The sequence below is a fragment of the Calditrichota bacterium genome, assembly GCA_013152715.1.
Taxonomy (GTDB): domain Bacteria; phylum Zhuqueibacterota; class Zhuqueibacteria; order Thermofontimicrobiales; family Thermofontimicrobiaceae; genus 4484-87.
Map to the genome: position 1 here is coordinate 1 of JAADFU010000194.1, position 42970 is coordinate 42970.

At 42.6% G+C, this 42970-nt stretch carries 28 protein-coding genes and 6 tRNA genes; 9 read left to right on the plus strand and 25 right to left on the minus strand.

Going from position 1 to position 42970, the window contains the following annotated elements:
• Positions 1–40: 40 nt before the first annotated feature.
• Positions 41–113, minus strand: a tRNA-Ala gene (locus GXO74_15260).
• 534 nt (positions 114–647) lie between these two features.
• Between GXO74_15260 and GXO74_15265 the strand changes: the two genes are divergently transcribed.
• The 7 genes from GXO74_15265 to nadC all read left to right on the plus strand — a co-directional run bounded on the left by GXO74_15265 (position 648) and on the right by nadC (position 14524).
• Positions 648–3098 carry a leucine--tRNA ligase gene (locus GXO74_15265; GenBank protein ID NOZ63013.1) on the plus strand — a complete coding sequence of 817 codons (2451 nt, stop codon included), beginning with the start codon at positions 648–650 and terminating at the stop codon, positions 3096–3098.
• A 113-nt stretch (positions 3099–3211) separates the two neighbouring features.
• The gene (gene polX / locus GXO74_15270) at positions 3212–4930 is read left to right on the plus strand and encodes a DNA polymerase/3'-5' exonuclease PolX (GenBank protein NOZ63014.1); all 1719 of its coding nucleotides are present in this window, start codon (positions 3212–3214) and stop codon (positions 4928–4930) included.
• Positions 4927–6630, plus strand: a complete 1704-nt coding sequence (gene ggt, locus GXO74_15275; GenBank protein ID NOZ63015.1) for a gamma-glutamyltransferase — start codon at positions 4927–4929, stop codon at positions 6628–6630. Before polX ends, ggt begins: the two co-directional genes overlap by 4 nt.
• Positions 6631–6643: 13 nt before the next feature.
• Positions 6644–7675 (plus strand): endolytic transglycosylase MltG, encoded by a 1032-nt coding sequence (mltG, locus tag GXO74_15280; GenBank protein ID NOZ63016.1) that lies wholly within the window; start codon positions 6644–6646, stop codon positions 7673–7675.
• Positions 7665–9887 (plus strand): UvrD-helicase domain-containing protein, encoded by a 2223-nt coding sequence (locus GXO74_15285; GenBank protein NOZ63017.1) that lies wholly within the window; start codon positions 7665–7667, stop codon positions 9885–9887. The genes mltG and GXO74_15285 overlap by 11 nt, the downstream gene beginning before the upstream one ends.
• Positions 9884–13600 carry a tetratricopeptide repeat protein gene (locus GXO74_15290; GenBank protein ID NOZ63018.1) on the plus strand — a complete coding sequence of 1239 codons (3717 nt, stop codon included), beginning with the start codon at positions 9884–9886 and terminating at the stop codon, positions 13598–13600. The genes GXO74_15285 and GXO74_15290 overlap by 4 nt, the downstream gene beginning before the upstream one ends.
• Complete coding sequence (nadC, locus tag GXO74_15295; protein NOZ63019.1) at positions 13601–14524, plus strand: carboxylating nicotinate-nucleotide diphosphorylase; 924 nt, start codon at positions 13601–13603, stop codon at positions 14522–14524.
• 94 nt (positions 14525–14618) lie between these two features.
• On the opposite strand, the gene GXO74_15300 is transcribed toward nadC, so the two are convergent.
• The 18 genes from GXO74_15300 to GXO74_15385 form a co-directional block, all read right to left on the minus strand.
• Complete coding sequence (locus GXO74_15300; GenBank protein ID NOZ63020.1) at positions 14619–16010, minus strand: tetratricopeptide repeat protein; 1392 nt, start codon at positions 16008–16010, stop codon at positions 14619–14621.
• 23 nt (positions 16011–16033) lie between these two features.
• Positions 16034–16213 carry a hypothetical protein gene (locus GXO74_15305; GenBank protein ID NOZ63021.1) on the minus strand — a complete coding sequence of 60 codons (180 nt, stop codon included), beginning with the start codon at positions 16211–16213 and terminating at the stop codon, positions 16034–16036.
• Positions 16214–16397: 184 nt separating this feature from the next.
• Positions 16398–16471 (minus strand) — tRNA-Arg (locus GXO74_15310).
• A gap of 10 nt (positions 16472–16481) precedes the next feature.
• Positions 16482–17363, minus strand: coding sequence for a bifunctional 5,10-methylene-tetrahydrofolate dehydrogenase/5,10-methylene-tetrahydrofolate cyclohydrolase (locus tag GXO74_15315; protein NOZ63022.1), 882 nt, complete (start codon positions 17361–17363; stop codon positions 16482–16484).
• Positions 17344–18180 carry a TIGR00282 family metallophosphoesterase gene (locus tag GXO74_15320; protein ID NOZ63023.1) on the minus strand — a complete coding sequence of 279 codons (837 nt, stop codon included), beginning with the start codon at positions 18178–18180 and terminating at the stop codon, positions 17344–17346. Before GXO74_15320 ends, GXO74_15315 begins: the two co-directional genes overlap by 20 nt.
• 254 nt (positions 18181–18434) lie before the next feature.
• Entirely contained in the window at positions 18435–19994 is a 1560-nt protein-coding gene (gene rny / locus GXO74_15325; protein ID NOZ63024.1) for a ribonuclease Y, read from the minus strand.
• A gap of 154 nt (positions 19995–20148) precedes the next feature.
• Positions 20149–20448 (minus strand): cell division protein ZapA, encoded by a 300-nt coding sequence (locus GXO74_15330; GenBank protein ID NOZ63025.1) that lies wholly within the window; start codon positions 20446–20448, stop codon positions 20149–20151.
• A gap of 45 nt (positions 20449–20493) precedes the next feature.
• On the minus strand, positions 20494–20787 hold the full coding sequence (locus GXO74_15335) for a hypothetical protein (GenBank protein ID NOZ63026.1): 294 nt from the start codon (positions 20785–20787) through the stop codon (positions 20494–20496).
• A gap of 20 nt (positions 20788–20807) precedes the next feature.
• The gene (locus GXO74_15340) at positions 20808–23204 is read right to left on the minus strand and encodes a phenylalanine--tRNA ligase subunit beta (GenBank protein ID NOZ63027.1); all 2397 of its coding nucleotides are present in this window, start codon (positions 23202–23204) and stop codon (positions 20808–20810) included.
• Positions 23205–23243: 39 nt separating this feature from the next.
• Positions 23244–24251 (minus strand): phenylalanine--tRNA ligase subunit alpha, encoded by a 1008-nt coding sequence (gene pheS / locus GXO74_15345; protein NOZ63028.1) that lies wholly within the window; start codon positions 24249–24251, stop codon positions 23244–23246.
• A 29-nt stretch (positions 24252–24280) separates the two neighbouring features.
• The gene (gene rplT / locus GXO74_15350; GenBank protein NOZ63029.1) at positions 24281–24628 is read right to left on the minus strand and encodes a 50S ribosomal protein L20; all 348 of its coding nucleotides are present in this window, start codon (positions 24626–24628) and stop codon (positions 24281–24283) included.
• Positions 24629–24641: 13 nt separating this feature from the next.
• Positions 24642–24836: a 50S ribosomal protein L35 gene (rpmI, locus tag GXO74_15355; GenBank protein ID NOZ63030.1), complete on the minus strand. Its 195-nt coding sequence runs from the start codon at positions 24834–24836 to the stop codon at positions 24642–24644.
• Positions 24837–24858: 22 nt separating this feature from the next.
• The gene (locus GXO74_15360) at positions 24859–25347 is read right to left on the minus strand and encodes a translation initiation factor IF-3 (protein NOZ63031.1); all 489 of its coding nucleotides are present in this window, start codon (positions 25345–25347) and stop codon (positions 24859–24861) included.
• A gap of 65 nt (positions 25348–25412) precedes the next feature.
• Positions 25413–27326 carry a threonine--tRNA ligase gene (gene thrS, locus GXO74_15365; GenBank protein NOZ63032.1) on the minus strand — a complete coding sequence of 638 codons (1914 nt, stop codon included), beginning with the start codon at positions 27324–27326 and terminating at the stop codon, positions 25413–25415.
• Between the two features lie 97 nt (positions 27327–27423).
• Positions 27424–27497: transfer RNA gene (locus tag GXO74_15370), tRNA-Val, on the minus strand.
• 12 nt (positions 27498–27509) lie between these two features.
• Positions 27510–27598 (minus strand) — tRNA-Leu (locus GXO74_15375).
• Between the two features lie 11 nt (positions 27599–27609).
• A tRNA-Cys gene (locus tag GXO74_15380) sits at positions 27610–27682 on the minus strand.
• Between the two features lie 10 nt (positions 27683–27692).
• Positions 27693–27764 (minus strand) — tRNA-Gly (locus tag GXO74_15385).
• A 490-nt stretch (positions 27765–28254) separates the two neighbouring features.
• On the opposite strand from GXO74_15385, the gene GXO74_15390 reads away from it, so the two are divergent.
• Entirely contained in the window at positions 28255–28482 is a 228-nt protein-coding gene (locus tag GXO74_15390; protein ID NOZ63033.1) for a hypothetical protein, read from the plus strand.
• Positions 28483–28571: 89 nt separating this feature from the next.
• Here GXO74_15390 and GXO74_15395 read toward each other — a convergent pair whose 3' ends face one another.
• The 5 genes from GXO74_15395 to GXO74_15415 form a co-directional block, all read right to left on the minus strand.
• Complete coding sequence (locus GXO74_15395) at positions 28572–29258, minus strand: hypothetical protein (GenBank protein NOZ63034.1); 687 nt, start codon at positions 29256–29258, stop codon at positions 28572–28574.
• Between the two features lie 21 nt (positions 29259–29279).
• Positions 29280–30377: a hypothetical protein gene (locus tag GXO74_15400; protein NOZ63035.1), complete on the minus strand. Its 1098-nt coding sequence runs from the start codon at positions 30375–30377 to the stop codon at positions 29280–29282.
• Between the two features lie 59 nt (positions 30378–30436).
• Positions 30437–37003: a choice-of-anchor D domain-containing protein gene (locus GXO74_15405; GenBank protein ID NOZ63036.1), complete on the minus strand. Its 6567-nt coding sequence runs from the start codon at positions 37001–37003 to the stop codon at positions 30437–30439.
• Between the two features lie 64 nt (positions 37004–37067).
• A complete protein-coding gene (locus tag GXO74_15410; GenBank protein NOZ63037.1) occupies positions 37068–38210 on the minus strand; it encodes a formylglycine-generating enzyme family protein in 1143 nt (380 codons plus the stop codon).
• A gap of 30 nt (positions 38211–38240) precedes the next feature.
• Entirely contained in the window at positions 38241–39644 is a 1404-nt protein-coding gene (locus tag GXO74_15415) for a hypothetical protein (protein ID NOZ63038.1), read from the minus strand.
• Positions 39645–40078: 434 nt separating this feature from the next.
• On the opposite strand from GXO74_15415, the gene GXO74_15420 reads away from it, so the two are divergent.
• A complete protein-coding gene (locus GXO74_15420; protein NOZ63039.1) occupies positions 40079–41122 on the plus strand; it encodes an AAA family ATPase in 1044 nt (347 codons plus the stop codon).
• Positions 41123–41187: 65 nt separating this feature from the next.
• On the opposite strand, the gene pruA is transcribed toward GXO74_15420, so the two are convergent.
• The gene (gene pruA, locus GXO74_15425; protein NOZ63040.1) at positions 41188–42819 is read right to left on the minus strand and encodes an L-glutamate gamma-semialdehyde dehydrogenase; all 1632 of its coding nucleotides are present in this window, start codon (positions 42817–42819) and stop codon (positions 41188–41190) included.
• Between the last annotated feature and the right edge of the window lie 151 nt (positions 42820–42970).

The following is a 42970-nucleotide window of genomic DNA, read 5'->3' on the forward strand; positions in this document are numbered from 1 at the left end:
AAAAAGCCACCTGATTGGTCAGATGGCTTAAAAACAAAAGTGGAGCTAAGGAGGCTCGAACTCCTGACCTCTTGACTGCCAGTCAAGCGCTCTCCCAACTGAGCTATAGCCCCGAATTTGAATGTGCCATTATAATAATTTTTCTGGTAAAAGTCAAGGAAAATTTTTAGCTTTGGATTTGAAAAATGGCTTAATTAGGAAGTGATAAAAATTCGCTCACGGTCTTCCTTCAATCCGTTTTTCCTCGTTACGATTCCAGTCTGGGAGGGGCGCTTTCGACAATTTGCCGGAAAAAATCGCTTTTCGCCTTTAAAGCGTCAGATATTTCTTAAATGTATGTTTTGGGAGATATTCAAATTCTCAAACAAATTGCTTGACACTCAATGTTTTTTTTATTATATTTATGCCAATAAATTCTAAAAATCAGTATATTAGAGTTATTCATGAAGCGAAATTTTCGGAACATAGTTAATTCCGCCCGGCATCTTTTTTTGCTGCGACCAAATAAAGGGAGAGAACTTCCGCTCGCTCTTACGAGCGGGCTATCTTTGCTTGCCTGAAGGTAGTCCATCCTCATTTTTTTAATTTCCGGTTTCATCTTTTAGAAAATTTTTTGATCAGGAAAAATTTATCGTATAGGAGTTATTATGTGCGCCTATCCATTTGCAGAAGTTGAAAAAAAATGGCAGCAGAAATGGGAGAAGACCCAACTGTATAAAACTGACATGAACGATGTCGATAAAAAATTATACTGTCTGGTGATGTTTATTTACCCATCAGGCGATAAACTGCATATCGGCCACTGGTACAATTACGGGCCTACTGATACCTGGGCGCGATTTAAGAGAATGCAGGGTTACAATGTTTTTGAACCCATGGGTTACGACGCATTTGGCCTGCCAGCGGAAAATTACGCCATTAAACATGGTATTCATCCGGCAATTAGTACTGCCCAAAATATTGAATACATCCGAAAGCAACTCAAAGCCATTGGCGCCATGTACGATTGGAGCAAAGAAATCAACACCAGCGCGCCGGAATATTACAAATGGACGCAGTGGTTTTTCCTGCTGCTGTATAAAAATGGTCTTGCTTACCGCAAAAAAGCGCCGGTAAACTGGTGTCCCAAGTGCCAGACAGTTTTAGCCAACGAGCAAGTAATTGACGGCCACTGCGAACGCTGCGAGACAGAAGTCACGCACAGAGATTTGGAACAATGGTTTTTCAAAATCACTGATTACGCGGAAAAACTGCTGGAAGGCCATCAGCGCATCGACTGGCCGGAGAAAACCATCGCCATGCAGAAAAACTGGATCGGCAAGAGCGAGGGCGCTAAAATCGTTTTTTCTGTGGAAAACTCGGATGACAAAATCGAAGTTTTCACGACGCGCCCTGACACATTATGGGGCGTGACGTACATGGTGTTGGCGCCGGAACATCCTTTAGTTCCCAAATTGACTACGGATAAACAGCGCGACGCCGTAAACGATTATGTTGAGCAAGCACGGAAAGAATCTGATATTCAGCGCACGTCTACGGAAAAGGAAAAGACAGGCGTTTTTACTGGCGCCTACGCGATCAATTCTGTGAATAATGAACGCGTGCCAATCTGGATCGCAGATTATGTGTTGGTTACTTACGGCACTGGCGCCGTGATGGCAGTCCCAGGCCATGACACGCGCGATTTTGAATTTGCTACAAAATATAATTTGCCAATCCGCGAGGTTATTAGCCCAGACGGAAAAGCACATGAAGAACTAAAAGCAGCTTACGTAGAGCCGGGAATTATGATAAATTCGGGAAAATTTAACGGTACTCCGTCAAAGGAGGGCATTGCCAAAGTCATCAAATATCTGGAAGAACGTAACTTTGGCGAAAAAACGATCAATTACAAACTGCGAGATTGGCTAATTTCGCGCCAGCGTTACTGGGGAGCGCCGATTCCGATTGTTTATTGTCCGGATTGCGGAGAAGTTCCTGTCCCTGAAGATCAACTTCCGGTAGTACTTCCCGAAAAAGTGGATTTCAAAGGCAAAGGGGAGTCCCCACTGTTGACAAATCTTGATTTTGTCAATACAACCTGCCCCAAATGCGGCAAACCAGCCAGGCGGGAAGTCGATACAATGGATACTTTTGTTTGTTCTTCTTGGTATTATCTACGATTTCCCAATCCGGATATTGATGCTTTTCCTTTTGACAAAGGTCTGGCGAAAAAATGGCTGCCGGTGGATCAATATGTCGGCGGCGCGGAACACGCTGTCATGCATTTGATGTATGCGCGCTTTTTCGCCAAAGTTCTTTACGATTTAAAGCTGATCGATTTTGATGAGCCATTTAAAAGACTCATTCATCAGGGAGTGATCACAAAAGACAGCAATAAAATGTCTAAATCTCGCGGCAATGTGGTAAATCCGGATATTTTTGTCGAGAGATACGGCGCTGATACTTTTCGCATGTACATGATGTTCATGGGCAGCTACGAAGAGGGCGGCGATTGGAACGATGAAGGAATTACCGGAATTCACCGTTTCATTAATCGCGTCTGGCGGATCGTGGATTTGCTCAAAGAAAACAAAGCAACTGGCAGCGAGGAGAAAGAAAGCAAAGAATTGGAGCGTGTGAGACATTACACGATAAAAATGGTCACAACAGATCTAGAACGATTCCATTTCAACACTGCCATTAGCCGCATCATGGAATTTGTGAATGCAATGTATCTTTACATTCAAAACGTGCCTCTGGAACAGCAAAATCGTCAAGTTTTAGAGGAGGCGAAAGAGACGTTGGTGCTTTTGATGGCTCCGTTCGCGCCTCATTTTGCCGAAGAATGCTGGGAAAAAATCGGTCAACGCTACAGCATTTTCAACGCGCAGTGGCCTGAATACGATGAAGCAAAGACGCAAAGAGACGCAATTCCTATTGCCGTGCAGATAAATGGCAAACTGCGCACGACAATTGAAATAGAGCGCGATTCAGCAGATGAGCTTGTCATTGAAGCGGCACTGGGCGATGAAAAAATTCAAAAGCACGTCAGCGGGAAAAATATTTTAAAAAAAATTGTTGTAAAAAACAGGCTGGTGAATTTTGTTGTGAAGTGATTGATATTTAAGAAATTAGAAAGAGGATATGCGCTGGCGTATCCTCTTTTTTTTATTGACATTCTTATCATTAATTTATATATTAAAGCTCGCATGTTTTTGGGAAGAAAGCCATGGAAAACGATCAGATTGCAGAAATATTTGAACGATTGGCAGATATTTTGGAATTTCAAGGAGAAAATCCTTTCAAGATTAACGCCTACCGCAAAGCCAGCCGCGTTTTGAAAGATTTGCCTTTGAACATTCGAGAGCTGCACGAGCAGAGAAAAGTTGCTACTTTGCCTGGATTTGGTACGGCTTTGGTCAAAAAGGTTGAACAATTTTTAACTACCGGAAAAATTTCCAAATACGAACAACTCAAAAACGCCGTCCCGGCAGGCTTGCTGCAATTGTTAGATATTCAAAATTTGGGACCCCGAACTCTCGCTGCAGCACACAAAAAGCTTGGCGTAAAAAATCTGGATGATCTGGTCAAAGTCATTGAAAATGGCAAATTAGCCGCATTGCCCGGAATGGGCGAAAAAAAAGTCAACAAAATCAAGGAAGGGGTTGATTTTTATCTTTCTGTCAGCGAAAGATTTCGTCTCGGAGATGCGTATCCGGTCGCAGAGGAAATAATTCAGCGGTTACAAAATCAATTTCCTGAAATTTCTCTTTCCATGGCGGGCTCCATCAGGCGAATGAAAGAAACTGTTCACGATCTTGACATTTTGGCAGCAACGGAAAATAGCAAAGAGGTTATTGATTTCTTTGTACAAATGCCAGAAGTCGAAATCGCGATTGCTGCCGGCGAAACTAAGGGCTCTGTAAGATTGCAAAATAAAATGCAAGTTGATCTGCGGGCAGTTTCGTCGAGAAATTTTGGGGCGGCGCTGCAATATTTCACCGGCTCACAGGCGCACAACATCAAAATTCGCGGTATCGCCAAAAAGCAGGGGCTAAAAATTAACGAATACGGACTTTTCCGGGACGATAATTTTATTTGTGGCGAAACTGAAGATGAGATTTACAAATCACTTGGCTTGCAATGGATTGCGCCGGAATTGCGTGAAGATAGGGGAGAGGTCGAAGCAGCAGCGCAAAATCATTTGCCCGAGCTGATTAAACTTTCAGACATTAAAGGCGACCTGCACGTTCACACAATTGGCAGCGACGGCCACAGCCGAATGGAGAATTTGGTCGCTGCCGCGAAAAAATTGGGCCATCAATATTTGGCAATTTGTGACCATTCCCGCTCCGCCGGCTACGCGAACGGATTGTCAGCAGAAAGATTGTTGGCACAGATCGAGGCGATAAAAAATTTGAACAAGAGTCTGACAGATTTTACGCTTTTTTCCGGCTCCGAAGTTGACATTCTGGATGACGGCAGTCTTGATTTTCCGGATGAAATTTTAGCCAGGTTAGATATTGTCGTCGTGTCCATTCACTCAAATTTTCAAAAGAATCCAACGGAACGTATTCTCACAGCAATGGAAAATCCCCACGTTGACATCATCGCTCATCCAACCGGCAGGCTCATTAATAAACGCGACAGTTACCAAGTTGACATTTCAAAAATAATCGAAAAAGCAATCGAGAAAAACATTGCGCTGGAAATAAACAGTCATCCCTGGCGACTCGATTTGAATGATCAACACGTGAGGGTGGCTGTTGAAAAAGGCGCATTGTTGGCGATAAACACGGACGCGCATCACGTCGACAATCTGAATTACCTGAAATTTGGCGTGGGAACTGCCCGGCGCGGCTGGGCAACGGCTAAAAATGTAATTAATACTCTCACCATTCAGCAAATTAGAAATTGGAAAAAGCAAAGGACAGTAAGGCAGAAATGAAATCGAAAAACACAGTAACAATTGTGACCGTTTTTCTCCTCTTGTTTCTTTTCGTAAATGCGCCTGCCCGCTACATTTCTGAAGCGCGCGGAAAACAGGGAATGGTTGTTTCTTCCGAGGAAACAGCGACTCGTGTTGGAGTTGATGTATTAAAAAAAGGCGGAAACGCCATTGACGCCGCCATTGCTGTGGGATTTGCTTTAGCAGTAACCTATCCCACTGCCGGAAATATCGGCGGCGGTGGGTTCATGGTAATAAGTTTTCCGGACGGAAGATCCACAACGATTGACTTTCGCGAAACAGCGCCACTCAAAGCAAGCCGGGACATGTATCTTGACGCAGACGGCAAAGTGATTCCCGGGAAAAGCACCTTTGGCTACGCTGCTTGCGGCGTTCCGGGCACAGTCGCAGGATTAACAATGGCGCTAAAGAAATATGGTACAATGCCATTGAAAAAACTTCTACAGCCGGCATTAGCGTTGGCGAAAAATGGTCTTCCTGTGAGCTATCAGTTTCATCGGGATTTGTTGAGATTAAAGAACGCATTTTCTCGATTCCCTTCCTCAAAGAAAGTTTTCTTCAAAAAGAATGGTGAAATTTATGAAAAAGGAGATATTTTTCGCCAGCCAGATTTATATTCCACGCTGAAAAGAATCGCCAAACATGGCGCCAAAGGATTTTACGAGGGGAAGACTGCCAAGCTGATTGTTCGGGACATGGAAAAAAATCACGGTTTGATCACATTAAAGGATTTGCGCGACTACCGTGCCATCGAAAGACGGCCGGTGATCGGACAATTTCATGATTATGAGGTTATCTCCATGGGTCTGCCTTCTTCCGGGGGAATTTGTCTGATTCAGGCCTTTAATATTCTGGAAAAATATGATTTGAAACAGATGGGTTGGAATTCTTCACAATATTTGCATTTGCTCACAGAAACTCTGAAGAATATTTTCGCCGTGCGGGCACACTTCCTCGGCGATGCTGATTTTGTGAAAGTGCCGATAAAAACATTGATCAGCAAAAATTTTGCACAAAAAATCGCTGAAAATATTCAGCCTGACCGAGCAGTTCCCGCAGCAGAAATTCCTATTGCAAATCCTTTTCAATTTGAAGGAAACCACACGACCCACTACAATGTTGTCGACAAAAACGGCATGGCGGTTGCGGTCACTTACACGATCAACAGCGGCTACGGAGCCAAAGCAGTCGTCGATGGCGCCGGATTTTTATTGAACAATGAAATGGACGATTTCGCAATCAAAGCCGGCAATCCGAATATTTACAAATTAGTGGCATTTGCACCCAATTTGATTGAACCGGGCAAACGAATGCTCTCTTCCATGTCACCGACGATCATGAGAAAAAACGGCAAATTTTTCATGGCAGTAGGCGCCATGGGAGGTCCAAAGATAATCACGGCAACATTGCAGACAATTTTGAATGTAATCGTTTTCGACATGTCTCTGCAAGAAGCGATAAACGCTCCGAGAATTCATCACCAGTGGCTTCCCGATAAAATTTTTGTAGAAAAAATGTTTTTTCCGTCTGATGTATTGGAAAATCTGCGGGCAATGGGGCATACTGTGGAGACGATGGGCTATCACTCGGAAGTTACAGCAATTTTGTTTCAGGAAAAAAGCGGAGAATTGATCGGAGCGCCTGATTTCAGATGGAACGGCAAAGCACTGGGTTTTTAACGAGGAAAACAGCATGAAAAAATTTATTATGATCATTGCTGTTATTTTGCTGGCAATCGTGTTAGTTTTGGGAATGAAGGTAGGAAAAATATTTTTACCAACGTCCGGAAAACCAGATGCGGCTATCAACATAAAAATTGAACGCGGCGCTTCCCCGGTTGCGATTGCTGACACTTTAAAGAGAAACGGTTTGATTAATAAAAAAGAAGATTTCTTATTGGCAGTTCGTCTGTTTCGACAACATCAAAGTCTCAAAGCCGGATTTTATCAACTGCGCCAGGGGCTTTCGCCCTATCAGCTCATGAAAATTCTTGCCCAGGGCAAAACAGCGCGAATTCGCGTCACGTTTCCTGAAGGCTACACTTCGTTTCAGATGGCTTCTCTTTTACAGGCGAGATTGGGGATCGATTCGACAAAATTCATGCATCTTGTACATGACAGAGATTTTTTGAAAAAACTGCATATCGACAGCGAGTCGCTGGAAGGGTATCTTTATCCTGAAACATACTACTTTGATTGGGGAATGAGCGAGCGAGACGTCATGCGGATAATGGTCGCGGAATTAAGGAAAAATTTGAGCGATTCATTAATGAAAGAAATAAAAGACAGCGGCTGGACGTTACATCAGATTTTGACATTGGCTTCTTTGATTGAAGGCGAAGCAATGGTAGATTCGGAGCGGGCAATAATTTCTGCTGTTTATCAAAATCGTTTGCAAAAAAATATGCTGTTGCAAGCTGACCCAACTATTCAATTTATTATTCCCGATGGACCGCGCCGGCTGTTGAACAAAGATTTACAAATTGATTCACCTTACAATACTTACAAATATCCGGGATTACCACCGGGGCCTGTCAATAATCCGGGAATAAAATCCATTATTGCTGCTGTTCATCCGGCGGATGTGGATTACCTTTATTTTGTCGCCAGGGGAGATGGCGCTCACATTTTTAGCAAAAATTTGAAAGAACACCTGAAAGCGAAAAGAAAATTTGACGAATATCGCAGACTTGTCAAGCGGAAAGAAAGATTGAATGGGAAATAAAGAAAAGCAAACAACTTTATTAAGAAATTTGAATTCAGTGCAGCGAAAAGCTGTGGAACACACGAATGGTCCTAGTTTGATTCTGGCGGGAGCTGGCAGCGGTAAAACGAGAGTTTTGACGCATAAAATCGCTTACTTGATCGAGCGAAAGGGTATCAACCCCGGCAATATTTTGGCCATGACGTTCACCAATAAAGCAGCGAGAGAAATGAAGGAACGAATTTCCGCCCTTCTGAATGGCGAATTGCGTGGTTTGTGGATTGGTACATTTCATTCAAATTTTGCCAGAATTCTGCGGAAGGATTGCTCGAAAATCGGCTACACACCGAGTTTCGTCATTTACGATGAAGCTGACCAACTTTCGCTTGTAAAATCAGTCATAAACGAACTCGAGATAATCAATGCTCAAAATTTGAAACCGAAGCAAATTCAATCATACATTAAAATCATCAAAAATTCATCTATCTCGCTGGAAGAGTTTAAGTTACGCAATCCAGCCCTGTCTAATGAAGTTTTTTATGATATCTTTAATCGCTACAATAACCGATTGTTACAAAACAATGCCATGGACTTTGAGGACCTGCTTGGAAAAAGCCACGAGCTATTTCGATTATTTCCAACTGTTTTAAGTCATTATCAGGAGCTCTTTCATTACATTCTCGTCGATGAATATCAGGACACGAATCGAATTCAGTATAAATTAATAAAATTGCTCGGCGAGAAGCATCGAAATATCTCAGTTGTCGGAGATGATGATCAATCCATCTATCGCTGGCGCGGCGCTGAAATAAGAAATATTTTGGACTTCGAAAAAGATTTTCCTGATTGTAAAATTTTCCGGCTCGAACAGAATTACCGCTCCACGGCAAATATCCTGCATATTGCTCATTCCATTATTCGCAATAATTACAATCGCATGGATAAGGAATTATGGACTAAAAAGGGCGAGGGTGAAAAAATCACTCTAAAAATTGTCAATAACGCCAGTGACGAGGCGAACTACGTTGTGATGAAAATTGAAGAGGAGATGCAAAAAAACCATCATAACTTTTCTGATTTTGCTGTTCTCTTCCGAATTAATGCCCAATCCCGGGCGCTGGAAGACGCCTTGCGCAGTAGAGGAATCAATTATATCATCGTGGGCGGCATTCGATTTTATGAAAGAAAGGAAATTAAAGATGTTCTTGCGTATCTCAAACTCCTTGCTAATCCGCAAGATAGCGTCAGTTTGAAAAGAATCATCAATTATCCCGCTCGAGGCATCGGAAAGACGACAATTGAGCGTCTGGAGGAGTTCTGCGCTCAAAAAAATATATCCTTATTCAATTGTTTGCTCAAAGCGCATGAAGTGGGCTCATTGCAAAAATCGAAAGTTTCCACTCTCAAACAACTTGGTGAATTCTTGCAACGCTACGTTAGCTTAAAAGAGCAACTTTCTCCGTCGGAGCTCACGAGCGCTTTGATTGATGAGTTGGGAATCCTGTTAGCTTTGAAAGCAGAAGGAACGGAAGAGGCCGCTACTCGCATGGAAAACATCAAAGAACTTATTAATGGCATCAAGGAATTTAGTAAACAAAATTCTGAATTGACCCTTGAGCATTATCTTGAAAGCGTCGCCCTGATCACCAGCGTCGATAATTGGGATAGATCAGTAAATGCTGTTTCTTTGCTGACGCTGCATAGCGCCAAAGGTCTTGAATTTCCTGTCGTTTTTATTACCGGTCTGGAAGAAGGGCTTTTTCCGCTATCTCGGCAAGCAGGAAGCATCGAAAGTCTGGAAGAAGAAAGACGGCTTTTTTATGTCGGAGCAACTCGCGCCATGGAAAAACTATATTTGACGGCGGCAAAGTTTCGTTGGCAAGGGGGAAGCGATAGTACGAGTGGCGCAATTTCAAGATTTTTAGCAGAGCTGGACAAAACTTATGTGGAAGCCGACGAGGAAATTGGTTATTATTCTCATCATCGCGCCCCAAAACGCTCTTTCTCTCAAAGTGTCAAGAAATCTGACAATCTTCGGCAAAAATCGGATAACAATCAGCCACCAGAATTGCGAGTCGGGGCGCTTGTCCGCCATCCGAGATTTGGGAAGGGGATTATCAGGAAAATTGAGTCGGGCAACGAAGCAAATAATCCAAAACTTTTTATTCTTTTTGAGGGGTTAGGGGAGAAGAAAATAATTTATAAATATGCCAAGTTGGAGATTTTGCGATGAAAATGATCAGAATTGCCATCCTTTTTGTGCTATTTTTTAGCCAATTTGTTTTTGCTCAACAAGACGACGGTGTTTCGTTTATTTATGCAAAAAAATTGATGAACGACAGCTTGTATGACCTTGCCGCTGAACAATTTCACCAATTTGCAATGGAAAACACACTTCACGCCAAGGCGCCAGAATCTCTTGTCCTTGCCGGCAAGTGTTACTATCAGAGTGGTCAATACGATTCAGCGATTAAAGAATTTACTCTTTTAATCGCTCGGTTTCCACAAGCACAGCTTCTGGATCAGGCTCACTTTGAATTGGCCAAATCGTTCAATGCCGCGGGCAACATTCGGGCTGCGGCAAAAACTTTCCACCAGGTGTATATTTTTTATCCTAAGAGCAGCCTGGCAAAGATATCGTTGTTGAAATCCGCGCAAAAATTTTTTAAAATTAAAGACTATGAACAGTCAAAAAGAATAATTTACGATCTGCAGGAGGCCTTTCCCAGCGCTGCTGAAACTTTTGAAGCCCGACTTGTTCTCATTGATGTTTTTATGAACACAAAACATTATGATCGGGCAAATACTGAAATAAACAATCTCCTTGCATTGACAAAAGACGGCATCGTTCACGCGAAAGCTCTTTTTCGAAAAGGCGTCATCGAAAAAATGACAGGCCGCTATCAGGACGCTGAACAAAGCTTCAGAGAGTTGATTGAAAAATATAGCGACCAGCGGAATAGCAATGATTGGAGTGATGTCATCAAAAAGGCTTCTTATGCATTGGCTGAAATTCTTTTTCAAAAAGGATTTTATGATTCTTCTTCTGAATATTTGCTAAAAATTCCTGAAAATCAACGCACCGCAAAAGACTTATTTCTATTGGCTCAAAATTCACTTAAGAAAAATCAATATGATCAGGCAGCCACATTTCTGGAAACTCTGGCAGAGAATGAAACAGATAGTCTCATATTTGTTCGGGCGAACTATTTGCGCGGCGTATGCTTTAGCCAGTTAAAAGATTATTATCAGGCAAATTCTGCGTTTCTGAGAGTGATAGATTTCTGCTATCAAAAAAATATTTATTCTCATTATCTGAGATCTGCTATTGCCAAATTGTCGCAAAATTATGAAAAAAATAATCAATTCGAGGCGGCAATCAAATTATTGAGTGATTATGTGACGCAACTTCCGACAAATGCCGATCTCGACGAGATAAAATTTCACATCGGGAAAATTTACGAAGATAATCTTTCTGAGTTTGACCGCGCAATGAGAAATTACGATGATATTTTGACAAATTTTCCGCGAAGCAAGCTAGTCGATGACGCGCAATTTGCAATTGCACGGTGCTATGCAAAAAAAACCGACTTTGAACAGGCTATTAAGGAATACAAACGTCTCAGGCAAAATTTTCCCGCCAGCCCATTCTCAGAAAAAGCAGAAGAAGCAATTTTCCATATTCAAAATTATGTTCCCTCAAAGGCAAATTTGAATAATTCTCTCACTAAAGTAATCGAAAATATCGTGCAAGACGGCAACGATTCAAAAACGAAATTGGAAAATATCGCCCAATTGTATTTCGATGATCTCAAAAATTATGAAAAAGCGATAGAATATTGGCGAGAACTTTTGTCGTCCGAAAAACTTTCTGATGATGAAAGATCGAAAACAATGTACTTTATCGGAAAGTCATATCTCCTTCTAGCGCAAGCCAATTCCCGAATCAATAATGAGCAAGCTGATTCAGCAAAACTGTATTTTAATCGTCTGTTGTCGTTATTTCCCTCCAGTGAGTGGGCTGATGACGCCGCCATGGGAAATATTGAAGCTTTCAAAGGAAAAATATCCAAAGACAGCCTGACCGTCGAAGAATTCAAGCAGCGTTTGACAGATTTCCTCTACCAATATCCCGGCAGTTCATTCGCCACAAGCGTTAATCTGGATTTAGCTGAGCTTATGATAAAATTGGGTGTCAACAACTCGCTGGATAGCCTCGATGTAGCCAATAGTTTATTGTATGTGCAAACGCATTCTGAAAATGTCTCTGAGCAAACCCACGCAGCATTATTGCAAGCGCGACTATTTGTACAAACGCACGATGACAGCGCCGCGAAAATGTTGTTGTTTTCTTTAGTTAACAATAGAAATAACAGTGAATTATGCCAGGCCATCAGTCTGCTTGCTGATTTGTCTGCAGCAAATAATGAAAAGCGCTGGGAAAAAATATTTTCCTCTTTTATTGAGAATCATTTTTACAGCCCCTGCGTTGACCGGATAAAAATTAAACTGGGAACTATTTATCTCACACAAAACCATCCATCGCTGGCGTTGCAGATCTTCAGTAAAATGTATTCGACGCGGGAAAACGAAGATTTCTTTCATTCTTTTACAGATGAAAACGATTCATTGTTGGAGGAAATTGTATTCCATTTGGGAAAAATCTATGAACGAATGGAGAAACGGGAGAATGCAATAGCATATTTCCAAAAATATCTGCGGCTGTTTCCGGCAGGAAAATACGTAGAAGATGCGCTTTTCGCTCTGGGACATTTGTTTTCGTCGCGGGAGCCCGAGGAAATGAGAAGGGCAATAAATTATTTCAAACGATTGACCGACGACTATCCTGAGTCTGGACTTGTTGACAGCGCCACTGTAAAAATTGGCGATCTTTTTTTTGAATTAAAAGACTACGCACAGGCTTCAGATTACTACTTAAAGATCGTTCAGGAATCCGAACCGCACGCAGATCGCGCCTATTCCGAGGCACAAAATATTATTTGTCGTTTTCGGCAAGGAAAAATTAGCAATAAATTGCCGCAAATAAAAGCCTTCAAAAAAAAGTACGGCAAGAAAAACCCACTCATTGCAGACTTGATGCTGGAAGCCGGTTCTTATTTTTTGAAACAAAAGAACTTTAAACGGGCCGAAGACATTTTTGACAACGTACGATCTCATTTCAAAAAAACATCTCAGGGCGCAAGAGCTGAATTCTTGTTGGGCAAACTCAATTTTATTCTGAATAAAGACGACGATGCGTTGGAAATTTTAACAAAATTGATCAGGAAATATCCGCGACAACAAAAAATTGTCGCCGACGCCTATATTGCGCTGGGAAATTTTTACTATTTGAAGGCGAAGCAAGTCCAAAATGCACTGTTCGCCTATCAAAAAGTCACGCAATTAAAAAATACAACTATTGAGCAGGAAAAATTAGCCAAAAATAATGCGATTCGATGCTACACAGATTTGAGAATGCGCGAGCAAGCAGTCTCTGCAATTTATGAATATATCGACAGATTTCCGGATGCAGACGACGTATTTGAAAAAAAAATATTGTTGGGGATTCTCTTTTACGAATTACATGAATATGATCGCGCGCTCGTGTTGTTGAAAAAATTGAAATATGAGGCTGATATTGAAAACGAACCGAGAATTCAATATTGGATAGGGGAGTGCTATCTTGGCAAAGGGGAGTTCAAACGTGCAGTGAGTGAATATCTCAAAGTAGCGTATTTGTCACGGCCCACAAAATTGAACTGGAGGGTAACTGCACAGTTTCAAGCAGGCGTGGCGTACATGAAAGCCGGAGAGCCGGAGCGAGCAAAGAAAATATTCGCCAAAATAGTCAGACAACAAGGCAAACAAAGCGTATTCGGCAAGCCCGCCCAGACTAAAATTGATGAGATCGATCAGATGATGTCAAATGCAAAACAGAGGCATTAGATGCAGCTAATAGACCCGAAAACTTTGCCGGAAAATGTGCGGAAATTCGGTTATGATGATTTTTTCGTCGATAGAATTTCTCAAGAAATATCTCTATTAATCAATACGGCTTTCCAGGAGGACCTGAATGAAATCGGCGATGTCACGTCGAATGCCATCTTTGGAAAAAAACAAACTGCTACTGCAATGATAATTTCTAAACAACAAGGTATTTTTTCAGGCGGATTTTTGACGGAATTAATTTCAGGTTCAGTAGATTCCGAAATGGAGGTAATAAATTTTGTTAAAGAAGGCGACCATCTTTCGCAATACCAGCGTGTTAGCAAATTGTCGGGTTCCATAAAATCAATTTTGATTGCCGAAAGGACAATATTAAATTTTCTTTCGCGAATGAGCGGCGTCTCAACATTGACAAACGAATTTGTAAAAATCGCTCTGCCGCATAGGATTACAATTTTGGACACGAGAAAAACTTTTCCGGGATGGCGTTACCTGGACAAATATGCGGTGAAAGTCGGTGGCGGTCAAAATCATCGTTTTGGCTTGTTTGATATGTTTCTCATAAAGGAAAATCATATTAAAGCCGCAGGCGGTATTTTGCAGGCAGTTGAGCAGTGCAAAAAATATTCAGAAAAAGTGCGAAAAGAAATAGCGATTGAAGTGGAAACGACAAATCTCGAAGAAGTAAAACAAGCGCTAATCGCAGGAGCGGATAGAATTATGTTAGATAATATGACCGTTAATAAAATTAAGCAAGCGGTTAGTCTTATCAAAGAAAAAGATAATCATGTCAAAATTGAAATTTCCGGCGGAGTAAATTATGAAAACATCGACAAATTTGTTGACACGGGTGTAGATTTTATATCAATTGGCAGCTTGACTCATTCGGCAAAAGCATTTGATTTTTCGTTGCTTGTAGATTAATTTGGCCTTTGTTGTGGTTCAAATATTGAATAGTTTACATAATATATCTTATACGACCCAAAGAATGGCAAAAAAAAGGTCTTTCCTACATTCATTACATTGCCTCAATTTCTTTTAAAAGTTTCTCGGCTTCTGATTTAACCTGTGAATTTATTTTTGAGGAGGTTATTTCTTCCAGATAGCCCAAGGCATTTTCCGGGTCATTTTTTTTCAGTAATGATTGAGCAATAAAGTATTTTGCCAATAAATTATTGGAATTTGTTTTTAGCGAATGATCCAGCATTACAATAGATTCATTGATATTGCCCAGTTCTTTGAGAGCTTTCCCGAGCAAACAGTACACCAGACTATCATTTTTTCCCAATTCTTTCGCCTTTTTTGTTGCCGCTGCTAATTTTTCCCAATCGTGCAAATAATAAAATCCTACCGCCATTTCTTTGTAATAAAGGCCTTTCTTCGGGGAAATTTTTGCCGCTCGCTTGAACGATTCCACCGCATTTTTCACGTCTCCGGCGCGCAATTGAGCCTCGCCTAACGCGTACCAGACGTAATCGTCGCTGGGTTTGATCCTTAAATATTGCTGGTACATACGGATCGCCTGTCCAAAATTTCCCAACAGAAAAAAACGATAGCCGCGCGTATAATATTCTTCGGGATTTTCAGCGCTTTCAACCGCAAGCTCTTTCTCAGCGGTTGCTTCAGGCGCCGGCTGAAGAATAACAATGGATCTTTTAGCGTAATTGGCCAGTATTCCCTTTTTATCAAGCTCGATCACTTTTTTGAAAAAATTATTTGCTTCGTCGTTCTTTCCCAAAGTTGCATAAATTTTAGCCAATCCGAAATAAGGTCTTGGCTCCTTCGGAGAAATATTTATTGCCTGCATAAACATTTCTTCCGCTCTGTTATAATCTTTCAAGATGCCGTAAACAGAGCCTAAATTTAGATAAATCAATAAGTTTTTTCGATTAAAGATCAGGCTTTTTTCCAAATAATTTTTGGACTCGTCAAATTTGCGAATTTTCAGATAGCTCATTCCTAAAATAATGTACGCCTTCTGAAGAATGGGACAAATTGTGATGGCACGCTTCAAAGATTGAATCGCTTCATTGTATTTCTTCGTTTCGTAATAAGCTATTCCTAAATGAAATAAATACTCAGGGTTATACGGATCAGAATTTGAAGCTTCTTCCCAATGAAGAATTGACTCGTCTAATTTCCTGTTTTTGGCGGCAATAATTGCCTGCTTATGGTGTTGTTCCGCATCAGGACTAACTTTTGGGATATGCCAGAGCAGATTAAGTGTATTTTCGTTTGGTTCCACTTTGATTGCATTCGCCTGGGAGTCGTCAATTTGAAAAAATTTCTGCAATAAATGTTTCTTGTTCTCTGCGTTCAGCGGGGCTTTAAGCAACTGCCTATCATTATCATTGATGAGGCTGAGTGGAATAACTGCTTTGATTGTTTTTTGTCCCTTAATGTTACCCATTCTCTTTCAATCAGTTAGCTATATTACAGATCATATTTATTTAAGAATTCCCCGAAAAATGGTACTTGAAAAGATCGCTTCAAAGTCGCTTTAACGATTCCGACAAAAGAAAGAAAAAGACACAAAGCCAATATGATGATCCAGAAAATTTTGCTAATTACGTCGATTAAAAACAAAAGCGCAATGACCTCGATAATTAACAAGATAATCCCCTGTTTTGCGTGACGTTTGGAAAATTCATCCAGTTTGTCAAAAGAAAAAAAGGTGATAAAACAAAACAAGGGAACATAGCTCAAAATTGACAATAAATGGACTCTGTCATTTTCCAACGGTGCTTTTTTTGTTTTATTTTCTCTTTTTGTCATAGGGACTTTTGGAAAAGGTTCGTGCGCCAGGCGGGAATCGAACCCACAACCTCTGGCTCCGGAGGCCAACGCTCTATCCAATTGAGCTACTGGCGCTTATTCGTTTTTATTGAGCCATTTTTTTAGCTGCTTTTACAGTATTTTTCATTAACATAATTATCGTCATCGGTCCCACTCCCCCGGGCACAGGCGAAATTGCCTGGACTTTTTTTGAGACTGAATCAAAATGAACATCGCCGACCAATTTGTAACCCCTTTTCGATTCCAGTGCTTCCACCCTATTTACGCCGACATCGATTACGACAGATCTTTCATTGACCATGTCCGCAGTGATGACCTCGGCTCTGCCAACAGCGGCAACCAAAATGTCTGCCTGTTTCGTAATTTCAGCCAGGTTTTGTGTTCCGGTATGGCAAATTGTAACAGTCGCATTGGCGCCCGCAACTTTGCGAACGAGCATATTTGCCAGTGGCAACCCCACTATTTTGCTGCGCCCCACAATGACGACATGTTTTTTTTCGGGATTATAGCCGCTTCTCACGAGCATTTCTTGTATTCCGGCAGGTGTACAGGGTAAAAAACAATCTTCTCCCCTGATCATTTTTCCCCAGTTAACCGGATGAAAACCATCCACATCTTTTTCTGGCGGTATCGAATTGATAACATTGGACTCATGTATGTGCTTCGGCAGCGGTAATTGAACCAGAATTCCGTGAACTGATTCATCACGACCAAGATCGGCAATAATTTCCAGCAAATCACTTTCTTTCAAATTCGCTGATTTTTTGATACTTTTGGTTCCGATGCCTAACACATTGCACATTTTCTCCTTCATGCGTACGTATGTCGCAGAAGCCGGATCATCACCCACCAGTACAGTCGCTAGAGTCGGAAAAATGTGACGAGTTTTTAATCGCGCAATTTCTTGTTTTAACTCTAACTTAATATCCGCTGCAATTTTCTTGCCATCAATAATTTTTGCGGTCATTTTCTATTCTTTTGCCTTCTTGGTCAGTCTTGAAATTTAATCTTTTTATGGCGATGGCTTTTGTTGTATTCTTGTCGATTGTGACAACAACGCCGTTAAATCTTAAATCCGATTCCGCCGGTTGATAACGAAACGGCGTTTGATAAATAAATCTTTTGATTGCAATTTCTTTTTTCATGCCGATGACCGAATCAAAGGGCCCGGTCATCCCGGCGTCAGTGATGTAAGCCGTTCCGCCGGGCAAAATTCGCTCATCAGCAGTTTGTACGTGAGTGTGCGTGCCGATCACGGCTGAAACTTTTCCGTCGAGATGCCAACCCATCGCTATTTTTTCCGCAGATGCTTCTGCGTGAAAATCCACAAAAATGTACGGCGTTTCCAATCTTATTCTTGAGATTTCACGCGACAAGGCCTGAAACGGACAATCAATGGGAAACATGAAAGTTCTTCCCTGTGCATTCATCACGCCAATTTTTTCATTTTTCTTGGTGCGATAAATCGTCCACCCTTTTCCGGTAACACCGCGCGGATAATTGATGGGCCGCAAAATACGCGAATTACTGTTCAGTAATTTCGGAAAATTGTAATTTTCAAAAATGTGATTGCCGCTGGTAATAACGTCTATGCCATGCTGAAAATATTGCGCCGCAATGGGTTCAGTGAGCCCTTTTCCGGCAGCTCCGTTCTCCCCATTGGCAATGCACAAATCAATATTGTACAGTTGTCTGATTTCAGGCACGGAATTTTGGACAATTTTCAGACCTGGCTTGCCGATAATATCTGCAATAAAAAGAATGTTTAGAACATCATTTTGCAATTTGATTCCTTGTTAAATATAGAAAAATTAGCGATAAAAATCAATTGAAAAATTAGCCAAGTTGAAATTTGGCGGTAACATTATTGGATTTTCCCACAATTTTGCTTGTTGACGGCAATGAGATTGTTATTTCCCCTGCGCTGATTTACAGGATGAAAAAGCGGTAGCTTAAATCACACACTTTCAATCTTGTAAATTTCGTCTCACAGACTTCCGCCAAAGGCAATAGAGCAAAAATCAATCTTCCGCCGAAATTATTTTGCGTAATCGACAGAGCGATATTCGCGAATAACCGTAACCTTAATCTGCCCCGGATACTCCATTTCATCCTGAATTTTCTGCGCAATATCCGTAGCCAATTGATCGGCCATCGCGTCGTCAATTTTCTCATGTTCCACCATCACGCGAATTTCACGGCCTGCCTGAATAGCGTAAGTTTTTACCACGCCGCTGAATGATTCAGCCAATTGTTCCAATTTCTGCAAGCGCTTGACGTATCCTTCCAGCGTCTCTCTTCTGGCTCCCGGTCGCGATCCGGAAATCGCATCTGCCGCTTGTACCAATACGCTGATCGGAGAAATCGGTTCCACATCCTCATGGTGGCTCAAAATCGCGTTTACCACGATAGGATGTTCTTTATATTTTTTAGCGATCTCTCCGCCAATTTCCGTGTGCGTTCCTTCGGTATTTTTGTCGATCGCTTTGCCGATGTCGTGCAGCAAGCCGGCTCTTTTGGCAATCGAAGCATCCAAACCCAGATCTGCGGCCATCAGTCCCGCAAGATAGGCAACTTCTTTGGCGTGCTGCAGCACATTCTGACCGTAACTGGTGCGATAACTGAGTTTGCCGAGCAGACGAATCAATTGCGGATGCAAATTATGGACCCCGGTTTCCAACATTGCTTGCTCCCCGATTTCCACAATCCGTTCTTCCATCTCTTTGGCGACTTTATTCACAACTTCCTCAATTCGCGCCGGATGAATTCGGCCGTCGGCAATTAATCTCTCCAATGCGATTCTGGCAATTTCTCGTCGGAACGGATCGAAACCGGACAAAATTACTGCCTCTGGCGTATCATCTACGATCACCTCAATGCCGGTCGCAGTTTCAAAACTACGAATATTTCTTCCCTCACGCCCGATAATGCGACCCTTCATTTCCTCATTCGGCAAATTGACAACGGAAACCGTTGTCTCCACGGAATGGTCGGCCGCTGTGCGCTGAATCGCCTGAATGATAATCTCCTTCGCCTCTTTATTAGCGGTAAGCTTCGCCTGATCTTTGATGTCTTTAACGATGTGAGCTGATTCCTGCTTTGCTTTCTCGATGAGATTTTCCATCAGGATTCGCTTTGCTTCCTCGTGTGAAATTCCTGATATCTTTTCCAATTTTGTATTTTGTTCCTGAATGATCTTCTCTAATTTCAACTGTAATTGCGTCACTTTTGCTTGTTTTTCATAAACGTCTTGCTCGACTCGCTTGAGTTCTCTTTCTTTTTTGTTAAGCAAATCGACTTTTCGATCCATGTTGACTTCTCGATTTGCTAATTGCTTTTCCAATCTTGTCAGTTCATTGCGCCGTGATTTTGTTTCATTCTCAAAATTTTGTTTTAGTTTAATCCACTCATCTTTTACTTCAAATAATTTTTCTTTTTTTAGCGCTTCTGCATCGCGCTCTGCATTGCTGATGATTCTTTCCGCGACTTTTTCGGCATTTCCAATTTTCGATTGGCCAACTTTTTTACTGGCGAGCCACCCAAAAACAAATGCCCCGAATCCTACAACAACAATCGCTATCATCCAATAGATTTCCATCTCCCCTCCAAAATTTTGGGTGAGTAAAAAAAATCCCTGTTTTCCGTAATATTAAGCACAAAAAGCCAAACCGTCCACTAAGGCTCAACGGCGACGATTTAAATCGTGCGTCTAATATCACTGAAAACAGGGATAGGCCAATAAAGCGATGATGTTAATTCCCGTATTTGCCGATACAAGAATCCAAAAGTTGTGTCAAATGTTGAATTTTATCACTAAAATCTCCTGAATTCCCCTTTTGCTCACGCTCCCGAAACAATTCATCACTTATGTTTAAGGCCGCTAATATGGCCACTTTCAGGGATGAATCTATCGGTATATTTTGATCTATCTCGCGCATTTTTTGATCAACGTAGCTGGCGACTTGTTTAATATATTCAGTATCCGTACTCCCTTTGATGGGATATTCGGTGCCAAATATATTAACTTTTAGTATTTTAAATTCATCACTCATTAGCCACTGCAATATTTTCAGAACATTAGACGACACTAATAATCGTCATTTTTTATCTATTCCAAGATTCAGTTTTTCTAACTGGTTCAGTTTTTCGATTATGTTTTGTATTCTTAACCGAATTTGTGCTTCTTTTTTTATTAATTTGTCCAAATCTGCTGATTGGCGTTCCGGTAAATCTGACTGTTGCGCAGTTTGCGCAACAGATTGTTCCTTTTCTTTTAATTCCTGTAGCAAAGCATCTTTTTCTTGTTTTAATTTTTTATTTTCTGCAGACAGCCGCTCAATTATTTTAATGGTTTGCAGAATTTTTTGTTCCAAAATATCTAGCGCGCTCATAGCGATCTCTGAATTCAAGGTTATGCCCGAAGGTGAGCATTATCTTTTTTCTTTAATGTCTCTAAAATATTTTGAAAATCTGCATCCACTTCCGCCTCAGTCAGTGTTCGTTCATCGGACTGAAATGATAAAGAAAAAGCAAAACTTTTTTTATCGGCTGCGACCTGCTTTCCGCTGTAAACATCGAAAAGCTCCACGCGTCTGAGGTACTTTCCGCCGCTCTCCCAAATGTGCGATTCTATTGTTTCCGCCACAATCATTTGTTCGACCACAACCGCAATATCCCGATGTACGGCAGGGAATTTACTGACGGATATTGCCTTCCGCGCCCAATTGTAATTTTCAAAAAGCGGCTGAAAATCAATTTCAGCGGCAACTATGGTATCATCGAGATTAAATAATTCCAATATTTCATCGGAAATAAATCCGACGAAACCAACTTTCTCTTTTCCCAGGTATATATTTACGGAGCGCTCATTGTCTAGAAATGAATTTTCTGTTTTCTCCCGAAAACTGACATTGTCGATATTCAAAGTTTTCAGCAGAGCACGCAAATCGCCCTTGAGGTCAAAAAATGTCACCTCCCGGCCCCTTTCCAGCCATGAGTCATGCCGCACTTTTCCCGTGCGCACCAGAGCAATTTTTTTCTTTTCCCGATGCTCTTTTTTGTTCCCTTTTTTGTAATAAAAAATATTTCCAATTTCAAACAATTGCTGATCTGTAATTTTGCGATTTTTGTTCCATTTGACTATTTGCAATAATCCTGCCAATAAACTGGTGCGCAGCGTTCCCATATCTTCGCTCAGCGGATTCTTGATTTTTATCGGCTCATTGGCCGTAAATCTGCTGGCGACGTCAAAGCTGATCATCGCATGAGTTAAAATTTCATTATAGCCAAGCCGAACAATCAAATCACGTAAGAGTTGCTGAAATTTTTCTTCTTTATTTACCGGAATATCCAGCGGAATTTTCGCATAAACGCTTTCTTCGATATTGTTGAAACCGTAAAGCCGAGAAATTTCCTCGATCAAGTCGATCTCGCGCTCCACGTCAACGCGGAATGTCGGCACGTGAACCAACAATTTTCCATCTTCAATTTGCTCAACGGAAAATTCCAGGCGTTCCAGCAAATCGGTAATTTCTTTTTCAGAAAGTTCTGCGCCCAAAATAGAATTGACGCGCGCGATACGGAGCTCAATTTTTACCGGCGTAATTTTCCGCGGATATTCATCCACAAATCCCGCTGCAACTTTTCCGCCAGCCAGTTCCTGAATCAATTGCGCTGCTCGGTTTAGCGCGTAAACGACTCCTTCGGGATCCACACCGCGCTCGAATCGTCGGCTGGACTCTGTTGAAATTTCCAGCGTTTTGGCAGTGCGGCGAATATTTGTGGGATCAAACAGTGCGCTTTCCAGGAGAACCCGAGTTGTACCCGTCGAAATTTCTGAGTTCAATCCTCCCATGACGCCAGCGAGCGCAACTGGCTTTTCTGCATCGCAGATAAGCAATCTTTCATTGGAAAGAGTGTGCTCTTTCTCGTCCAATGTGACAAACTTCTCCCCTGCCGTGGCGTGGCGGACAACAATTTTGCCGCCGGAAAGTTCATCGTAATCAAAAGCGTGCAGCGGCTGCCCCGTCTCCATCATGACAAAATTTGTCACATCAACGATATTGTTGATTGTACGGATTCCTACTGCTTCTAATTTTTGAATCAACCAGCGCGGCGAGGGCCCAATTTTGATGCCTTCGATGTACCGCGCCGTGTATCGCGGACAACTTTTGGGATTTTTGATCTCAACTTTGACAAAATCGTTGACTTTCAGCGCGTTTGATTCGTTGATTTTGATTTCCGGCGTGCGAACACGTTTTTTTACCAGAGCCGCGACTTCTCTGGCGACTCCGATCACTCCCAGACAATCTGGTCGGTTCGGCGTAATTGAAAGCTCTAATACAGTTTCCGTTTCTCCCAGATAATCTCGTAAGTCCGTTCCTAATGGAGCGCCGTTGCTAAGTTCCATGATGATTTCGCTCTGATGGGAAATTCCCAATTCCGCCTCTGAACAAATCATGCCAGGGGATTTGTAGCCGTCGATTTCAATTTCTTTGATTGTTTGCCCGGAAGGAAGTTTTGCGCCGGGAAGCGCGACGGCAACCATTTTGTCCGCTGCGGCATTGGGAGCGCCGCAAACTAACTGGACAGTTTCACCGCCGATATCCACTTGACAAATACTGATATTGGGACGTTTCTCGTGTTTTTTTGTCTCGACGATTTTCCCAACGACCACGCCGCTGAAATCGTAGTGATTTTTCTCAATTCCCTCTAACTCCAGACCGAGCATGGTCAATTTCTGTCCTAGAGTAACGGGATCGTACGGGAAGTCAATATATTTCTTTAACCAATCAACGGTAACTTTCAACGAACCATCTTCCTCATTTTTTGCATTTTAACGAGAACATTAAAATTGAGTCAAAAATCTCAAATCATTTTCGTAAAAATCACGGATGTCCGCAACCTGATATTTCAACATGGCAATTCTTTCCACGCCCATTCCGAAAGCAAAGCCTGAGTAAATTTCCGGATCGATGTCAACATATCCGAAAACAGCGGGATCAACCATGCCGGCGCCGGAAATCTCCAGCCAGCCCGTTCCCTTGCAAATATTACACCCCTTGCCGTTGCATTTTACGCAAGAAAAATCATATTCAGCGCTGGGCTCTGTGAACGGAAAAAAACTCGGTCGGAAGCGAATTTTCACATCCTTGCCAAATAAGCGCCTGGCAAATGCTCCGACAACGCCGCGCAGATCGGCAAAAGTAATGCCTTTGTCCACGACCAGACCTTCGACCTGATGAAACACAGGGAAATGTGTCGCGTCAATGGCGTCTTTGCGGAAACAACGTCCCGGCGCGATCATCCGAATCGGCGGCTTCATTTTTTTCATCGTCCGAATTTGCACCGGCGAAGTGTGCGTGCGCAACAAAAGATCGTCAGTGATGTAAAATGTATCTTGCAGATCGCGGGAAGGATGATCTTTGGGAATATTCAACGCCTCGAAATTGTAAAAATCGTGCTCTATCTCAGGTCCGTTCTCAATGGTGAAACCTAAATTGGTGAAAATTTCTTTAATTTCATCCAACACCTGATAGAGCGGATGTTTGGTTCCCATTTGCACCGGTGTGCCAGGCAGCGTCGCATCAAAGACATCAACTTTTTGAGGTTTTTTCTTTGCTGCTTCGGCTAATTTCTCCAGTTCTTCATTGAAAAAAATTTTCAACTGATTGAGACGCTGCCCCAATTCAGGACGATGTTGTGGTTCAACTTTGCCCAAAAATCCAAAAAATGACGATAGCTTTCCCTTTCGGCTCAGATATTTTATCCTTACTTTTTCAGCAAGATTCTCTTCTTCACCGTTCGCAATGTCTCGTTCGAATTCTTCTTTCAGTTTCCGGAGTTGCTGCTTGATCGACTCAATATCTGAATTCATGGGCTTTCCTACGAGTTAACTTGTTGAACCAGGCGCTTGAATCCTTCGGGATCATTAATTGCCATGTCAGCCAAAACTTTTCGGTTGAGCTGAATGTTGTTGTCTTTCAACAATCGGATGAATTTTGAATAGGACAAACCTTCATTGCGCACCGCCGCGTTGATTCTGGCAATCCACAAACGTCTGAATTGTCCGGCGCGTTTCTTTCGGTCGCGATAGGAATAAGCTAAGGCGCGCTCTACGCTCTCTTTGGCTGTTTTGAACAACCTATGTTTGCCGCCGTAGTAGCCTTTGGCAGCTTTCAATATTTTTTTCTTTCGATTTCTCGAAGCTACACTCGATTTTGCTCTTGGCATTTCTTTACCTCACTTATGCTAAAATCAATCGTTTTGCTCTTTTTTCTTCGCTTTTTGCCACAATCGCGGATTTCCGCAACTTGCGTACTCTTTTTGGTGATTTACTTGTTTTAATGTGGCTTGCAAATGCGTGAAAACGTTTCACTTTTCCCGACCCTGTCGCTTTAAAACGCTTCGCCGCGCCACGTTTGCTTTTCATTTTTGGCATTTCATTACCTCATTGATTTTATTTACTTTTTGACAAAAATCGCCACCATGTTTCTACCCTCGACCTTGGGGCCCATCTCTAATTTGGCGATATCTTCCAATTCATTTGCAAATTTGTCAATAACTTCTCGGCCGAATTCGATGTGAGTGATTTGGCGCCCTCGGAAAAGGATATTTACTTTTACCTTATTTCCTTGCTCCAAAAATTTTCGCGCATGGCCAACCTTGAAATTGAAATCATGCTCTTCGATTTTCGGGCTGAGTCTGATCTCTTTCACGTGAATAACATGCTGCTTCTTTTTCATCAATTTTTCTTTTTTTCCGAGCTCGTATTTGTACTTTCCGTAATCGATGATTTTACAGACCGGCGGCTTGGCATTGGGAACGATTTCCACTAGATCCAATCCAGCATCCTGTGCGAGTTTTTTGGCTTCAGAGATAGGAACTACACCGACTTGCTTACCTTCCTCGTTAATCACGCGAACCTGAGGAGCGGTAACGTCATCATTCACCCGGATAACTTTTTTACTAATAATTGACCTCCAATGTTTTGTGAAAAAGAAAAATAGCGAAAAATCTATTTCTTTTCTGCAATCTCCTGCAGAATAGTCGCTTCAAATTCTAATAATGCAAATTTGCCGATGTCTCCTTCCCTACGTTTTCTGATAGAAACAGTTTCAGCTTCCATCTCTTTGTCGCCCACAATCAGCATGTACGGAATTTTTTGCATTTCCGCTTCTCTGATCTTGAAGCCGATTTTTTCGTTTCTGTCGTCAACCTGCACACGAATGTTGCTCTTTTTCAACTGTTCGGCTATTTTTTTCGCGTAATCCAGTTGTCTGTCAGTGATGGGCAAAATAATCGCCTGCACCGGCGATAGCCACGCAGGAAATGCGCCGCCGTAGTGCTCAATGAGCGTGCCGAAAAATCTTTCCAGCGATCCCATGAGCGCGCGGTGAATCATAATCGGACGGTGATCTTCGCCGTCTTCGCCGCGATAAGTGATGTCAAATCTCTCCGGTTCGTTAAAATCTACCTGAATCGTGGTGCATTGCCAGGCGCGATCCAACACGTCTTTAATTTTAATGTCAATTTTTGGCCCGTAGAAAACGCCTTCACCGGGATCAATTTCATAGCCCAGACCACTCGCTTCAAGCGCGGTTTTCAAAGCATCTGTCGCCAGATCCCAATTTTCCACGGTGCCGACAAATTTTTCCGGACGGGTGGACAAATATATTTCATAATTTGAAAAGCCAAAAGTTCCCAAAATAAATGTTGTAAAATCGAGACAATTTCTGATTTCATCTTGCAACTGATCGGGACGGCAGAAAATATGCGCGTCGTCCTGGGTGAAACCGCGCACCCGAAGCAACCCGTGCAGCACACCGGAACGTTCGTAACGATAAACCGTGCCCAATTCCGCCCAACGAATCGGCAGATCCCGATAACTTTTGCCTTTGCTTTTGTAAATGAGCAAGTGAAACGGGCAATTCATCGGTTTCAACTGGTAGTTGACATTCTCCATTTCCATTGAAGAGAACATATTTTCAGAAAAAAAGTCCAGATGGCCGCTTTTGCCCCACAAATCAAGTCTGGCAATGTGCGGCGTAAATACAAGTTCGTAGCCGGCCTTCAAATGTTCATCGCGCCAGAAATCTTCGATGATTTTCCGAATCAACGCACCTTTGGGATGCCAAAGCACGAGTCCCGCGCCGATTTCCTCGGAGATACTGAACAAATCAAGCTCCCGGCCCAGGCGGCGATGGTCTCTTTTTTTCGCCTCTTCCAATTTGTACAAAAATTCGTCCAGCGCCGATTTTTTGGGAAAAGAGACGCCATAAACCCGCTGCAACATAGGATTTTTCTCGTCGCCTTTCCAGTAGGCGCCGGAAATAGCTAACAATTTGAAATATTTGACTATTCCGGTTGAGGGCAAATGGGGTCCAGAACACAAATCAACAAATTCGCCTTCGCGATAAACACTGGTGCTGTCTTCCAATTCGGAAACATGCTCAACTTTGTACGGCTCATTCCGCTCCTGGAATAATTTAATCGCCTCTTCTTTGCTCAATTCTTCGCGTACGAAGGGGTGATTTTCAGCGACAATTTTCTGCATCTCCTGTTCGATCTTTTCCAGATCGTCCGGTGTGAGCGAACGGCTGATTTCAAAATCGTAATAAAAACGATCGTCCAGCGCGGGACCAAAACCAAATTTTGCTTCCGGAAATAAATTTTTTATCGCATGAGCCATGATATGCGCAGAGCTATGCCAAAAAACGTGCATCCCCTCGGGCGTATCGTAAGTGATAAATTCAATTGTGCCGTCTTCAGTCAAAGTGCGGCTTAAATCCATCATCTGGCTGTTGAATTTTGCTGCGACAGTCTTTTTTGCTAGTCCCCTACTCAGCTCTTCGACAATTTCCCGCGCAGTAATTCCGCTGTTGTACTCTTTTGAACTCCCGTCAGGAAAAGTAATCTTGATCTTATTCATCGACATGGCTCTTTTCGCTTGATTAACCCCTAATATCAGATAGCCGAATTCCAAACAATTCAGAATTCGGCTAATTTGAAAATTCAACCGATTTTTGTGGGCGATACTGGACTTGAACCAGTGACCTCTTGCATGTCAAGCAAGCACTCTAACCACCTGAGCTAATCGCCCCTGATTCTTTTTTGGTGCCGAGGGCCGGAGTCGAACCGGCACGGATAAAAATATCCGAGGGATTTTAAGTCCCTTGCGTCTGCCAATTCCGCCACCCCGGCACACGCAACTGAGGCGGCGATCGGAGTCGAACCGATGAATAGAGGTTTTGCAGACCTCCGCCTTAGCCACTTGGCTACGCCGCCTAAAGAAGAGAGCGGGAGACGAGGTTCGAACTCGCGACCCCCACCTTGGCAAGGTGGTGTTCTACCACTGAACTACTCCCGCTTTTATTGGTGTTAAATATACGGAAATTTTAAAAATAATGCAAGACTTTTTTTTAGAATATTAAGAAAATTTGACAAAAAATTTCTATCCCTTTTCTCAAAGTTCTAATTCTATTGCGATGAGCTCGCAAAGCGTGGGTTCCGCGAATTAAAAAAAAACTTCTTTTTTATCGCTGCCTAATATAAAATTTTTTAGTATTGTTGTCAAGTTTTTTTTTGATTTTTTTTGTTCAAACCAGATGGGCAGAATTCAAAGCAAGTCTCTTTTTTTTCACTTTAGCGAGATCGGCAAAATTTGAAATTGTATTACTTTGAAACAAAAATTATCACTCGTGATTATTCTGATACAATTGAGCAATTTCATGCTACTACATATTGTGCTATTGTTATATATTTACACAATATATTGATTTTGTCAGATGAGGAACAAAACTTGCAAATTCATTTTAGAAAAAACGACATCAGGGCTTTGCATCAGAGGAGATCACCACGTGGCAGAGATAAAAATTAGCGAACTTATCATTTCGTGTGAGTCTTGCGGCACAGTGAAGCGATTTAAAGTCAACTCCCAGGCAGATTGTGACCGAATTTTTCACGACTTTCGCTGTGAAAATAATTGCGGCAGAAACTTATACAGTTTCATCGAAGTCGGCACAATTGAACGGGGAGAAATGCAGCAGTCACCGGTTGAACTAAGACTCGTTGTAAATAACGAATAGATTTTCGTTTTTTTCTCAAAAAAGAAAGCAAAAATTTCATCAGCGTGACGATGAAATTTTTGCTTTCTTCGTTTTACATTTAGTGGCTTCTATTTCTGCTTTTCTTTTGTTAACAATGCCTTCAATTTTTTTCTCACCGGAACGAAATTGTCGTCCATTCTAAACGCTTGAATGTAATATTTTTTGGCACTAACAGTATCGCCATTTTCTTCTGCTTCCAGCCCCAGAGAAAATAATTCAATGACTTCAGCAGAAGTGTTGTTAGCAAAAAGGTTCTTTTTCTCCTCTTTGGAAAGTTTAATGTTCAAATTTTTGAGAATCTTTTCACTCAACTTTTTGATCACTTTGAACATATTTTTTACTTTGTCGGTAACTTCCTCTGCCTTGACAGTGAGACCGGTTTCCACTTCCACAATGCGCACATCCACGCGGATTTTTTTGCCGAAAACCATGTAGCTGCCGAAAACCAGATATTTTGCCCCCAAAAGCTTGCCCACCTGAACGCCGCTATCTTCGGAAATCATTCCGCTTTGGGCAAGCTGCATCTCTTTGATGAGCTCGTTTATTTTTTGCCGCTCAACAAGCTGGAGCGATTTCACTTTGCTCAATTCGGTGATCATTATTTCTGCCAAACCGCCGGAAAGCGATTCATATTTGTCTCTGTCCATCAAACTGTTGTTTGAAAAATCAAGAACAGCGATTGTTTCATTTGGTACAGCGTACAAAGAAATATTTATCAACAGAACAAATAGCAGAAGCACGAACAATTTTTTCATTGATTTTCTCCGTAAAATTGATTAAAAAGACCACTGGCTGCCCAGCTTGAACTCATATCCCTGGTAAGCAGGATTTGCCGCCAAAATTTGCCCGTCACCGAAAAAGAGTTTCACTCCCGAAAACAGAGACAGTTGATCGGAAAATTGGTATTCTCCGACAACGCCTCCGCCAGCCAGATCTGTCCAGCCATGATTGTATTCATTCTCTACATACGAGCGAATCTCGCCAATTACGGAAAGTGAAACTTTTTCGGCAACTTTGAATTTCGCGCCGACGTGCATTTCCCTAATGGTGATATTGGAATTTTTAGGCTCCGGTTTTAATTTTTCATTGAGATAGTCATAAATTTGATTTTTGGCTTTTGCCTGATAAAAAACCTGCAACCAGTAGAACTGGTCTCCTCGTTGATATTGAAGCGCCAATTTGGCCAAAAATTTGGGTCCCGAGGCAAAGATTTCCACATTGTCAAGCTTGTCCGCAGTGTAGTAATTGAAAACAAAATCAAAACTGCCTTGCAAATTATCCAGAATCAAATAATCAACGCCCACATTCAAACCGATTTGTTCACCCGGGTCTAAGTCTGCAGAAAATTGATCACTGTAATTATATTTCCCGCGATAAACAAAGTTGGCGCCGCCGCCGACGGTCAGTTTGTCTGTAAACGGATAGGCGTACATCAGACCACCGCTTAAAGTAAGTCCCTGTCCGTAAACCGGAAGCAAAAATTGAAAAGACTGCCAACTTAAAAATTTCGCCAGAATCAGTTGCGACGAATCCAGTTTGGTTTTTCCGGTCGGGAGCCCAAGACCGATGCTGGCAATCGCATTGTCACCGGCGAAACTGTAATTTGCTTTGATCCAGGTATCGGACAGTCCCGTCATGCTGACATCGCCAAATTTGGACGTCGCCGGCGAGTGATTTATTTGCAACTGCACGTTATCGCGAATCGGATAGACAAATTCAATGGGCAACGTCCCTTCGGAAATCGCTTCAGGGACATTTTCAATGTTCCAAATCTGCAAAACCATGCTTGTACGCACGTAGCCATTCTCCGCCTGTCCAAATAAAAAAATGGGAAAAATTACAATGCCGAGCAAAAGTAGAAATACTTTCCTCATCGTATGCTCCAGAATTTACATTTTAATTCGAAAGTCAAATTCGTAATAAGCTGAAAAAGTTATTTCAGCAGTAAAATTTTCTTCACGTCAGTGGCTTTCCGTTCGCCGGTTATTTTCACAAAATACATGCCGCTGGGCACAAATTGATCGAATTGATTTTTGCCGTCCCAGTGCAACTGATGCACGCCGCCGCGCATTGTGCCATTGACCAGCGTTTTTACAGATTGTCCCAATATGTTGTAAATTTGTACTTTTACATTCATTCTTCTCGGGAGACTAAATTCAATTGTGGTCACACCGTTGAATGGGTTAGGATAGTTTTGTTTGAGAGCAAATTCAACCGGCACCAGCGGAATTTCTTCGGAATTCTGCTGAATATATTTTTCGTCGCCAACGACTAACTTGAAATGTTTTACCATGCCGTCATCCGATTGAATCGGCAGACTCAAATCTTTTCTTTCATTTAAATTGTAGGCAATATCTTCGTCAACGTCAAAAAGGTAAATCTGCCAGTTAGCAGGCAGCTTTTTGATTTCGCGAAAAGACAGGGTTGCTGATTTTGCGCCGGGAACCTGACAATCGAGCGCTAATTGCCATGAATAGCCATTCTCCCCGTCCTTTTGAAAATCAATCCGATAGGCGCCTCTTCTCTTTTTCCAATGGAAATTGTTTGCCCACAGAGAAATATGATTGCTGATCTCCGGCACTTCGGGAGAATCGTAGTGGTCAAATTCTTTGGCCGCCTTTTTCGCAGCGCCGAAAAGATTTCCTTTGTCAAAATATTTCCCACAAACCGCAGTGGCTTCAATGATGAAGCTTGCATCGGGATACTTCTTCGCAAAATACTGCCTCTCCCCAATCGGCTTTGGCAGAAGAAGCCCATTATCTTCCATCGCCGGAACGATAATCGTTTGATTCACCGAATCGCCGTTCCAAATAAAATAGCCTTCCCAGGGCTGGCAATATGTGACTCTCTCAGGCGGCAGCCAGCCGATGGAGTCAGAGGATTGATAATAAAACGGCCCCTGTAATACATTGTCATCCGTAGCTGATATCATGGAAAATGGAATGGTGTACGGGAACGGATTTCCCACCATGTTCCAGCCGGGCGTGAGAACGATTCTGTAATCTTGATTTTCCGGCGTAACGCCAGTTCCTCCGACAAAATCTTTCTCGCCGTCGGTCACAAGCCAGAAAGCCTTTCCGCGTTCAAATTTCCAGCGGCTGTCCTGAGTGGTGTCGCTGAATTCAACGTAGGTCGTATCTGTCTGCTCCCAATCGAACAATCTCCAACGGTAGGGATCGTACCCGCCGAAATTTTCCAACACCTTTCGGAGGTTGCTTTCCTGCAATTCGTACGGAACAGAAACCATGCGATAATGCCGCTGCGCAAGGGTCAAATTTGATGCTTCGTAGGCAGTCCGATAGCGGAGAAAATGGAATCCTTCAACTGGAAAACGAACGCCGCCCCAATTAGTCCTCAGTAAAAGCGAAAAATACAAGCCTCTCACGTCCAAATAGTTGGACGGAATTTTGATTGTGAGTCCGGATGAATAAACCGAATCTTTGCTCCAAAAATTTGTATCGACAAGGGCAGTCGCCGTTGTGGGAGTTTCTCCGCCGTGGAATAGCGTCAATTCTCCGGACAGTATTTTGAACGGAGTCGGTGCAATTTTAAACGTCAGCATGGTGTCAATTTTCGAGATGACATTGGAACTGCGAACGAAATCGACCGCTGCCACATCTGCAACCGGGGGCGCGCCCGAGACCTTATTTTTCAATGTCAGTTCATCGATTGCCCCGTAGAAACCAACGGATTGAATCTGTGGCACACCGCCGATGTAAAATTTATTTGCCGGCCCCAACGGATAATTCGGCTGATAATTGTAATATCCGACGCTGTCGCCATCCACAAAGACAGTGACAAAATTCAACCCCGCTTCCTGATCGTACCCGTATTGCACCGAAATCAAATGCCAGGCGCCCGGTTCAAGCACGTAGTTTGGAAAAATATATTCTCCGTTGTAAAAATAGACGCCGAGACGCAAATCCGGCGCAATAAATAGACCATTGCCATTTTCAGTTTCGTCTAATTTATTAGAAAAAACGACCTGTCGGTAGCTGCGCGCGTCGTAACAATTCAGCCACATTTCGATATTTAGCGGCAATTCATTGAGATTGGACTCAATTTCGGCATAAGAATTATCACTTCCGCTAAATTGCATTGCTTTTCCGGTAATTCCGTCAATCCATTGCACATTGTGCAAAATTGCGCGTCTGCCGAAAACAGAAGAATCGTAAATTGTGTCGCTGCCTGTGGGCTCGAAGCTCCAGCGTGCTTTGATTGAATCAGCAAAATCCAGCGCGTAATCACTGGCGAACCAGAGACGGCCGTTGATGTTGTCCGCGGGAATTGTAGTTACAGGATAAAAATACCACCACAGCGCATCCGGCTGATTCCAGTTCTGGTCGCCGCGGCGAATTTTCGGCTGGCCGTTCACAAACATTTCGCAGTCAAATCCGCCGTTATTTCCCGACGAGTTATTATTCGTTCGAACGACTACGGCGATGCGATTTCTGCCCAGCGTTAAATATGGCGAAACATCCAAATTGGATTTATTCCAATATTTCAAATTCGTGTCCGTGCTGTCGAATACCATTGTATTGTTAATGATAATCGTAATTCTATTTTTGAAGCTCAAATTCATGTAAGTATTCTGAGATTCGGGAATTTCGTACAAGTAAATGTCTTTGATGAAAAGCGCCTTCTCGTTTTTATTGGACAAAACGTCAGCAGTGTAATTGCCGCCAAAGATCGAATATCCATCGCCAAACGGAGATGAGCCATTACCCGACCAGCCCAATTGAGACAGTGTGTTTTGCGCCGGGAAAGTGCTGACTCCGCTGCCGTACAACATGAGTGAAATTTGTTCATTGTAAACATCATTGGTGAAAATTGTCAAGCTACCGTAGTGATTTCCTTCTTGCAAAGGCTGATACGCGACTCGAATGAAACCGCTGTCTGAAGCCGCGACAGAATTAGGCATCTCGACAATCTTGTACATTGAATTTGCCAAACTATAGTTTGTGATATGCAAAGATGAAGATTGTGAACGATTGTAAATTTTGAAAACAAGCTGTTTTTCCGCGCCGAGAAAAGTTTTACCAAAATCCAGATTGTCCGGAGATATTACCGCTTCTGGTCCCTCGTAAATCGTTCCCCGACCCAAAAGCGTAATGGTAACTTGTGGTTTTTCCGGGTCATTTGATTCCAGAATCAAGGCGGCTGTAGTTTGTAGTTCTGAATTTGGCAAATAAGTTACTGATAAATATTTGCTTTTTCCTGGCTCAAGAATAAACCAGTCATTGGCGAGTTGAAATTGGCTATCATTAACTGCAACATTGAAAACAGAGAGTTTTTTTTCACCGGTGTTAAAAACAGTAATGTATTTCGTCAGGCTTCTACCCAAAGCGACAGAACCAAAATCGAGAATCGTATCCGAAACAGCCATTTTCTGAGCCAGCGGTTCTCTTCCTTTCCCGGATAAAATTACCAGCGATGTGTCATTTTCCGGATCATTGCTGACAATTTTCAGCGTATCGACGTATTTGACGCTTTCTGTCGGCTCAAAATTGACATAAACTGTCTGAAAAGAGTTGCCCAAAATAGTGAGTTCGGTCTGTGTCGGAGAAAATGCTGCCTCGCTGTTGAAGATATTGGTAATATTAAGTTTCCTTTCTCCTTTATTATTAATTACCAGCGACATGATTTTCGCGTTATCCCTGGCGACCTCTCCGAAATTCAATGAATCCGAAGACAGGCGCAAATGCTGATTCGTGGAATCGCGTCCGGTTCCGTTCAATTGGACAAAAATGCTGTCTGCTACGGGGTCGTTGCTCACGATAATCAGTTGTCCGGCAAACTGTTTAATGGAATCCGGTTTGAAATTTATGTACACTTTTTTTGTCGCTTCTGGCCCGATATTAAAAAACGTGACGCCGGGTCTGAAATGCGAATTTGTGGAGAGAATATTGGAAACTGTGAGCGTGCGATTGCCGATATTGCTCACTAAAATCGAATCTTTTGCCTGCGAATGAATCAAAACAGTTCCAAAATTAATTTCGGAAAAAGAAACAATTAACTGTTGCGCATTAGGTTCGCCTTTTCCGACGAGATTGATTTCCACAAATTGGTTGTTCGGATCGTTGGTCGCAAAATTCAGCACATCATTGTGTGCCATCGTATCCTGAGGCGCAAATCTTACCCACAAGTAATAAGATTGCTCTTTTTCAATGCGGATTGTGTCAGAGGCCAACGATTGGAAGGCGCTGTCTCCATTGTAAAAATGAAACACCTTGAGGATTCTGTCGCCAAAATTTTGCAGCAGAATGAATTTCTGCAGCGTGTCGCCTTGCTGAATTTTTCCGAAATTGAGCTCTGTTTTATCGTAAACAAGATAAGGATCAGACAACATTTTGCCGACGCCCACGACGGGGACATTTAACTCAGGATGTGTTTCATCATTGCTGCTAATAGTTAATTGTCCGTTGATAGTCCCCTCGGTTTGCGGCGCAAAGGTTACATTCACATATTTTAAATTTTGCGCGGTTACGACAAATTCGGTTGTGTCCACAGTGAATTGTGAATTGTTTGAGTTGATCCCTGAAATTTCCAGTGCCGACTCTCCCCTATTGGTCACGCCCATGGCGATGGTTTTTTTCTCTCCTACAGCTATTTCGCCAAAATAAAGCGAGTCGGGGCTTACGGCGATTTCAGGTTTCAACGGCGCCCGGCTTGAGGCAAAAATTGGCACGATAAAATTCGACGTATCCGGATCATTGCTTTTGATGATTAAAGAATCCGTAATCAGTTCCGCGGCAATTACCGGTCTGAAAACAACGTTTACGTATTGTCCCTGGCGAGGTAAAACCGTGAATTCATTTTTGTCAACGACAAATTGTGTGTCAGAATGAGCAATCGAACTGATTTGTAATGCCTCATACTTATCATTATTTTGCACATAGACAAATAACGACTGCTCTGAGCCAATGACGACTTCGTCAAAAATTAAAGTGGGCGGTGAAACAATTATCTTCGGGTTTGTCGGCAGATAGCCTTTGCCGGATACAGAGACATAAAACGGACTATTACTGTCATCATCGGAAACAATTTCAATGTTGCTTTTAACTGCATTCGTGTCAGCCGGTGAAAATCTGATCTCAACAATTTTCGATTGCTGCGGCAACAGAGAAAAAGAGGTGTCGCTTACGGAAAATTGTGAATTTTGGGCCTGAATACTTTCGACATGCAAAATTTCATTTCCGATGTTTTGGACAGTGATTTCTCTGATTTTCGCATAGCTCGCTTTAATTTTCGTCGTATCAAAATTAATTGTTGTCGGAGAAACAGATATCTGCGGAAACCCGGTTTCCACAGTTAAAAATTTCATTCGCGTCAAATTTTGTTTTTCATTGACCAAGTACACTTTCAAAGATTTGACATTTCTATTGTACGCGACGCAATGCTGAACAAATTGATAAGTACTGTCAAACAAAGTATGCCATCTATTAATCGCATCTCCGGTAAAGGGATTGAAGTCTGCTTGTTCGTAAATTTGATTCTCAGAGTCGCTGTGATTGAATCTCACGAATTCGATTTGGTTCAGTTCGTTTCGGAGGAAAGATGAAGTACCAATTTCGCCGATAGAGGTTATTTGAGTGCCGTCCAGGGCAAATAGATGGAAATTATGGTAATCAAAATCATTATTTTTCTCCATCAGCCACATCCGCTGATTGATCTTGTCAGAGAAAAATGCGCGTTTGGGATTTAAAATTAATTCGTTCGTTGAAACTATATTTTCCGTTTTATAGGTTTCGCCATTATTGTTTAATATCTTCAAAATAGTAGAAAAATTATTATTTTCATTGAGTTCAAAATCCACCCACACGCGCTCGCTATCGTCTATTGCAATATCTGTATTGAAAACATAAAATCTTTTGCTCACTGCTTTAGGCTCATAAATCAAATTCCCCGAAGAATTATAAGTGGCAATCATAACCTGACTTTGGCTGCGATCATGATTTGAAGTGTGCCAGGAAAACCACACCTTTCCATCATTGTCAATCGCCAATTTGGGCAGAAAAGCATTTGTCGCCAACAGCGTTGAATCCTTTTTGACCTGACCCGTGGAATCAAAAACTACAAAATAGCCGCCATCGTCGCCCTGCAGAGCGACCCAGACGTCTCCGGTCGCGGGATTGAGTTCTGCGCGAATAGAATTTAAACGAGGTTCGGTTTCAAAAGAGCCGTGTCCGACGAGGGTTCTGTACAAATAGAGGTGGGCGTCACTCTTGAAAATTTTCATGTAAACCGGCTGATTGGCGCCAGGCGTCTCATAGTAAAATACCCACACTTTTCCAAAGTTATCAATCACGATGTCTTCGTTGTAGGTGTTGCCGATATTTGACACCACCTGCCAGCCGTCTTCGGGAATAGGATTCAAATCCCGTGTATCCAGCAAAAATGGCGCGCTCGTTTTCGTCGCAATGCCGCCATACGCCGAGAAAATGAAAAATGTCAAAAAAATGGTTATGATAAAAATTTGAAACTTCGGCTTGTTATTCATAAGACCCTCGTTGCAATTTTTTGTCACGAAAGGTAAATCATTATCCATTTGACGCCATAATTTTTTATCTGGCAACGCGAAAACCAATGTCGAATCGCTTCACTTCCGGTGCAAACCTCTCACGAAAAGCGCATTGAATGTAGATATCTGACGAATTCCACGCGCCGCCGCGAACGACCTTTTCCGTTCCCGTTTCCGGCCCTAACGGATTTGACGGCGGAGAACTATCATAATAATTGCGATTGTACCAATCATTGCACCATTCCCATACATTTCCAGCCATGTTTTTCAGAAAATAGCCATTGACAGTTAAACTGTCCACTGGCAGAGGCCCTCTGCCGCTGCCGAAATCAGCCATGAGTGGCTCGAGATAGCCGCTGTAGCCGTTGTAATTTGCTCGACTTATCGGAGAATCATTTCCCCAGGGATAAGACATTTGATCCAAATCGCCGCGAGCTGCTTTTTCCCTCTGTGCTTCTGTAGGCAAATGAAATCCGGTTTTTGAAGAATCATAGTCCCCGTTCGTCAAATCGTAGCAAGGATCGAGTCCGGCTAATTCGCTCAACCAATTGCAATAGGCAATAGCATCCCACCAACTGACTCCAACTACCGGATATTGCGGATAATTGAGAAAATAGCCCACAGGTGCCTGATTTGTTCCCCCTTCTGTGGGATATGGATGATCTGTAATGTCGCAAAATAGCCGGTATTCTTCATTTGTCACCTCGCGTGGACTCAGCCAAAAAGTATCCGTTTCTACACTGTGAAGCGCGTTGTCCACGCCGCCGCTCATTCCCATGTTGAAAATTCCGCCGGGAATGAGATTAGTGAGATCTATTTTGTCGTCGGACACCCAGAGTTTGACCACGTAATTTTCACCGAGGTGTTCCGGATAATCTGCCATGGCGTCCCAGTAGATCTTGTGGTTATCGCCAGAGACTATTCCCAATCCATAATCCCCGCTAAACGATTGCGCCGGAACTCGAAAAGTTTGGCCGCCATCGGCGGAAACGCGCAACAACACGACCATTGTATCCTGATCCAGATCAAAAATACTGTAATTGATTTCTACCATTTTTGTATCAGGATTTTGCTTCACAAAAACGGTATCAATGATCGGGACTCTTCCCTGGGCTAATAAATCAGATGAAAAAATGACAATTGAAATAAAAATAAAAATTAGAGGTGTGCGGAAAATGTATTTCATACTCTCTACTCCACCATTGTTTTGATTTGATTACGGCGTATTCGGATTGTGCACTTCCGGCGGCTTAGGCGGCAAAGGTAATATTTGTTTATTGATTATCCAATCGGGCAAATTCTGAACAACGTCATCTTGCAACAATTCAGAATTGCCGTTTCTCGATTGATTTCCGGGCAAGTAGCCCAAATCCAGATTTCGCGCCATTTGACGCAGTCGGAATTGAGCGAACCGCTGGGCGCGGGGCTTATTCGCGAAACGTCGCGGCCGTGTACCCAGTCGGCGCAACTGATGACGCTTAATCATCGGATGCTGCGCCATAAATTTGCCCTTTCGAATAAATCCCATTGAAAAAGATTGATTTGCCATATTGCGCGCCAGACGGAATCTTGAATCAAAACGTAGCGCTGCTTTGAAATGATTTACCGCTGCGTCATAATTGCCCAGATCGTAGGCGTCCAACCCCTTGCAGAATTCCAGAAATGCATCGATGCTCTTTGTTGTGTTTTCTTGAATTCGTTTTCGTTCTGCAGAGGATAATTTGATATTTAATTTATCCAGAGTATTGAAAACAATCTTTTTCTCGATATTTAAAATATCCTTCAGCTCCCCTTTGAACTGTCTGCTCGCAATAGACTTGCTTTGAGCCACGTCTACGATATCAGAATTTACCGTCAGGAAACGTCCTGCTTTGATCAAAAATCCGCCGTGCACCAAATCTTTCGCTCGAACGAGACGTCCCATGCGCGGCGCTATTTTCGGATCGGCAAGTCCGGACATCGCCAGTTCCATTTCATCCAACAGTTTTTGCAATTGTACTCGTTCAATAACGCGCAATTTTTTTACTTGAGTGAAGTCAGTAATCAGCATTTCCGCCAGTCCTTTGCTCACAGCGTCCCAGCGGGGATCTTCGGCTAAATTGGCGAAATAGAGCACAGCAAGCGTATTATCGACAACCTGTCCCATGCCCACGCTTTTTTCCAATTGAAGCGCCATTTTAGCGCGGGCTTCCATTTCCTTTTCCACCATAAAATTGAATCTGGCTTTTATCAGATCATAATATGGATCAGAAGACGAAAGAAATTGGTAGTAACGGTAAATTCTTTTGGCGAGGGAAAATTTTTCTTTCTGCTCCAGATTCAAGCCGGCGTAAAAAATAGCAGCGCTGTTGTAGGTATCCAGAGATAAAATACGTTTGCTCAAATCGAACGACTTCTTGTATTTGCCCAAACCGTAATAGGCGATCATCGCTCCAGTCAACGCCGGAACGTCTTTCGAGAGATTGAACGAGGCTTGCGCTTCTGCAAGCCGAATGTACTCTTTAAGGGCAAGATCATATTTTTCCTGCTGCAAATACTTATCTGCCGTCAGGTAACGATTGCTGGCACAACTTGCGACAATTAAAAGCAAACTCATACAAAAGAAGAAGTACTTTCGCACAGTTGCTCCTTTCTGCTTGTGTATTCACTTTGAAATGCAATTTTTCTGGGCAGATTTCACCCATGTCTCATGCCGAAACATGTCACTTCCCTACCCCCAGAATTAGGAAGAAGTTAGCATTTTTGCTGTAGTATAAATATTGATATTATTGAAGTTATTAGTGATTCAATAAGTTAACTCTTTTGAAATTTGTCCGATTAACTTATTCTTGAAACTGTGCAATAACTATTCCAAATAAATTTTTATAAGAAACGAAAACACGATTCTTTCAAACATAATTCATTGAATCTATTTTTATTAGCTCTATTTTTAGCTAATCTTGCTATTTTCCAATATGTTAAATCATATCTTTTAAATATTTTACAATTATTTAAAAAAAATAACTTGACTGATTGATAAAATTTCGTTATGTTTTTAGTCAAACCACCAGAGAAATGAGACCAAACCGCGAGCCTGACATGATTATTGGCTTGACCGGGGCCAATGCTGCCGGAAAAACAGATTTTATGAATTATCTTGAGACAAAGGGATTTGCTTCCTATTCTCTTTCGGATATCATTCGCGACGAATTGGCATTCAGGAACCAACCCCTATCGCGAAAAAATTTGATCCGTGTTGGCAACGAATTGCGCAAAGAATTGGGACCGTCGGTTCTCGCCGACCGTGCCAAAGAAAAGATCGAAGGAAGAAACGTTGTCATTGACAGCATTCGCAACCCCGCAGAGATATTATCGTTGCGCGAGCTGCCAAATTTTTTCATGGTTTCCATCGATGCACCTGTGGAATTGCGCTACAAGCGCGCTAAAAAACGCGGCCGGTTGGAAGACGTCAATTCGCTGGAAGAATTCATTGCCATGGAAAAAAGGGAAAAAAGTGAGGACTCCAACGAGCAAAATCTCACTCAGTGTATGCGCATGGCGGAATTTCACATCATAAATTCCGGCTCGCTAAAGGAATTTCATGAAAAAATCGAACAAGCGCTATCTCAAATCGAGCTGCGCGTACGCCCCACCTGGAAAGAATATTTTATGAAAATGGCGTTTTTGGTAGCTGAACGTTCCACTTGTCTGCGCCATCATGTAGGAGCAATTATTGTCAAAAACCGCCACGTTCTGACGACGGGATACAATGGCGCCGCCAGAAAAACAAACGACTGCCTCAGGCTGGGATGTTTGCGAAATCAATTGAGTATTCCCTCAGGCGAAAGACATGAAATTTGCCGCGCCATTCATGCCGAGCAAAATGCGATTATCCAGGCCGGCGTTCACGGCGTTTCAATCGAAGGCGCCACGCTCTATTGCACGCATTTTCCTTGCATCATTTGTGCCAAAATGATCGTCAACGCGGGCATCACCAAATTGGTCGTCGCCCAGGGTTATCCTGACAAGTTCAATTTAGTCATGGAATTATTCGATGAGGCGGGTGTGACCGTGGAGCAGGTTCCCATTCCCGACAATAAAATTCGCATCGTTCCCTAAAAAAATTTGCAAAGAGAAAAGGCGCATAATTTGTATTTTTATGCGCCTTTTTTATTAAAAAATTCTCATTTTTCCTTCATGTGCAAATAGCCAAAATCGGTCGGCGGCAGAAAATTTTCTTTGATCGTTCTCGGGCTAACCCAGCGCAAAAGATTCACCATGCTGCCGGCTTTGTCGTTGGTGCCGGAAGCGCGACTACCGCCAAAGGGTTGCTGCCCCACGACGGCGCCGGTCGGTTTATCATTAATGTAAAAATTACCGGCAGCGTGAGTCAAAATATCCATCGCCAGCATGATTGCTTCCCGATCATTGGCAAAAATAGATCCGGTGAGTGCATAGGGCGAAGTCTCATTGCACAAATGCAATGTTTCCTCATACTCGTCATCCGGATAAATGTAAAGCGTCAACACAGGTCCGAATATTTCCTCTGCGATCAATTTGAATTTCGGATTTGTGGTTTGAATAATTGTCGGCTCGATGAAGTAGCCTTTTTCATCGTTGTATTCGCCGCCAACAATAAATTCCGCCTCCGTCGATTCTTTAGCATAATTGAGATAATCCACAATTGTGTCGTAAGCGGCGTGGTCGATCACGGCGCACATGAAATTAGTGAAATCTTCCGGATTCCCCATCTTAATCTTTTTGACGTCCGCAATCAATTTTTCCCTCAAATCCGGCCACAGGGATTCCGGAATGTATGCCCGTGATGCGGCAGAACATTTTTGTCCTTGATACTCAAAAGCGCCGCGCACCAGAGCTGTGACAGTTGTCCGCAAATCAGCGGATTTGTGGACAAACACAAAATCCTTGCCGCCTGTTTCGCCGACAATTCTCGGATAAGTGTGGTATTTTTGGATATTGTTGCCCACGGTTTTCCACATTCGCTGAAATGTCGCTGTTGAACCGGTGAAATGAATCCCGGCCAGATGCGGACTTTCCAGCGCCGGATCGCCGACCTGGGCGCCGGAACCAGCAACCATATTAATGACGCCGTCTGGCAAGCCAGCAGCTTTCAGCAATTGCATGATGAAATGCGCGGTGTAAACTGCCGATGAAGCCGGTTTCCAGAGCACAACATTTCCCAACATTGCCGGCGCAGTGGGCAAATTTCCGGCAATAGAGGCAAAATTGAACGGCGTGACGGCAAAAACGAAACCTTCCAGCGGTCGATGCTCGAGGTAATTCCAACATGCTTTAGATGAAGCGGGTTGTTGCTGGTAAATTTGCTGCATGTAATAAGGATTGAAACGATAAAAATCAATCAACTCACACGCCGAATCAATTTCAGCCTGAAAAATAGTCTTGGATTGACAGAGCATGGTAGCTGCATTTAGCGTGGCGCGCCACGGTCCGGCCAGCAAATCCGCTGCTTTCAAAAAGATCGCGGCTCGAGCTTCCCAACTCATTTTTGCCCATTTCTCCCGCGCTTCAAGCGCCGCTTCAATAGCCATGTCAACTTCTTTTTTGCCGGCTTTGTGATAAGTTGCCAGAACATGCTGATGATCGTGAGGAACGCGACACTCGCCTAAGTTTCCGGTGCGAATTTCCTGGTCGCCGATGTAAAGCGGGATATCAATTTTTTGGGAGAGCATTTCGTCTAATTTTTCTTTTACCGCTCGTTTCTCCGGGCTCCCCGGCTCGTAAGCCAGAATGGGCTCATTTTGAGGTAGCGGAACATTGAAAATGCCGTTGGTCATGCGACCCTCCTTCATTTTGTGTCTGATGGTTTGAACTGGAATTTTATTTTGTCATATCTTGAATTTACCTAATTTTATTTCATGTTTCTGATTATGAAATTAATATTTTAAAACAATAAAGTCAAGATTTTTTTCCGTTTTGATTTTTTTT

What these genes read in the sequence shown, in the direction of transcription:
- GXO74_15265 (NOZ63013.1), top strand. Translation starts at nt 648, where the DNA reads ATGTGCGCCTATCCATTTGCAGAAGTTGAAAAAAAATGGCAGCAGAAA.
- polX (NOZ63014.1), top strand. Translation starts at nt 3,212, where the DNA reads ATGGAAAACGATCAGATTGCAGAAATATTTGAACGATTGGCAGATATT.
- ggt (NOZ63015.1), top strand. Translation starts at nt 4,927, where the DNA reads ATGAAATCGAAAAACACAGTAACAATTGTGACCGTTTTTCTCCTCTTG.
- mltG (NOZ63016.1), top strand. Translation starts at nt 6,644, where the DNA reads ATGAAAAAATTTATTATGATCATTGCTGTTATTTTGCTGGCAATCGTG.
- GXO74_15285 (NOZ63017.1), top strand. Translation starts at nt 7,665, where the DNA reads ATGGGAAATAAAGAAAAGCAAACAACTTTATTAAGAAATTTGAATTCA.
- GXO74_15290 (NOZ63018.1), top strand. Translation starts at nt 9,884, where the DNA reads ATGAAAATGATCAGAATTGCCATCCTTTTTGTGCTATTTTTTAGCCAA.
- nadC (NOZ63019.1), top strand. Translation starts at nt 13,601, where the DNA reads ATGCAGCTAATAGACCCGAAAACTTTGCCGGAAAATGTGCGGAAATTC.
- GXO74_15300 (NOZ63020.1), bottom strand. Translation starts at nt 16,010, where the DNA reads ATGGGTAACATTAAGGGACAAAAAACAATCAAAGCAGTTATTCCACTC.
- GXO74_15315 (NOZ63022.1), bottom strand. Translation starts at nt 17,363, where the DNA reads ATGACCGCAAAAATTATTGATGGCAAGAAAATTGCAGCGGATATTAAG.
- rny (NOZ63024.1), bottom strand. Translation starts at nt 19,994, where the DNA reads ATGGAAATCTATTGGATGATAGCGATTGTTGTTGTAGGATTCGGGGCA.
- GXO74_15330 (NOZ63025.1), bottom strand. Translation starts at nt 20,448, where the DNA reads ATGAGTGATGAATTTAAAATACTAAAAGTTAATATATTTGGCACCGAA.
- GXO74_15335 (NOZ63026.1), bottom strand. Translation starts at nt 20,787, where the DNA reads ATGAGCGCGCTAGATATTTTGGAACAAAAAATTCTGCAAACCATTAAA.
- rplT (NOZ63029.1), bottom strand. Translation starts at nt 24,628, where the DNA reads ATGCCAAGAGCAAAATCGAGTGTAGCTTCGAGAAATCGAAAGAAAAAA.
- rpmI (NOZ63030.1), bottom strand. Translation starts at nt 24,836, where the DNA reads ATGCCAAAAATGAAAAGCAAACGTGGCGCGGCGAAGCGTTTTAAAGCG.
- thrS (NOZ63032.1), bottom strand. Translation starts at nt 27,326, where the DNA reads ATGAATAAGATCAAGATTACTTTTCCTGACGGGAGTTCAAAAGAGTAC.
- GXO74_15395 (NOZ63034.1), bottom strand. Translation starts at nt 29,258, where the DNA reads ATGAAAAAATTGTTCGTGCTTCTGCTATTTGTTCTGTTGATAAATATT.
- GXO74_15400 (NOZ63035.1), bottom strand. Translation starts at nt 30,377, where the DNA reads ATGAGGAAAGTATTTCTACTTTTGCTCGGCATTGTAATTTTTCCCATT.
- GXO74_15405 (NOZ63036.1), bottom strand. Translation starts at nt 37,003, where the DNA reads ATGAATAACAAGCCGAAGTTTCAAATTTTTATCATAACCATTTTTTTG.
- GXO74_15410 (NOZ63037.1), bottom strand. Translation starts at nt 38,210, where the DNA reads ATGAAATACATTTTCCGCACACCTCTAATTTTTATTTTTATTTCAATT.
- GXO74_15420 (NOZ63039.1), top strand. Translation starts at nt 40,079, where the DNA reads ATGAGACCAAACCGCGAGCCTGACATGATTATTGGCTTGACCGGGGCC.
- pruA (NOZ63040.1), bottom strand. Translation starts at nt 42,819, where the DNA reads ATGACCAACGGCATTTTCAATGTTCCGCTACCTCAAAATGAGCCCATT.